The following is a 57671-nucleotide window of genomic DNA, read 5'->3' on the forward strand; positions in this document are numbered from 1 at the left end:
GACTGGACCTACATCACGGGGTCAGCCCAGTAGCACTGTCAATGTCACGAACGTGTTCACCGCAGACCCACGCATCGAATCAGACGGCCTCGTCGTACTCGACGACCCGGATTCGCTCTTCCTTGCCTCGCACCGGTAGCGAGCGATGCGCAGGACCCGGCGGCCGCCGACGTTATCAACGAGGTGAGTGCTCAATTCGCCGCACGCGACTTCATCGTGTTAGAAGTGCAGAGGATCGAAGAGCAGGCGCCGACACCTCGACATCGTGAGCGAGTGGCGCGAACAGGCTGGTCTGAATGGCTGACTCGATCTGACTCTGCTTCGAACGCGCTCGAGCGAGTGCTCGTCCGGGCGCAATCGCGTTACGCGTCGGTACACACGCAACGATCAAGAATCGATGTCACCATGCGATCGCGACGCCATCGAGTGAATTGAGGGGGGCGGTGCGTGAATGAAGGTGGTGCTTCCTGATGGCTGCGGCAACGCGCCGCGAATCGGCATCGTCGGCGACTTTGTCACGAACTGGGCGAGGCGAGACGCCGAGGCGATGGGCGAGTGGCTGACCGACGATGCCCGGTGGGCCGTGGTCGGTCGTGCCGGCAGCGGTGCTGAGGCGATCGCCGACTCCGTGGGCAACGCCGATACCCTGGACCTCCTCGAATTCACGTCGATCATCACGCACGGCCGGCTCGCCTCCTGCGACGGCATCGTGGTGGCGGGTGGGCGCACGCTGCACTTCAGCCACGCGTTTACCTTCGCAGGCGCGACGAAGACCGCGAAGATCAAGGACGCCCGCAGCTACCTCATCCTGGGCCCAGCCTGAACCACTGGATGCACGCGCTCAGCCGACGCAGTGAGCGCCCCTTCCCGAGTCAGCTGCGGCGACCGGCGCATGGGTGTTGCGTTGAGCCCAACCGCTCGTGACATCGAGCCTCAGATGGGCCCAAGCGCACCACCCTTGGTTTGACTCTCGGCGCCGGGCCCCGCACGCCACCCGAGTTCGACAAGCTCACGGAGCACGGCGAGGTCGAGGTCGTTGAGCGAGTTCGCGTACACGCAGGCGACGCTGACCGTGTGCTTACCGAGCCGCTCGAGCGCCTCTGCCTGGTGTGGGTAGCCCTGCAGGCCGTAGAACGTGAGCTTCGCCTTGCGCGGGCTGAATCCGACCTTGAACCACGAGTTCGTGCCCATCGTGTTCGTGTAGTCAGCTTCGCCGAAGCCCACCATCGACGGGCCCCACATGACGGCGGGCTCGCCAGTGACGGCCTCAAACAGCTCGAGCAAAGTCGCGCCCTCGTCTCGGCGGCGCGCCGTGGGCAGCGCCGCGATGAAGTCGCGCGGGTCAACGTCGGTCGGCTTGGTCTTGATCTCGCTCGCCATGACTCGGAGTCTACGGCCCGGCGTGGCGGCGCATAGCCGACACATAAGGGGCCCTTAATTGTCGGCAAACCGGGCCGCGAATGATGAGGACATCGCAACCGACGAGAGGATCTCACCATGACCGGATTCCCCGATCCCGACGAGACACCCGAAGGCCCGAAGTACCAGGGCCGCAAGCTTGACCGCCCCGATGAGGAGGTCGTTGACCAGGGCGCTTCCTTCGACATCACGACGCTGCTGACGCGCCGTGGCGTGCTCGGGGTGCTCGGCGTCGGCGCCGTCGGCACCTTCCTTGCCGCGTGCACGGTCGGCGCGACCGGCACCACCGCGACGCAGAGCGCCACCTCGAGTGCCTCCGCGAGCGCATCCGCCACCGCCTCGGCGAGCGCGTCGGCGACCGCGACTGAGGCACTGCCCGCGGGCGAGATTCCCGACGAGACCGCCGGGCCGTACCCGGCCGACGGCTCGAACGGACCCGATGTGCTCGAGGAGTCGGGCATCGTGCGCAGCGACATTCGCTCGAGCATCGGCGCCGACGACCCCGTCGACGGTGTGCCCCTCGACTTCACGTTACGCATCACCGACATGGCGAACGGCGACCGCGCCTTTGAGGGCGTCGCCGTCTACGCGTGGCATTGCAACGCCCTCGGCGAGTACTCGCTCTACTCGAGCGGTGTCGAGGACGAGTCGTGGCTGCGCGGCGTGCAGGTCGCCGACGCGAACGGCCAGGTGACGTTCAAGTCGGTCGTGCCCGGCTGCTACACGGGTCGCTGGCCGCACATCCACTTCGAGGTGTACCCCGACGTCTCGCAGATCAGCGACTCGACAAACGCGATCGCGACGTCGCAGATGGCGCTGCCGCAGTCGATGGTCGACTCCGTCTACGAGAGCAGCACCTACACTGGCTCGGCGAACAACCTCGCGCAGATCACGCTCGACAGTGACAACGTATTCGGCGAAGACGGGGGAGCGCTCCAGCTCGCCACCGTCGCGGGTAACGCGACCGACGGGTACACCGCATCCCTCGTCGTGCGGGTCGACACGACGACCGAGCCGACCGCCGGTGGCGGCGGTGGCGAGGGTGGCGGCGGCCGCCCGTAGCGTTTCGACAGACACCTCGCGGGCGACGATACTTGGGTGATGGATCCGGATCTTGCCGTCGAACGCGCAGCCCAGCTCTTCAAGGTGCTCGGGAGTACCTCCCGGCTGCGGCTCATGCGCGAGATCCGGCGCGATCCCGCCACAGTATCGGCGCTCGTCGAGGCGACTGGCATGTCGCAGCCGCGCGTGTCGCAGCACCTGCGGATGCTCCGCGAGGCTGAGCTCGTCAAGGCCGTGCGGCACGGGCGCGAGATGTATTACGAAGTTGCGGATTCGCACGTCGTGCACCTGATTGAGGATGCGCTTGAGCACGTTGCCGAGGATGGCGACGGTGACGCCGTAGGGTAGGTGCCGCAAGAAACCGGCTCAACTCGAAGGACCACCGTGGCGAACATCAATTGGGGACGTATCGGCCGCATGGTCGTCGACACCGTCGTGAAGGCGGTCTCGTCGACCGCGACACAGGAGCGCACGTCGTCGCCCGCGAAGTCGAAGCGCCGCACCACGTCCTCGGGTGCCACGCCGAAGACGTCGCCGAAGCCGACCTCATCGCGCGGTTACGAGCAGCACGGCGACGACGAAGCGACCGCCGGCCAGTACGGCCCGGGCCGCACCCGCGAGATTCGTGCGAACGAGGTGCGCGGCATCCAGACGAGCTACGCGCCCGACCGCGATGGCACGCCCGACCCGGGTGAGGTCGTGTGGACCTGGGTGCCCTACGTCGAGAACGACGGCCGCGGCAAGGACCGCCCGGTGCTCATCCTCGCCCGCATCGACGCGACCTCGGTGCTCGGCTGCTATCTCTCGACCAAGGAGCACAACGGCTACCTGTCGGTCGGCGCCGGCGATTGGGACTCGAGCGGACGTGAGAGCTTCATGAACCCCGAGCGGTTGCTGCGCGTGACCGACGACGGGATGCGCCGCGAGGGCGCCGTGATGCAGCGCGGCTCATTCGACCGCGCCGTCGCCGCACTCTCGGCCGAGTACGACGAACTGTTCTAGTGGGAGGCTGCGGGCGCGGGCGCGACAAGGCACCCGCGCCGAGCGGTTACGCCGCGTAGAGGCCGAGCAGACGCTCGACCTCGGCGCGCACGACCGTGTTGCCGGCTGCGACATACGTGCGCGGGTCGACGGCCTCGGGGTTCGCGGCGAGGTACTCGCGCACGGCCGCGGTGAACTGCACGTTGAGGTGTGTCGAGACGTTGATCTTCGTCATGCCCGCGCGGATCGCCGCGACCATGCCCGCGTCCGAGACGCCCGAGGAGCCGTGGAGCACGAGCGGCACCGGCACCGTCGCGGCCATGCGCTCGATGAGCTCGAGGTCGAGGTCGAGGTCGNGCGCTGCGCTCGGTCATCGCGTGCGACGAGCCCACCGCGACGGCGAGCAGGTCGACGCCGGTCTTCGCGACGAAGTCGGCGGCGTCGTCGGGGTCGGTGCGCACGCCGGGCGCGTGCACGCCGTCCTTGCCGCCGACCTCGCCGAGCTCGGCCTCGANCCGTGACGCCCGCCGCGTGGCAGAACTCGACGACCTCGATGGTCGTGGCGAGGTTCTGCTCGAACGGCAGGTGCGAGCCGTCGTACATCACCGAGGTGAAGCCGAGGCCGACGGCCTCGCGAATCAGCTCGACGTCGTCGGCGTGATCGAGGTGCACGACGGCGTCGATCTCGGCGGCCTTCGCGACCTCGATCGTCGCGCGGCCGATGGGGGCGAGGTGGCCGCCGTGGTATTTCACGGCATTCTGGCTCACCTGCAACACGACGGGGCGGCCGGCGGCGCCGGCGGCGTCGACGAGCACCTGCGCGGTCTCGAGCTGCACGACGTTGAAGGCGCCGAGGCCCTTCCCGGCCTCGCGGCTCGAGGCGGCAACGGTGGTGAGATGGGTGAGTGGCATGTGCCCTCCTCAGCTAGTTGGAATCGCAACTTTGAAAAGTGGTATCGCAAGTATCGCAGGTTGTGACGCATTCAGGCGGAGTAAGTTTCCACGCGGCAGGCTAGAGAGCCAGCAAAGTAGAGGAGCAACATGATCTTCATCGTGGTCAAGTACGACGTGCTGCCCGAGTACGCCGACACATTCATCGAGCGCACGCGCGAGTTCACCGAGGCGACCCGCGCCGAGCCGGGCAACAAGTGGTTCGAGTGGAGCCGCTCGGTCGAGCGCGAGAACGAGTTCGTGCTCGTCGAGGCATTCAACGACGACGCGGGCGCCGCGCACGTCGGCTCGGAGCACTTCGCGAAGGGCCTCGAGACCATGCGCCCGCTGCTCGCGTCGACGCCGCAGATCATCAGCCGCACGATCGACGGCGATGACTGGGACGCGATGGGCGAGCTGCAGATCGACTAGCTTCGCGACACCCGGATGCGTTCGCGCGATTTCCAGCTCCCTCCGGCAGGGTTGCGCCATGGATATCCGCGAACGCATTCTCGCGTTAAACATTGCCGCGCGCATCGACAGCGACGTTGAGCCACCCCGGCTGCGCATGAACTTCATGACCGACGGTGCCGACCCGCAAACGGTGTGGGGCTACGTCACCGAACCCGAGCTGCTCGCGGCCTGGTCGCCGAACGTGCCTGACCGGCCGCTCACCTCGGTTGGCCCGGCTGAGGCGCGCGAGAATCCCGAGGATGCCCCCTTCTCGGTTGAGGTGCTCGCGGTCGACCCCGGTAAACAACTCACGCACCGCTGGGGCTACGACCTCATCACCTGGACCATCACGGGCGACCGCCTCGACCGCGCGATGGTGCTCCACGAGCTCGACGCCGCGGCGATGTACGCGGCCGGCTGGCAGGTCTGTTTCGGCGTGCTCGCTGCCCTCCTCCAGGGCGAACAGCAGCCGCGCATCGTAGGCGAAGACGCCTTCCGCGTCGGTTGGCAGGAGCTCAAAGAGCGCTACGACGTCGAGTTCGCGCGCCCGTAGTATCGGAGCATGACCGCAGCCGTCCCGGCCCCTACGCGCATCCTCGGCCTCGACTACGCCCGCGCGTTCGCGATCTTTGGGATGGTCGGCGCGCACCTCGGCAACGCCCCGGCGTTCGTGCTCACCGACCCGAGCACGTGGGACGGCATTATCCACGGCAACTCGTCGATCCTCTTCGGCCTGCTCGCCGGGGTGTCGATCGCGATCATGACCGGCGGCACGCGCATCCCGCAGCCGCACGAGCTGCCAGCGCTTCGGCTGCGCCTGCTCGGCCGAGGCGGTGTGATCTTCGCGATCGGCCTCATGCTCGAACTGCTCGGCACCTCGGTCGCGATCATTCTCACCTTTTACGGCTTGCTCTACCTGCTCGTGCTGCCCATGCTGCGGCTGCGCCCCGCGGTGCTCGTCGCGCTCGCGGTCGNTGGCGTGGTCGGGCCTCCCGTGATCGCGACGATCTACAGCCTCGGCTATCTCATCTACGCACCGGGCTTCGACATGCTCTTCGGCGGCATGTACCCGCTCACCACGTGGTTCCCGCTGCTGCTGCTCGGCCTCGCGCTCGGCCGAACCGATTTCACCAAGACGATCACCGCGATCACCATGCTCGTGTTCGGCTTTGGCGTCTGGCTGCTCAGCCAGGGGCTCGGGATGCTGCTGACGCCGGTAATCGAAGATGTCGAGTTCACGACCGGGGGCGTGACCGCGACGATGCTGCGGGCCCTGGCCGACATCACGCCGCACGGCGGCGGCACCCTCGAACTCATCGGCTCGGGCGCGCTCGCGTTCGCGCTNGCTTGGCTTCTGCCTGCTGATCCCAAGGGCCGCCGCGAACGTGCTGCGGCCGGTCTCGGCCGTCGGCGCGATGCCGTTGACCACCTACACGGGCCACCTCATCGTGCTCGCGCTCGTCTGGCCGGGCGGCGAGCTGCCGTACAGCAACGTCGTCTGGGCCATCACCGTCGTCATCATGCTCGTCGCGTGCCCGATCTGGTTGCGCTTCGTGCGGCGCGGGCCGCTCGAGCAGGTCACCGCGCACGTCGGGATGCTCGCGGCTGGGCAGCGGCTCGTCGCCCGANCCGGTCGTCGTGCGCGCCGCGGAAACGCCAAACGGCTGGGCACCCTCCGAAGAGGCCGCCCCGCCGTCGGTGCGAGAGTAGCGCGCGAGCTAGTAGCGGTTGCCGCCGCGGTCGTCACGATCGCGGTAGTTGCCACCACGGCCACCGCCGTTATAGCCGCCGCCACGTCCACCGCGGTACCCACCACGGTCGTCGCCGTCACGGTTACCTCGATAACCGCCGCGGTCGTCGCCGTCGCGGTTACCGCGGTAGCCGCCGCGGCCGCCGCCACCGTAGCCGCCGCGGCCGCCGCGGTCGTCATCGCGACGACGCTTCGCGGGCCCGTTGTCGGGGCGAATGTCAATGTTCTGGCCAGCGACCCGGATGCCACCGAGACGGTTCAGGTCGTCGCGTGAGAGGTCGCGGGGCAGCTCGACGATGGTGAACGCCGGGTAGATGTTGATCGCGCCGATGTCGTCGCGGCCGATGCCGCCCTCGTTCGCGAGCGCGCCAACGATCTGGCGGGGCTCAACGCGGTTGCGCTTGCCAACCTCGATGCGGTACGCCTGTAGGTTGCCGTTCGACTCGCGGCGCTCGCGGCGGCCGCCACCGTCGCGGTTGTCGCGGCCGTTGTCGCGGCGGTCGCGCGAGAAGTCGGGCTGGTTCGCCATCGGGTCGTTGTTGGGGTCGAGCAGCAGCGGGTCATCGCCCTGCGCGACAACGGCGAGGGCCGCGGCGACGTCCGACTCCGGCACATCGTGGTGACGCACGTAGTGGTCGATGATGTCGCGGAAGGCCTCGATTCGTGCCGTTTCTTCGAGCGCCGCGGTGATCGCGTCGTCGAAACGGCTCAGGCGCGTCTCGTTGACGTCGGCGACGGAGGGCAGGCGCATCTGCTCCATCGGCTGGCGCGTGACGCGCTCGATGTGGTTGAGCAGGCGACGCTCCCGCGGGGTGACGAAGCTGATCGCGGCGCCGGTGCGGCCCGCGCGACCCGTACGGCCGATGCGGTGCACGTACGACTCGGGGTCGGTCGGAATGTCGAAGTTCACGACGTGCGTGATGCGCTCGACGTCGAGGCCGCGGGCGGCGACGTCGGTGGCGATAAGGATGTCGAGCTTGCCAGCCTTGAGGTCGCTCACGAGGCGCTCGCGCTGGTTCTGTGCGATGTCGCCGTTGATGGCGCTGGCCGAGAGGCCGCGGGCGCGGAGCTTGTCGGCAAGCTGCTCGGTCTCGCTCTTCGTGCGCACGAAGATGATGAGGCCGTCGTACTCTTCGACCTCGAGGATGCGCNGTGAGCGCGTCGACCTTCTGGTGGAAGGGCACGACGAGGTAGCGCTGCGAGATGTTCTTCGCGGTCGCGGTCGTCGACTTCACCGTGATCTCGGCGGCATCGTTGAGGTACTGCTGCGAGATGCGGCGAATCTGCGGGGGCATCGTCGCCGAGAAGAGGGCAACCTGCTTCTCTTTGGGGGTGTCGGCGAGGATCGTCTCGACGTCCTCAGCGAAGCCCATCTTCAGCATCTCGTCGGCCTCGTCGAGCACGAGGAACTTGATCTCGCTGAGGTCGAGGCTGCCGCGCTTGAGGTGGTCCATGATGCGACCCGGGGTGCCAACGACGACGTCAACGCCGCGGCGCAGTGAGTTGAGCTGCGAGCCGTACGCAGCGCCACCGTAAATCGGCACCATGCGCACCGCGGGGAGCTTCGAGGCGTAGCTCTCGAATGCCTCGGCGACCTGCAGTGCGAGCTCGCGGGTAGGCGAGAGCACGAGCGCCTGCGGTTTCTGGGCGCCGCCCTCGATGCGCGAGAGCACGGGCAGCGCGAACGCGGCGGTCTTGCCCGTTCCCGTCTGGGCGAGGCCCACGACGTCGCGGCCCTCGAGCAGGGTCGGGATGGTCGCGGCCTGGATCGGGCTCGGGGTCTCGTAACCGATCTCGGTGACGGCCTCGAGCACCGGGGCGCTCAGGCCGAGCTCGGAAAAGCTGGGGGTAGTTGAGTTTGAGTCGTCGTCGGGAACGTCGGTCGTGGGGTGCGTCATAGTGGCGCCTTCCTTCGGTGCGTGCTCGTCGGGATGCGTAGAGACGAACACACAAGTGCAAGGGGGCAGTCGTCGAGTCGCATCCGGGCCTGATGGCCGGTCTGAGGAATGACCACCGGTGTGGTGATCGAACGGGTGACGCCAGATCGGTGCGGCCGAGTTCCGGCGCAGCTTGGGCGTCAACCAGCCAAGTCTACCCCAAGGGTGCGCGTGCGGTCGAGACGCACCTTGCCGAGAAGAAATCCATGTCGCGGGAATATTCTCGCCGCGGACGAGTTCTACCTGGCATGCAGGTTCATGCAAACGCATGAGTCAATCGCGAGTCCCAAGGAGTCACCATGCAGTTCGGCATCATGTCGGTCAGCGATGTCACCCGCAACCCCGTCACCGGCGAGACGCCGAGCGAGGCCGAGCGCATCAAGGGCATGATCGAAATCGCGAAGAAGACCGAGGAGGTCGGGCTCGACGTCTTTGCCGTCGGCGAGCACCACAACCCACCTTTCTTCTCGTCGTCGCCCACGACGCTGCTCGCGGCCATCGCCGCCCAGACCGAGCGGCTCATCCTCACCACGTCGACGACGCTGATCACGACGAACGACCCGGTGCGCATCGCCGAGGAATACGCGATGCTCCAGCACGTCTCGGATGGTCGCATGGACCTCATGTTCGGCCGCGGCAACACCGCGCCTGTCTACCCGTGGTTCGGCCAGGACATTCGTCAGGGCCTGCCGCTCGCGCTTGAGAACTACAACCTGCTCCACCGCCTCTGGCGCGAGGACGTCGTGAACTGGCAGGGCAAGTTCCGCACGCCGCTCAACGGCTTCACCTCGACGCCGCGACCGCTCGATGATGTGCCCCCGTTCGTGTGGCACGGTTCGATTCGCACCCCCGAAATCGCCGAGCAGGCCGCGTTCTACGGCAATGGCTACTTCGCCAACTTCATCTTCTGGCCGCCGGAACACTCGCTGCGCCTCGCGAACTTCTACCGCGAGCGCTTCGAGCACTACGGCCACGGCACGAAGAAGGAGGCGATCGTCGGCCTCGGTGGTCAGACGTACATCGCGAAGAAGTCGCAGGATGCCTACCGCGAGTTCCGCCCGTACTTTAACGAGGCGCCCGTGTACGGCAATGGCCCGTCGCTCGAGCAGTTCTCGCAGGCCACCCCGCTCGCGGTCGGCAGCGTGCAGGAGGTCATCGACAAGATCCTCGGCTTCCATGAGCTGTTTGGTGACTACCAACGCCAGCTGTTCCTGCAGGACCACGCCGGTCTGCCGCTGAACATGGTGCTCGACCAGATCGAGCTGCTCGGTACCGAGGTCGTGCCCGTCGTGCGCAAGGAACTCGAGGGGCGTCGCGACCCCGAGTCGGCGCCGGCCCCGACGCACGAACTCCTCGTTGCGAAGAAGTATGGCGACGGGCCCGCGCGCCAGCCCCGGCCCACGGCGAACCGTGGCGACAACGTCACCGGCGGCTCGCCCTACCTCGACACCGACGAGGTCACCGCGAAGCGCGAGGCGGAGGCGGCTGCGCAGCCGACCGCCGAGGCTGACGCCTAGTTTGCAGCCCGCCGAGGAATCCGGAATGAAGCGGCGACGGCGCGCGTTAGATGAACCGAAGTAGATGGAGAGGAACGAGCACAGCGATGACTTCAGCATTCAATGAGCACACCGGCACGGGCGAGTCGGAGGAATTCCGCGTCGTGGTTGTCAATGCCGGCACCTCGAACCCGTCGTCGACCGCGATGCTGGCCGACCGCGTCGTCGAGGAGCTCATGAAACACGCCGATACGAGTGGCGCGAAGCTCAGCGCAACGGTGATCGAGTTGCGCGACCTCGCGCAGGAGATCGCGAACGGGCTCGTCACCGGGCTCCGCGGGGAGGGCCTCGAGCGGGCAAGTCGACTCATCGCCGATGCCGATGCGCTCGTTGCCACGACTCCGGTCTACAAGGCCGAGGCCTCGGGCCTGTTCAGCGGCTTCTTCCAGGTGCTCGACCGCGACCTGCTCGTCGGCACGCCGGTCGTGCTCGGCGCGACCGCCGGCACGAGCCGCCACGCCCTCGTCATCGACGGTCAGATGCGCTCGCAGTTCGCCTACCTGCGGTCGCTCGTGGCCCCGACGTCGCTGTTCGCAGCGACCGAGGACTGGAACGACCCGAACTTCGCGACGCGAATCCGCCGCGCCGCGGGCGAGTTGTGGCTGCTCATCGAGTCGCGGTTCGCGGCGCGTCTGCGCGCGACGAACTGGGACACCTATCAGCACGACTTCGGCAGCGCGAAGTCGTCGGGCGACAACGACGAGATCGATCTCTCGAGCGACCTCATGCGCCTCGCGACCGGCGGCAGCCTGGCCTAAACAAGCCCCATCCCCACCACGCACCGCGCCGTGTCATCGCCCCGAACGGGTGGTGCCGCGGCGCGGTGGCGCGTTGAGGGGGTCTTCGGGCCACGGATGCTTCGGGTAGCGGCCGCGCATCTCGGCGCGCACCTGGGTGTACGGGCCCGACCAGAATGACGCGAGATCGTCGGTAATCGCGAGCGGCCGTTGCGCCGGCGAGAGCAGGTGCAGCAGCACGGGCACGCGGCCGTCGACGAGGCGCGGGGTGTCGACCCAGCCGAAGCACTCCTGCAGCTTCACCGCGAGCACGGGCGGGCCGTCGGTATCGTGCTCGGCGTACTGCACGCGCACCATCGAGCCGGTCGGCACCTCGAGCCGCTCGGGCGCGAGCTCGGCGAGCCGGGCGGCGTCTGGCCACGGCAGCAGTCGTCGCAGCGGGTCGAGCAGGTCGATGGACGCGGCGGCCGAACCGCGTGCGAGCCGGTCGAGTTCCGGCGCGAGCCAGTCGTCGAGCCGTGCGAGCAGCGCGTCGTCGTTCACGTCGGGCCACGGCGCTCCAAGCGTGCGGTGGAGCAGGGCGAGTCGACGCCGTAACTCGTCGGCGGCCGTCGACCAGCGCAGCAGCCCGAGGCCCACGCGCTCGAGCTCGCGTGCGACCGCATCCCTCGCCTCCTGTGGGTTCGGCGTGTGCGGCGACGACGCGAGCAGGATCTCGCCGAGCCGAGTCTCGCGGGTGGCCCTGACCCGACCATCCCGCCACTGCGTCACCGTCGTCGTGCGCACGAGCCGCCCGGCAAACTCACGGGCCGACTCGGGCTCGATCGGCACGGCGGCACGGATTACGGCGCCCGAGGCATCGGTCGTCGTTGCCCGGGCGACCTCGGCCACCGCGAGCCAGTCGTGCCCGGTGAGCGCACTGCCGCGGGGCAGCATAGCGCCTGTGCCCGAGGCGAGCTGGTAGCCGCCGCCGCGCGCGCGGGCGAGTCGCTCGGGATACGCGAGCGCGATCACCTCGGCGAGACCGGTGTCGTCGCCGACCGGCGTGGTGGGGCGGCCAGGTGGCACGAGTTCGCGCAGGCGGCGGGCATCGTCTCGCCAGCGCTTCGACGACGCATCCCGCCCATCCCGCAGCTGGCGCACGAGCGCCGCGAGGTCGCCGCCGGGCGCGCGGCGATCCGACTCGATGGCCGCTGCATACTCGGCGGCCCGTGTCGCGCCGAGTCGGGGCGCGGCATCGAGCAGCGCCCGGGCGATGCGCGGATGCGCCGGAATGCTCGCGAACTCGCGCCCGCGCGCCGTCAGCCCGGCCTCGTCGAGGGCGCCGAGGTTGCGCAGCGTCGCCTGGGCGCGTTGCAGCGATGCGACTGGCGGCCGCTGCGGGAGCGGCAGCTCGCTCGCGTCGGGGTCGCCCCAGGCCGCGAGTGTGAGGGCGAACGGGGTGAGCTCGGCCGAGGCGATCTCGGGCGTCGGTGCGGGCGCGAGCCGGGGCNCAGTCAAGCTCGGCATAGCAGCGCACCACGCGGCCGGGGCCGACGCGCGCGGCGCGGCCCGCGCGCTGGGTTGCGGCCGCCTGCGAGACCGACACCGTCACGAGCTGGGCCATGTCTCGCGCGAGGTCGATGCGTGGCTCCCGCGAGAGCCCGGCGTCGATCACGAGCCGAACATCCGGCACCGTCAGCGAGGTCTCGGCGATGGCCGTCGCGACGATCGCGCGGCGCTCGCCGTTCGGGCGGAGCACGCGTTGCTGCTCCTCGAGCGAGAGCGACCCAGTGAGGCTCTCAGTGGGGATGCCGCGGGCGCGCAGCCCCTCGGCGACCCGATCGACCTCGCGCGCGCCCGGCAAGAAGACGAGGGCGCTACCCGCCGGTACGTCCGCGAAGGCGTCGGCGCTCACACGGGTGACGTGACTGAGGAAGTCGCGCGTGACGCCGCGCTCGTCGAGCGGGCGAACGTCGCGCGGCGGAGGCGCCCAACGCACCTCGAGCGGATGCGGGGCCACGTCGACCTCGCACGCGCGCGTTCCAGGGCCGAGCAGCTCGGTCCACGCCGCCACGTCGAGCGTCGCCGACATCGCGACGAGGGTGAGGTCGTCGCGCAGCTGCCCGAGCTCGCCGAGCATCCCGATCGCGAGATCGCTGTCGAGCGAGCGCTCGTGCACCTCATCGAGCACGACGGCATCGACGCCCGCGAGTTCGGGGTCGGCGAGCAGGCGCCGCACGAGCAGGCCCGCGGTGACGAACTCAACGCGGGTCGCGGCCGACGTGCGCCGCTCGCCGCGCACCGAATAACCGACCGCATCCCCGAGTCTCGTGCCGCTGAGTTGCGCGAGTCGGCTCGCGGCCGCGCGGGTCGCGATGCGGCGCGGCTGTGTGACGATGACGCGGCCGTCCGCGAGCTCGGCGACCGCGGGCGCCACGACCGTCGTCTTGCCCGATCCCGGCGGCGCGGCAACGACGGCCCGCGCGCCCGGCTTGGCGAGCGCATCCCGCAGTTGGGGGAGCAGGGTGGCGGCGGGGAGGCCCTCGGCGATCCGCGTGAGGTCGAACATCCCTTCCAGTGTGCCGCATCGATCAGCGTCACTCTGCGGGGTGATAGCGATACATCCACCGCCCGGCGCGGCGGGGCGGTCGGGCGTGGGAGATTAGTACGGACGATGCCCCTCCCCGGCAGCCGCGTGCGCTGCCGCCTCTCGAAAGGACACCCGTGGACCTATTTACCGGAGCCCTCGGCCTGGTCATTCTGATCGTCGTGATCGTGATCGCGGTCATCGCGCTCGTCGTGTTCATCATCATTTCCCGCACCTGGTACCGCACCGCCGCCGCCGACGAGGCCCTCGTCATCACCGGTAAGGCGAAGCGCGGCCAGGAGACCTCGAAGATCGAGGTGATCTCGGGTGGTGGTCTGTTCGTCAACCCGTTCACCCAGCGCTCCTCGAAGCTGTCGCTGCGCTCGCGTTCGATCGAGATCAAGCCGACGGCGCAGGCCGCGAACGGCGTGACCGTCGACGTTGAGGGCATCGCGCTCGTCAAGGTCGGCTCGGCGCCCGAGGCGATTCGTCGCGCCGCCGAGCGCTTCCTCTCGCAGGACCGCGCCATCGAGGCGTTTACCACCGAGGTGCTCGAGGGTGCGCTGCGTGGTGTGGTCGCGACGCTCACCGTCGAGACGCTGATGAAGGACCGCAAGGCCCTCGCCGAGCAGATTGCCGAGGGCATCGAGGGCGACCTCGAGCGTCAGGGTCTTGTGCTCGACTCGTTCCAGATTCTCGGCATCACCGACCAGGGCGGCTACATCGAGGCGCTCGGTGCGCAGGAGCTCCGCCGCGTGCACCGCGAGGCCGAGACTGCGAAGATCGACGCCGACCGTGCCGTCGCAAAGCGCCAGATCGAGACCGACACCGAGACGCTCTATGAGCGCACCACGTTCCAGGAGTCGGAGGCCGCGTCGAAGGCGAAAGTCGGCCGAGCGATCGCCGAGGCCGAGCAGGCCGAGGCGCTGCGCCGTGCCGAGCTGCAGCAGGCGGTGCTCGACCAGGAGGCTCAGAACAAGCAGTCGCAGCTTGACGCCGATGTGAAGAAGGTCGCCGACGCGAACCTCTACGACCAGGAGCGTCGCGCCGACGCGCAGGCCTACCAGCAAAACAAGGAGGCCGAGACGCGCAAGCTCGTGTCGGAGGCCGACGCGACGGCCCGCACCACCGCCGCTCGCGGTGAGGCGACTGCCCGCACGACCGCGGCCGAGGCCGAGGCGACCGCGCGCCGCGCGAAGGCGGATGCGGATGCGCATGCGCGTCGCGTCGAGGCCGAGGCGGAGGCGGAGGCGATCCGCGCCGCCGGTCAGGCCGAGGCCGCCGCGCAGCTCGCGCTCGGTGAGGCCGTTGAGAAACACGAGCAGGTGCTCGTGACGCAGCGACTCATCGATCAACTCGTGCCGATGGTCGCCGAGTTCGCGAAGGCGCAGCAGGCGATCGACGGCTACACCGTGATCACGACCGAGGGCGGCGCCGGTCACCAGGTCGCCGAGTCGGCGGCGACGATGCGCGCCCCGTTCGACGCAATCAAGAATGCGACCGGCATCGACCTGGGTGAGCTCATCCAGGCGAGTGTGCAGGGCACGCGCACCGGCGCGTCGCTTGCCGATGGGATGCGCGGGCAGGCCCCCGCGGCCCCGGCACAGGGCGGCAACGCGGCCGAGTAGTGCGACGAAGTGATGAAGGCCCGCGCCAAATTCTGGCGCGGGCCTTTTCTTCAGACAAGGCGCAAGCGGGCGGTGCTTGAATCGCGATATGACCACTTTGCACACCATTTCTCCCACGGGCCTCCGCGGTGGACCAACGCTGCTCCTCCTTCACGGCTTCGGTGCGGACGAACGCGATCTGTTCGGTCTCATCTCGCCGCTCGATGTGCCGCCGCACTGGGACATCCTGTCGATTCGAGCGCCCCTGCCCGTGCCGGAAATGACAGGTGCGTCCTGGTTCCCTTTCGACCCGAAGACCAAGCGCGGCGGCGTTGCCGAGGCGCTCGACGGTCTCGATGATGAGGCGATCGCGAAATCGCTGCAGCTGCTGCTCAATACCCTCGACCAGAAGGTGCCGACGAGCAAGATCGTGCCGATCGGGTTCTCGCAGGGCGCCGTCATGGCCGCCGAACTGCTGCGCGCCCGGCCCGAGCGGGTGCCAGCGGCCGTGCTGCTGTCGGGCTTCGTGCTGCCAACCCAGAACAGCTCGGTCGAGTCCGACGCGAAGCTCACCGAGCTCGAACGCCAGGTGTTCTTCGGCTGGGGCGAGCAGGACGACTCGTCCATCTCGCGCGCCGCGTTCCACCTCACCGAGGACTGGCTCAAGCGCCACACGAAGGCTGAGATTCACCGCTTCCCCGAGCTCGGCCACGAGATCTCGATGGACGAACTGCGCGAGGTGCGCGACTTCCTCGAGCGGCTGCGCATCCGCTAGGCGGATTCGATGATCGAGTCGGGTCACGACTACGTGCGCGGGGCGCTCGCGCGCGGGCACGAAGCACTGTGGTGGAAGTGCGCCGGCCTCGATGAGGCGGAGCTTCGCCGGCCGCGCACCGCGACGGGCACGAACCTGCTCGGCCTGGTGAAGCACGTCGCGTTGATCGAGGGCGGGTACTTCGGCGCGGTGCTCGGCCGCGACTGGCCGACTCCCGAGGAACTCATCACCGAGGCCGACTGGGACGTCGACCCGCAGGCCGACTGGTATGCCCGCGCGGACGAGTCGGCCGCGAGCATCCTCGATCTTTCACATCGCGTCGCCGAGTTCGTCGATGCCGCCTTCGAAGAACTTGAGCCGGATGCGCCGGGCGAGGTGCCGTGGTGGCCGCCCGAGCGCCGCTCGGTGACGTTCGAAGAGATCGCGCTGCACGTGCTCGTCGACCTCACCCGCCACGTGGGTCACGCGGACATCTTGCGCGAGGACATCGACGGCGCCGTCGGCCTGCGCGCCAGCAACACGAACATCCCCGACGATGTCGACTGGGACGCGTATCGCGAGAAGCTCGAACACCTCGCCGAGGGCGCCGAACGGACGTAGTGTGCGGCGCCGGACGACCCACCATTGGTGAGTGCGGTTTTCTACGGAAGCTGCTGTTACGGCTGCATCGATCGTAGAAAACTGCNAGGGCGGGCGGATGCGGGCGCCTAGGCGGGGGAGTCGGCGTCGCGGAGCTCGAGGGTGCTTGAGCCGTCCTCGAGCTGGCGCACCTCGACGTGGGTGGGGATGCGCTCGTGCATCGAGGTCACGTGGCTGATGACGCCGACGGTGCGACCGGATGCGCGCAGATGGTCGAGCGTGCGCATCGCGACCTCGAGCGTGTCGGCATCGAGCGATCCGAAGCCCTCATCGATGAAGAGCGTGTCGAGCGCGATGCCGCCCGCCTGCGCCGAGACGACATCGGCAAGACCGAGCGCGAGTGCGAGCGAGACGAGGAAGGTCTCGCCGCCCGAGAGTGACTGCGGGCTGCGGTTGATGCCCGTATAGATGTCGGCGACCTCGAGCCCGAGCCCCGACTGCGCGCCGCGGCGGGCGAGCGAGTCGTCGCGCACGAGCGAGTAGCGGTTCGACGTGATTTCGCCGAGGCGAACGTTCGCCGCGATGATGATCTCTTCGAGGTGAGCCGCAAGCACATAGGCCTCGAGGTTGAGCTTGCGGTTATTGTCGCCGCGCAGTTCACCCGCGAGTTGCTGCCGCATGCGCGCCCGCGCGAGCGTGCGGTCGGCGCCGCGCAGGTGCGCGCGGCCTCGGGTGATGGCCGCGTCGATCGTCTGCCGCCGTGCTGTCGCCTCGCCGTGCGCGCGCTGGGCTTCACCGAGCGCGTCGGCGGCGCGCTGCNGCCGCGTCCTTCGCCGGGGTGACATCGACTTGCTCTTCGGGCAACCCCTGCAACTCGGGTTCGGCGAGCGTCGCTCGGGCACCATCGATGCCCGAGTCGTGGGCGCGCTTGCGCTCGGTTAGCTCGGCGCGACGCGCGTCGCTGAGCGCCGCGGCCCGGGCGGCATGCTCGTCGGCGAACTCGCTCGCCGCAAGCCGCTCGGCGGCACGCTCGGCCGCATCGCGCGCGGTCTCGCGGGCGCCATCGGCGGAGCGCTGCGCCTCGATGACAGCGCCTAGCGCATCGGCCACGGACTCGACCATGGCGCGTCGGGCGCTCACCGTCTCGAACGTGCCGCGCAGCTCGCGCTGCTGCTCGGCGAGCGATGCGAACTCGGTGCTCGCGGCGGTGGCCGAGGCGAGCTGCGTCTCGGCCAGCTCGGCAAGCTCACGTTCGCGCTGCTCGTCTCGGGCGNTCCTGCGCCCGGAGCGTGTCGGCGTTCGCACGGGTATGCGCAAGCTCGGCCGCCGCCGATTCAAGCTGCTTCGCGCGGGCGGTCGCGTCGCGGTGTCGCGTGGTGGCTTCGTCGACGTCGAGGCCACCAGCGGCCGCGGCGTGCTTGGCGTGCTCGGCCGCCACGTCGTCGTACGCGCCGCGCGCTTCGGCATCGGCATGCTTCGCCGACTCGACGGCGGCCGAGGATGCCTCGAGGTCGGCATCGGTGACCGNTTCGCCAACCGACTCGGCGGGGGAGGGATGCGTCGTCGAGCCGCAGACCGCACACGGTTCGCCGTCGACGAGGCGGCCGGCGAGCTCGGCGGCGCTGCCGTCGAGGCGGCGGGTAATCAGCTCGCGGTCGGCGGCGGATGCGCTCGACAGTGCGTCGGCGGCCTGCTCGCGCTGTGCCAGAGCGGCGTCGCGACGCTTGGCCAGGCCCGCGGCCGCCTTCGCCGCGCGCAATTGCCCGGCGAGCATCGTCACGAGCTCGTTCGCTTCGTCGAGCTGTCCAGCCTTTGCGGTGAGCTCGGCGACGGCGCCGTCGAGTGCCCGAAGTTGCGTGGGCCGATCGGCGCGGGCCTGCCGAAGCTGCTCAAACTGTTCTCGCGTGATTGCACGCTCGGCGTCGGCGGACCGCGCTGCGCGCTCAGCCCGCTCGACCCGCTGGTCGACCGACTCACCTTCGCGGAGCGTGCCGAGGCGTTCGCGCAGCAGCGTGTGTGCGGCCGTACGCGCGGCGAGCTCGGTGCCGTCGACGAGGTTGTTCAGCTCGGCCGCATCGGCCCGCGCAATTCGGGCGTCGAACGCCGCGGCGGCCGCCTCGAGNTCCGCTCGCCGGATGCGCGGGTGCGTTCGGCCCGCGCGTGGGCATCGAGCACGGGCACGAGCGGCGAGGCGAGCCGGTCGCGTCGCAACGGCTCGTCGACCTCCCGCGCGATGTCTTCGCGCTCGGCCTCGAGGCGCGCGAGCTGCGCTGCAGCCGAATCTCGGCGCTGCTGGCGTTCCTGTTGTCGCTCAAGGTCGCGCAGCCGCTTCGCCGCGTCGTCGTGCACACCCTGCGCTGCCCCGAGTGCCGTCGCCGCGGCGGTCACCGAGTCGGCAACCTCGGCCGCGAGCGAGGTGAGAGCTTCGTCGGTGACGGCGGACTCGTCGTCGCCGAGGCCAAGCTCNGGCGACGCCCTGCAGGTCACGCTGCAGCCCCTGCCATTCCTGCGCGGCTTCGCGGGCGCGCTCCTGCGCGAACTCGCGGAGGTCGCGGTACCGGTGCGTGCGGAAGAGCTTGCTCAGCAAGTCTTGGCGATCCTTCGAGTCGGCGTGGAGGAAGCGCTGGAAGTCGCTCTGTGCGAGGAGGACCACCTGAAAGAACTCGCCACTCGTGAGCGGAAAGACCTGGCCAAGCTCGTCGGCGACATCGCTCGCCTTCGTCGCGACGCCCTGCCAGTCGTCGGCCGCCGCGTCCCAGCGATCGAACTGCTGTGCGGCGCCCTGTACCGTGGTGCCCTCAGCGACGCGCTTTTTGCGGCGCTCGTACTCGGGCGACCTGGTGATGCGGTAGCGCTCGCCGCCGTGCTCAAACTCGAGCGTCACCTCGGTTGGGTTGTCGAGCGACGCAAAGGTGCTGCGCACCCGGCCGACCGAGCCGTCGTAGCGCGGCACGCTGCCGTAGAGCGCGAACGCGATCGCGTCGAGCACGGTCGACTTGCCGGCACCGGTCTTGCCGGTGATCAGGAAGAGCCCGTCAGCGGCCAGGCTCGTGAAGTCGATTGTCTGCGAGTCGCGATACGGGCCGAACCCGCGAAACGCGAGGTGGAGCATCCTCATCGCTGGGCCCCCTTCGCACGCGCGGCGGCGAGTAGGTCGTCGAGTTCGTCGAGTTCGGCCTCGGTGGCCGATTCTCCGCGCACGAACTCGAAGAACGAGCGCAGTCGCTGCTCGTCGCTCGTGTGTTGCGAAAGCTGCTCGAGGTGCGAGGGGGCACCCTCGGCCGGGGCCGGTGGGTCGTATTCGAGATGCACGGCGTGGGGGAAGCGCGCGCGCAGGCGGCGCATCGCGTCGATCGGCCGGGCCGCGTCGGTGAGTTGCGCCTGCACCCAGTCGCCAGCGGCGTCGGCGTGAGCGGCGTTGGTCAAAAGCTCGTCGAGCTCGCCGCGCAGTCGCGTCAGCGCGCGGGGCACCGGTAGCTCTAGCCACGTCGCGCCGGCGAAGCCGTCGGCGTCGAGGTCGACGAGCCAGGCGCCGCGCGGCGCCCCCGCCTCGCTGAACGAGTAGTGCAGCGGCGCTCCCGAATAACGGATGCGCTCGGTCACTTCGACGCGCGAGTGGATGTGCCCGAGCGCGACGTAGTCGAAGCCCTCGAACAGCGAGCTCGGCACGACGTCGATGCCGCCGGCCGTGAGGTCGCGTTCAATGTCGTCGCCCGGGGTGGTCTCGGGTACCCCGGAGGCGAAGCAGTGCGCGAGCACGAGGGTGCGCTCGCCGTCGGAGCCGTGCGCCGTGAGGTCGGCGCGCACCGCCTCGGTCGCCCAGCGCAGGGCGTCTTCTTGCGAGCGCACCCCGTCGGCACCCGGCAGGTGACGCACGAGCGCCGGTTCGAGATAAGGGATGGGGTAGCACCGCACCGAACCGTGCTCGTCGCGGAGTTCGATGGGCGCGGCCGGCTGCGCCGGGTCGGCCGAAATGTGAATGTCGGCGAGCTTCGCCCAGGCCGAGGGAAATCGCAGACGTGCCGCCGAGTCGTGGTTGCCGCTCGACACAACGACGGTCGCGCCAGCGGCGCGTAGGCGCTGGAGCGCGGCGGCCAAGAAATCGAAGGCGGCCGCGGCCGGCGCTGACGAGTCGAAGATGTCGCCCGCGACAACGACGACATCGACGTCGTGTTCGGGCACGAACTCGGTCAGTGCACGCAGCACCTCCTCGAGGTGAGCGAGGGTGGATTCGCCATGGAAAGTACGACCGATGTGCCAGTCAGACGTGTGCAGGATGCGCATGCACGCAGGCTAGCGCGAGCCTGCGACATTGACCTCGCGCACCCCGATGAACCGCCGCGCCTGCGAGGCAACCAGCCACACGAGCACGAGGAAGAGCACCGCATCCGTCGCGATATAGAAGAAGTGAGCGAACGAGCCACCCTCGCCGCCGGCGAGCACGGTGTCCGTGTGCACCGCGAGCAGCGGACGAATCACCCCGAACTTGAGCACAAGCAGAGCGAAGGCGGCACCCGCGAGCGTCCAGGACCGTCGATCGGCACGGCTGCGCCACAGCGCGATGGCGAGCACGAGGGCGATGACGATCTCGGTGATGTTCATCGCGAGAAACACGAGCCGGCCGATGCCGAGGCCAAGCGGAATCGTGATGCCGGGTGCCTGAAATTTCAGCGGCGCCTCGATGAGGTCAATAGCGATGATGAGGCCAAGCCAGACGGCCGGAAGGATGAGGCGCAGAGCCTGCCACACGCGAATAGACATGGCCTAACTCTACGATTTGTAGTGATCGCACCCGGCGGTGCGATCAGGCTCCCGGAGCCGTCACGAAATCGATGAGTTCCTCGACCCTGCCGATCACCGAAGGCTCGAGGTCATTCCAGTTGCGCACTCGCCCGAGGATGCGCTGCCAGGCCCGCGCGATGTCGGCCTGTTCCTCGTGGGGCCACCCCAGGTGCGCGCAGATGCCGTGCTTCCACGACTGGCCGCGCGGGATATTCGGCCACTCGCGCATCCCGAGCCGCTCGGGTCGCACCGCCTGCCACACGTCGATATAGGGGTGACCGATGACGAGCACCGAGTCGCGGCCGANACTTCGCGGTGATGTCGTCGGCGATGCGCGACTCCTTCGAGCGTTCGACGAGGTGGTCGAGCAGGATGCCCGCACGTCGTGGGCCTCCCGGCGCGAACTCGCGCAAGACCTCCTCGAGGTGGTCGGCGCCCTCGAGGTACTCGACCGCAACACCCTCGATGCGCAGGTCGTGGCCCCACACCTTCTCGACCAGCTCGGCGTCGTGCCGGCCCTCGACGAAGATGCGGCCGGCGCGGGCGACACGGGCGCGGGCGCCCTCGACGTAGACCGAGCCGGAGGCGCTGCGGGTGGGCGTCTTCGGCGCCACGGCGGCGAAGGTCAGCAGCACCGCGCCGTCATCGTCAAAGAACATCTCGTGCCGCGGAAACTTCTTCACGGCGCCGTCGGCGTCGCGTAGCGTTACGGTCTCGCGATCGGCGGCGGCGAGCTGCCCGTAGAACTCTGTTACGGGATCCTCAAGCCACATGCCCTTGCGCGCGGTAACCTTACGAGGGCCCTTAGGCTTGCGTGATTCTCGCAATCGCGCAATCGGGTCAATGTCATACCGCTCGTCCATAATGAGCGCGAGTTTACTGGGCCCACGCCCATCCTTCAGATTTTGGCGTGCGCTAAGCTGATTGTTCTCATCGAGCAGGAGGAATACATGTCGCAGAACGACGGGCGCGACCTGGAGCACCCCCGCGGTGACGACGACCAGCACCCAGAGCAGTCGTCGACCATGTCATTCACCGGTGACTTCAGCGCTCAGCTCGCCGCACTCATCGCCGGTGGTGTGAGCAAAGAAGAAATGGACTCGATCGGAGCCCTGCCTTCGGGCTCGGCGCTGCTGATCGTTCGCCGCGGCAGCAACGTTGGCGCCCGCTTCCTGCTCGACACCGACCTGCAGATCGCCGGCCGCCACCCGAACGCCGAGATCTTCCTCGACGACGTCACGGTGTCGCGTCGCCACGCGGAGTTCACGCGCACGGGTCGTACCTTCCAAGTGCGCGACCTCGGCTCGCTCAACGGCACGTATTACAACGGCGAAAGCATCAACCAGGCTCAGCTAACGAACGGTGGCGAGGTGCAGATCGGCAAGTACCGGCTCACCTTCTACGCATCGCCGCTCGACGTGCCGGGCACGCAGACGGCTCAGTAGCCGATGGTGGCGTCAACTGCGGCGGCCGCGTCGAGTGGCGCGACCCCGAAGCTGTCGATCGGGCAGGTATTGCAGCGCCTCGGCGCTGAGCACCCGGAGCTCACTCCGTCGAAGATTCGCTTTCTCGAAGAGCAGGGGCTCGTGCACCCTGCCCGCACCGAGAAGGGGTACCGTAAGTACTCCGACCAGGACGTGCAGCGCATTCGCGTCGTGCTTGCTCTGCAGCGCGACCACTACCTGCCCCTGAAGGTGATCGGCGAGTACCTCGACGCGGTCGACCGTGGCGAGAACCCCAAGGTGCCGGGCGCCGCGGCGCCGGCGCGCGCCAAGGGTGAGGCGACCGCACCAGCGGGCCTCGGCATTCTCGAAACTGGGCTCGAGCTGCGCCGCGATGAGCTGCTGCAGCGCTCGGGCGCGAGCCGAGACCTGCTCGAGGCGGCGCACACCGCCGGTCTCATCGCGAGGGCGATGCGTTACGGCGAGGAGGAACTCGTGCTGCTCACGACGCTCGTCGAGCTCGACGGCTCGGGCATTCAGCCGCGTCACCTGCGGCCCTACCGTTCGGCCGCTCAGCACGACCTCGGCCTCGTCGAGCGCGCGATCACGCCGCTGAAGCGGGGCAAGGATGCGGAGGCTTCGGCCCGCGCGCAGGAGAAGGCGGATGAGCTCGCGACCGCGCTCGAACGGGTCCGCTCGGCGCTACTGCGCCAGGGACTGCGCGACCGCCGCGGCTAAGTCCGGACGGGCGAGGCAGGCCGGAGGTTACGGTTTGGTCTCACCCTCAACTTGAAGTTGAGGGTTTCGGCGTGCCACCTCTGGCGACGTGGAATTCTTTGACACGATCTCATCGTTGTAATTCGACCTCGATGAACGACGCTGGCTCGCCTACACTGAGGTGAGCCGACCTTCGAAATCGGATGCGTCATGCGACGCTGCACCGGCGAGCCGCACCTACGAATCCGGTCCGAAGGACAAGACTGACTGCAACGCAACTGGGCGGAACATCCGCACAAAGCAGACCGGCACGGTTCGGTTGGAAAGGGTAACGCCATGAGCGCACGCGAGGGTGCAGACGGACAGCCGCTGCACGGAGAGCTGCTGTTCACTGATGGTCTGCCCGACCTTGACCCGAACCTCGGGTACCGTGGCGCCGTCGCCGCGAAGGTGGCCGGCATCACCTACCGTCAACTCGACTACTGGGCCCGCACGGAGCTCGTGCAGCCGACCATTCAGAACGCTGCAGGATCGGGCTCACAGCGCCTCTACTCCTTCCGCGACATCCTCGTGCTCAAGCTCGTGAAGCGACTGCTCGAGACGGGCATCTCGCTCCAGCAGATTCGCATCGCCGTCGAGCAGTTGCACGATGCCGGCATCACCGACCTCGCCCAGACGACGCTGATGTCCGACGGCGCGAGTGTGTACCTGTGCACCTCGAACGACCAGGTCATCGACCTCGTCCAGCGTGGCCAGGGCGTCTTCGGCATCTTCGTCGGTCAGGTGCTGCGCGAGGTCGAGACGAACCTCGTCGACATCGAAACCGAGCGGGCCGAACCCGAAGACGAACTCGCGGCACGCCGCAAGAAGCGCGTCAGCTAGCGCATCCATACCTCAGAGAAACCGCGGACTTGTACGAAAAGTTCGCGATTTTCTTGTTTGCTTGAACATATCCACGAAATATCGCGTGTGCGCCGATCCGCGCGGTTTCCCCACGCAAATCCCGCCGCTCGACCGATAGTGTGAACTGCACCGCACAACAACGTGCACAATCCACTTCCACACCCAAGGAAGAGTGAGGGGAAGCGTGTTCAAGAAGATTCTCGTCGCGAATCGCGGTGAAATCGCGATCCGTGGATTCCGGGCCGCGGTCGAACTCGGGGCGAACACCGTCGCCGTGTATCCATTCGAAGACCGTAACTCGCTGCATCGCCTGAAGGCCGACGAGGCCTATGAGATCGGCTCGGAGGGGTCGCCGGTGCAGGCGTACCTCAACATCGACGAGATTATTCGGGTCGCGAAGCTTTCTGGCGCCGATGCTATCTACCCGGGCTACGGCTTCCTTTCCGAGAACGCCGACTTTGCGAAGGCCTGTGCCGACAACGGCGTCACCTTCATCGGCCCCTCGCAGACCGTGCTCGCCTCGGCGGGGAACAAGGTGCACGCGAAGCAGCAGGCCATCGGCGCCGGGGTGCCGGTGCTGAAGTCGTCCGAGCCGTCGACCGATGTCGACGCCCTCATCGCGGCGGCCGACGAGATCGGCTACCCCGTGTTCGCCAAGGCCGTCGCCGGAGGCGGTGGTCGAGGGATGCGCCGCGTCGAGCGGCACGAAGACCTCCGCAGCGCACTTGAGTCGGCCATGAACGAGGCAAAGAGCGCCTTCGGCGACGACACTATGTTCATTGAGCAGGCCGTGCTGCGGCCCCGGCACATTGAGGTGCAGATCCTCGCCGACTCGAGCGGTGACGCGGTGCACCTGTTCGAGCGCGACTGCTCGGTGCAGCGCCGCCACCAGAAGGTCATCGAGATCGCGCCCGCGCCGAACCTTGACCAGTCGATCCGCGACGCGATCTATGCCGATGCGGTGAAGTTCGCCAAGTCGATCAACTACGTCAACGCGGGTACCGTCGAGTTCCTCATCGACACCGAGGGCGAGCGCGCCGGCCAGCACGTGTTCATCGAAATGAACCCACGTATCCAGGTTGAGCACACGATCACCGAGGAAATCACCGACATCGACCTCGTGCAGTCGCAGATGCGCATCGCGGCGGGGGAGTTGCTGGCCGACCTCGGTCTCGAGCAGGACGCCATCGAGCGTCGCGGCTACGCGATCCAGTGCCGCATCACCACGGAAGACCCGTCGCAGGACTTCCGCCCCGATTCGGGCACGATCACGGCCTACCGCTCGGCCGGTGGGTCGGGCATCCGCATCGACGGCGGTACCGTCGCGACCGGCGCCGAGGTGCTGCCGTACTTCGACTCGCTGCTGCTCAAACTCATTGCCCACGGCAGCGATTTCCCCACCGCGGTGAGCCGAGCCCGGCGCGCGCTGAGCGAGTTCCGCATCCGTGGCATCGCCACGAACATTCCTTTTATCGAGGGCGTGCTCGGCGACGAGGCATTCGTCGCCGGCGAGGTCTCGACCGACTTCATCGAGAAGCGGCCCGAGCTGCTGCAGTACCGCAAGTCGGCGAACCGCGGCACGAAGATCCTCAACTGGCTCGCCGACGTCACCGTGAACAAACCCAACGGCGAGCGCCCCGCGACGGCGCAGCCGCGGCTCAAGCTGCCGGCGCTCAAGGCGGCAGGTGAGCCGACCGGCCAGCGGCAGCTGCTGCGCGAGCTCGGCCCCACCGGGTGGGCAGCACAGCTGCGCGCCGACCCTCGCCTGCGAGTGACTGACACGACGTTCCGCGACGCCCACCAGTCGCTGCTCGCCACCCGCGTGCGCACGACCGACCTGCTCGAGGTCGCGCCGCACGTCGCGCATCAGCTGCCCGAGTTGCTCTCGATGGAGGCCTGGGGTGGTGCGACCTATGACGTCGCCCTGCGCTTCCTCGGCGAAGACCCGTGGGAGCGACTCGCGCGCCTGAGTGCCGAGTTGCCGAACATCCCGGTGCAGATGCTGCTGCGCGGCCGCAACACCGTCGGCTACACGCCGTACCCGACTTCGCTCACCGATGCGTTCGTGCGCGAGGCGACCGACACGGGCGTCGACATTTTCCGCATCTTCGACGCGCTCAACGACGTCGAGCAGATGCGCCCGGCGATCGACGCCGTGCTCGAGACCGGCAGTTCGGTGGCCGAGGTGGCCATGTGTTACACCGGCAACCTGCTTGACCCGGCCGAAGACCTCTACACGCTCGACTACTACCTGAAGCTGGCCGAGCGCATCGTCGATGCGGGCGCACACGTGCTCGCGATCAAGGACATGGCGGGCCTGCTTCGCCCGGCCGCGGCGACGAAGCTCGTCGAGGCACTGCGCGAACGCTTCGAGGTGCCGGTGCACCTGCACACGCACGACACCGCGGGCGGCCAGCTCGCGACNCTCGTCGCGGCAAGCAACGCCGGGGTGGATGCGGTCGACGTCGCCGCCGCGCCGATGTCAGGCACGACGAGTCAGGTGTCGATGAGCGCGCTCGTCGCGGCACTCGCGAACACCGAGCGCGACACCGGCTTCGACCTGCAGGCCGTCACCGACCTCGAACCATACTGGGAAGCCGTGCGCGCGATCTACCTCCCGTTCGAGTCGGGCCTGCCGTCGCCGACCGGCCGCGTCTACCGCCACGAGATTCCCGGCGGGCAGCTCTCGAACCTGCGCCAGCAAGCGATCGCCCTCGGCCTCGCGAACGACTTTGAGCGCATCGAGGACATGTACGCCGAGGCCGACCGGATTCTCGGTCGCCTGCCGAAGGTGACGCCGTCGTCGAAGGTCGTTGGTGACCTCGCGCTCCACCTCGTGGCCGTGAACGCCGACCCGAAGGACTTCGAGGAGCACCCCGAGAACTACGACATTCCTGCGTCGGTCACGGGCTTCCTCGCCGGCGAGCTCGGCGACCTGCCGGGCGGCTGGCCCGAGCCATTCCGCACGAAGGCGCTGCGCGGTCAGCAGCCGAACATCGATGTGAAGCCGCTCAGCGCGCAGGACGAGGCTGACCTCGCGGGCGACTCGGCAACCCGCCGGGCGACGCTGAACCGCCTGCTGTTCCCACAGCCGACCGCGATCTTCGAAGACATCCGCGCGCTGTTCGGCGACCTGTCGAAGCTCGACACGCTCGACTATCTCTACGGACTCGAGCCGGGCGAGGAGTACCGGGTGCCGCTCGAGAAGGGCGTCGACCTGTTCATCACCCTCGAGGCGATCGGTGAGCCGGACGAGTCGGGCACCCGCACCGTCATGGCCACGCTGAACGGCCAGCTGCGCCCCGTGCTCGTGCGCGACCGCAGCGTCAAGGTCGAAGAAATCGAGCGCGAGAAAGCCGACCCGAACAACGCCGGCCACGTCGCGGCGCCATTCTCGGGCACCGTCACGGTGCGCGTCGAGGCCGGCCAGGAGGTCGCGCAGGGCGACCAGATCGCGACCATCGAGGCTATGAAGATGGAGGCGGCAATCACCGCGAGCGTCGCGGGTACGATTGAGCGGGTGGTGCTCCAGCAGGCATCGCAGTCGGTTGACAACGGCGATCTCGTTGCCGTCATCCGACCCGCAGACAGCAGCGGGCTGGTCGGCGCCGAGTAGCGCGCGCACGGCCATCCCCGCAGGACGAAGGGATGGCCGTGCCCCAGACCGAGTACGAGGAGTTCGACCTCATTATCATCGGGGCCGGTTCGGGCAACACGATTCCCGGGCCGGACTTCGCCGATTGGCGCATCGCGATCGTTGACGACGGTCGCTGGTTCGGGGGCACTTGTCTCAACGCCGGCTGCATTCCGACGAAAATGTTCGTGCACCCGAGCGACGTTGCGCGCGAGGTGCGCCAAGGTGGGCACCTCGGCGTGCACGGCTCGGCTGAGCTCGACTGGGCGGCCGTGCGCGACCGCGTCTTCGGTCGCATCGACTCGATCTCGCACGGCGGCGAGGCCTACCGCGACCACGGGGAGCCGAACATCTCGCTCGTGCGCGAGACCGTGCAGTTCACGGGGGAGCGCGAGCTCACGACGGTGAGCGGGCGACGCCTGCGCGGTGAGCGCATCGTCATCGCGGCCGGCTCGCGGCCGCGCGAGCTGCCGAACCTGCCGTTCGGCGACACTGTGATTTCGAGCGACGACGCCCTGCGGCTCGACGCGCTGCCCGCGAGCCTTCTCGTCATCGGTGGCGGTGCGGTCGCGTCGGAGTTCGCCGCCGTCTACTCGGCGTTTGGCGTCGAGGTCACGCAGCTCAACCGCTCGCCGCTGCTCCGCAGCGCCGACGCCGACGTCTCCGAGACCTTCACCAAGCTCGCGGGCGAGCAGTGGTCGGTGCGGACCGGCGTCACGGTCGCCTCGGCTGAGCACCGCGACTCGGGCTGGCAACTCACGCTCGATGACGGCAGTGAACTCTCGGCCGAGCTCGTGCTCGTGGCCGCCGGGCGCATCCCGAACACCGACCGCCTCGGTGTCGACGCGGCCGGCTTCGACGTCCGCGCCGACGGCACGCTCGCGGTCGACCTGGGCCAGCGCGTGCTGCGCGACGGCGAGCCCGTCGACGGCATCTACGCGCTCGGCGACGTCTCGTCGCCGCACCAGCTCAAGCACGTCGCGAACCAGGATGCGCGCATCGTCGCCGAGAACCTGCGCCGCACAGCCCGCGGCGAAGCGCTCGCCGAGAACACGCTCGGGCCCGTGCCGTACGCCGTGTTCAGTGCCCCCGAGGTCGCCCACTTCGGGCTCACGCTCGCGGAGGCCACCGAGCAGGGCATGGACGCGTTCGAGGTGCGCCACGACTATGGCTGGACGGCCTGGGGGTGGGCGCTCGACGACGAGGTGAGCTTCCTCAAGATCGTCGTCGAGCGGGTCACCGGCAAGCTGCTCGGCGCCCATATCATCGGCCCCGACGCACCCATTTTGCTGCAGCCGCTGCTGCAGGCCGCGAGCTTCAACCAGAGCGTGCGCGGCCTTGCCCGCGGCCAGTATTGGCCGCACCCGGCCGCCACCGAAATCATCGAGAACGCCCTGCTGAAGGCGGAGGAGGAACTGCAAGCGTGACCATTCGCGACATCCGGTATTACGGCGACCCCGTGCTGCGCACGGAGGCCGACCCGATCACGAAGATCGACGACCGCATCCGCAGCCTCATTGCCGATCTCGTCGAAACGACCGACATGGATGGTCGCGCGGGCGTGGCTGCGCCGCAGATCGGCGTGCCCCTGCGCGCGTTCAGCTACAACGTCGACGGCAAGGTCGGCTATGTTATCAACCCCGTGCTCGAGGAGGTCTCGGGCGAACCGACCGAGATCGATGAGGGCTGCCTCTCGGTGCCCGGCNCTTTGGTTCCCGACCAAGCGCTACCCATACGCGCGCGTGCGCGGCATCGATCTCGAGGGCGAGGAAGTCGTGCTCGAGGGCACGGGCGTGATGGCGCAGATGCTGCAGCACGAGACCGATCACCTCAACGGCACAGTCTACGTCGACACGCTCGCGAAGGACCAGCGCCGGCTCGCCCTCCGGGAAATCCGCGAGAGCGACTGGTTCTAAGAACCAGCCGCTCTCGGCAGTGGGGCGCGGGGGCTAGAGCGTCGGCACCGACGAGGTCTTCGAGTAGATCTCGGCGATGACCGGGGCGATGCGCTCGAGCACCACGTTGCGCTTGATCGACAGCTTCGGCGTGAGCGTGCCGTCGTCGATGCTGAAGACATAGTCGAGGATGCGGAACTCGCGAATCGACTCGGCCCGCGACACGCGCGTGTTCGCGCTATCGATGACCGACTTCAAGTGCGCGCGCACCTTGTCGTTCTCGGCGGCTTCGGCGAGCGAGAGATTCGGGTCAAGCCCCTGCGTCTCGAGCCACTTCGGCAGCATCTCGGGGTCGAGCGTGATCACGGCCGAGATGAACGGCTTCTGGTCGCCCACGACGACGCACTCGCCGACGATCGTGTCGGCACGGATCGGGTCTTCAAACGTCGCCGGCGCGACGTTCTTGCCGCCCGCCGTCACGATGATGTCCTTCTTGCGGCCCGTGATGGTGAGGTAGCCGTCCGCGTCGAGGCGGCCGAGGTCGCCGGTGCGGAACCAGCCGTCCTCGGTGAAGGCATCGGCCGTCGCTTCGGGGTTATTGAGGTACTCGCGGAACACGCCGACGCCCTTGACGAGAATCTCGTCATCGTCATCGATGCGCACGCCGACACCCGGCAGGGGCGGGCCGACGGTGCCGACCTTGAACGCACCGGGCAGGTTCACTGACACCGGCGCCGTCGTCTCGGTGAGGCCGTAGCCCTCGAGCACCTGCACGCCGAGCGCGCGGTAGAAGTGGCCGAGGAACAGGCCGAGCGGCGCCGAACCCGAGACGGCGTGCTCGACGCGGCCGCCGAGAGTCTCGCGCAGCTTCTTGAACACGAGTCGGTCATAGAGCTTGAACTGCAGCTTGAGGCCGAGCGGCACCTTCGCCTCGTCGAGGGCGCGCGAGTACGCCACGCCGATCTTCACGGCGCGCTCGAAGATCTTGCGCTTGCCACCCTCGGTCGCCTTCTGCAGGGCCGAGTTGTAGACCTTCTCAAAGACGCGGGGCACCGCGAGCAGGAACGTCGGGCGGAACGAGCCGAGCGCCGGCACGAGCTGCGAGGTGTCGTGCTGGTGGCCCACCTTGACGCCCGTCGAGACGCAGAGAATCGAGATGAGCCGGGCGAACACGTGCGCGAGCGTGATGAACAGCAGGGTGGATGAGCCAGGCTTACGCACGAACGGCGACAGCGGCTCCTCGATGTTGCGCACGAGTTCGACGAAGTTCGCGTGCGTGAGCACGGTGCCCTTCGGGCGGCCGGTCGAGCCAGAGGTGTAGATGATGGTCGCGACGTCATCGGCCTTCGCCTGCGTGCGCGCCTGCTCGAGCTGCGCATCCGTGACCGACGTACCGGCCTCACGCAGTTGGTCGAGCGCGCCTTCGCTCATCGTCCAGCGCCACTGGACCTCGGGCCGGCCCTCGCCGATTTCGTCGTAGCGGCCGGCGAGCTTCTCGTCTTCGGCCAGAATGCCCTTGGCGCCCGAGTCACTGAGCATCCAGGCGAGCTGCGAGGCCGAGCTCGTCTCGTAGACCGGGACCATCACCGCGCCGGCCGTCATGAGCGCGTAGTCGACGAGCGTCCACTCATAGCTCGTGACGCAGAGGAATGCGATGCGGTCGCCGGGCTGAACGCCAGCGGCGATGAAGCCCTTGGCGATCGAGTTCACGTCGTCGACGAACTCGCGGGTGGAGATATCGCGCCAAACGTCACCCTTCGGCACTGAGAACAGTGCGGCTTGGGGTCGCAGATCGAGCTGCTTGTGCAGCAGATCGGTGATGTTGAGTTCTGGGTCAGCGGGCACGACCGGAGGAGTGATGCGTTCTCGCACCCCGCCTCCCTGTGCTCCCGACTTCGGGGTACCGGACATATGGGGTGGCTCCTCGTCGAGTGGTGGATTGATTGCGCGACATATTTGGCGGTTGCGTCATTGCATCTGCCTCGTTGGGATCCTATGAGGATTCTCCGAGCGGGGCGCCCAGGTGGGTATGATTGCAGTCGCGCAATTGGAGGTTATGGTCCCGCATGATTTATTGGCTGCTCAAGCACATTGTGGCTGGCCCCATCCTTCGGAGTCTTTTTGGACCAGAAGTTGTTGGCGCTGAACACCTCCCGCGGAAAAAGGGGGCAGTCATCTTTGCCTCGAATCACCTCTCGGTGATCGACTCCTTTTTGCTGCCGCTCGTGCTCCGTCGCCGCATCTACTTCCTCGCCAAATCCGAGTACTTCACGGGCAAAGGCATCAAGGGTGCCTTCGTGCGATGGTTCTTTACGTCGACCGGCATGCTCTCGATCGACCGCTCAGGTGGCAAGGCCTCCGAGGCGTCGCTGCGCACGGGCCTTGAGGTGCTCAACCGCGGCGACTGGCTCGGCATTTACCCCGAGGGCACTCGTAGCCCCGACGCCCGCCTGTATCGCGGTCGCACCGGCATCGCGCGCATGATCCTCGAGTGCAAGCGCCCCGTGCAGGTGGTGCCCGTGGTGATGGTGGATGCCGAGAAGATCATGCCCCCTGGTGCGAAGCGCCCGCGGCCCGGCAAGGTCGGTATCCGCTTCGGCAAGCCTATCGAGTTCTCGCGGTATCAGGGCATGGAACCCAACCGGTTCATCCTGCGCTCGATCACCGACGAGGTCATGAGCGAGATCGCCGCGCTGAGCGATCAGGAATACGTCGACGGCTACGCGTCGTCGTATAAGAACCGCGAAATCGCCGCCGCCTAGCTGTCGGGAATTCCGCCCGAACCCCACGCGTTGCCCGAGACAGACGGCACCCCCACACGTCCCCGAGCCCCATTGAAGAAAGACACTTCCGCATGACCAACACGCCCACTCTGCAGCCGACTTCCTCCCCGTTGCCCGGACTTGAGGCGTGGCGAGAGCTGCCGATCAAGCAGCAGCCGACCTGGCCCGACCCTGCCGAGGCGACGCGCGTGTTCGACGACCTGTCGAAGCGTCCGCCGCTCGTGTTTGCGGGCGAGGTTGACCGCCTGCGCACCCGCCTCGCCGATGCCGCGGCCGGCAACGCCTTCGTGCTGCAGGGTGGCGACTGCGCCGAGACCTTCGTCGGCGCGACCGCCGACAAAATCCGTGCGCGCGTCTCGACGATCCTGCAGATGGCGCTCGTGCTCACGTACGGTGCCTCGATGCCGGTCGTGAAGATGGGCCGCATGGCCGGCCAGTTCGCGAAGCCACGCTCGAGCGACACCGAGACGCGCGAGAACGTGACGCTGCCCGCCTACCGCGGCGACATCGTCAACGACTTCGCCTTCACAGAGGCGTCGCGCACGCCGAACCCGCAGCGGATGCTCGAGGGCTACCACGTTTCGTCGTCGACGCTCAATCTCATTCGTGCCTTCACGACCGGTGGCTTTGCCGACATGCGCGAGGTGCACTCGTGGAACCGCGGGTTCGCGCAGAACCCCGCCAACGCGAAGTACGACGCGATGGCGCGCGACATCGACCGCGCCCTGAAGTTCATGGCCGCCACGGGGACCGACTTCGACACGATGAAGGAGGTCGAGTTCTACGTCGGCCACGAGGGCCTGCTGCTCGAGTACGAGCGCGCCCTGACCCGCATCGACTCGCGCACCGGCTTGCCGTACGACACCTCGGCGCATTTCATCTGGATCGGCGAGCGCACACGCGATCTCGACGAGGCCCACATGGACTACTTCTCGCGGGTGCGCAACCCGATCGGTGTGAAGCTCGGCCCGTCGACGACGCCCGAGACGATGCACCGCATCATAGAGAAGCTCGACCCGAACCGCGAGCCCGGCCGCCTCACCTTCATCACTCGGATGGGCGCGGGCAAGATCCGCGACGTGCTGCCAGGCCTCCTCGAGGCGTCGAAGCAGGAGGAGTCGACCCCGCTGTGGATCACCGACCCGATGCACGGCAACGGCTTCACGAGCGAGCGCGGCTTCAAGACCCGCAACTTCGACGACATCGTCGATGAGGTCAAGGGCTTCTTCGAGTCGCACCAGCAGGCCGGCACCCACCCGGGCGGCATCCACGTTGAGCTCACCGGCGACGACGTGACCGAGTGCCTCGGCGGCTCGGAGCACATCGATGAGGACGCCCTGGCGACCCGCTACGAGTCGCTTTGCGACCCGCGTCTCAACCACATGCAGTCGCTCGAGCTCGCGTTCCTTGTGGCCGAGCTGCTGCAGCAGCGNCCCGGCCTAACGACCGCAACGAAGAATCCCGCCCACGGAGCGACTCCGCGGGCGGGATTTCTCGTTGGTCGCTAGAACTCGTAGGTGGCGGTGATCTTCACCGTCGAGCCTCGCTCGACTTCCTCGCCGCCGCTTGGGTTCTGCGACGAGACCTTCGCGTCGTCGAGCAGCACCGATGGAATGCTGTGGTCGACGTCAAAGCCCGCGGCCTCGAGCTCGGCAATCGCATCCTTCGCCGGCTTGCCGGTGACGTCGGGCACCTCGACGAGGTCGGGCCCGAGCGACACGACGAGGTTCACCGTCGAGCCGGGCACCATCGGGTCGGACGTGTTCTCTTGCGAGAGCACGACCCCCGCGGGCACCGACGAACTGTACTGCGAGTCGACGACCGCCGGCGTGAGGCCGGCGTCGGTGAGTGCCTGCTCGGCCTCGCCCTGGCTCATGCCGCTGACCTCGGGCACCGAGCCGGCCGAAACGACGAGCCGAATGGTCTGCTGCTCCGCCATCTCCTGCGGCAGGGTCTCGCCGGTCTCGGTCGTGCCGCGGATGACGTGGTCGGCCTCGATCGAACCGCTGAACTCGGTCACGTGCGTCTCGGCGTCGACGACGAAGCCGGCGTCGGTGATCGCCTGCTCGGCGTCGGCGGTCGACAGGCCCTCGAGGGCGGGCACGGTGAGGATGCGCGGCCCGGCAGAGACGACGAGGTCGATCGGGGAGTCGGGTGCGAGCTTCGTGTTGGGGTCAGGGCTCATGCTGATGACGGTGCCCTCCGGCACTTCGAGCGAGTTGTCCTCGGTCACCTCACCCACGGTGAAGCCCGAGGCGACGATGGTCGCTTCGGCGTCGGACTGCGCCTGCGCGACGACATTGGGCGTCGAGCCGTAGGACCCCGGGCCGATGCCCTCGTACCAGCCGAGGCCCGCAGCCAAGAACGCCATGACCAAGACGACAAAGAAGGCGAGCACACCCGCACGACGCTTCTGCCCGTTGAGTCGCTGTAGGCGTCTAGCCGCGGGCGCGCCGCCCTCGACTGCCGGCGCAATCGTGGCCACATCGACCGACTCGACAGGACCCGTCGGCTGCATCACCGAGTTCGGCATGGAGTCGTTGTCGGAGACGGCGAGCAGGTGGGTGTCGTTGTCAGCAAAGTTCTGGATCGCCGTTTCGAGGGGCACAGTTGCCACGCCGCCGTTGGCAATGTCGCGCTCGGCCTGCCGCAGCGCGGCGAGCATGGCGCCGGCGTCAGCCGGGCGGTCCTCGGCGTCGCGCTCGGTCGCCCAGACGACCAGGTCGTCGAGCACTCCGGGCACGCTCGGCTGGGCCTCGCTCGGCGGCGGCACCGAGTCGTTCGCGTGCCGGTAGGCGATGTTGACCGGCTCATCGCCGCGGTAGGGCTGCTCGCCGACAAGCATCTCGTACATCATGATGCCGGCCGAGTAGATGTCGCTGCGCACATCCGCGAGGCCCTTGGTGACGAGCTCGGGCGCGAGGTAGGCAATCGTGCCAAGCAGCACCGAACCGGACGCGGTGTTGTTGGTCACCGCACGGGCGAGGCCGAAGTCCGAGAGCTTGATGCGGCCATCGTCGGCGAGTAGCACGTTCTCGGGCTTGATGTCGCGGTGGATGATGCCCTGGCGGTGCGCCACCTGCAGGCCTGCCAGCACCGCATCCATGATGTCGATGGTCTGCTCGACCGTGAGCCGGTGGTGGTCGTGCAGCAGGTCGCGCAGGGTGATACCCGGCACGTACTCCATGACGATGTAGGCGAGCCCCTCGTCGTCGCCCTGGTCATAGACATTGACGAGGTTCGGATGCGCGAGTCGTGCGGCTGACCGGGCTTCGCGAATGAAGCGGTCGCGGAACGATTCGTCGGCCGCGAGATGCGCGTGCATGATCTTGATCGCGACCCGGCGGTCGAGCCGGAGGTCGGTCGCGACGTACACCGTGGCCATGCCGCCTCGCGCGATGAGCGACCGAACCTGGTAGCGGCCGTCGACGAGACGGCCGATCACGGTGTCGGGATTCACAGGGCTCACGCTGGCAGGGTAGTCGGCCGCGACAAATCAGCGCGTGTGAAACTCCGCGGGCGATGCATTTTGCCGCGCGGTGGCAGGCGAGACGGAAAATCTGCAACCATGGAGGTGTGACCGATGTCAACACCGAATCCGTATACGCCGACCACGAGTGGATCTCGCTCAAAGACGCCGCCGGGCAGCTCGGAGTCTCCTCCGGCCGCCTCCACCGCCTGCTCCAGGAGCGCTACCTGCTCTCCGTCAAGTACGACGGCGAGAAGCAACTGCCGCAGGCCTTTATCCAGAATGGTGAACCGCTCGCCGGTCTGCGTGGCACGCTCACGCTGCTCGCCGACCAGGGCATCGATGGCGACGAGGCCATGGCCTGGCTGCTCAGTGAGGACGACAGTCTCGGCATGACGCCGGTGGCGGCGCTCACCGAAGGGCGCAAGTCCTCGGTGCGTCGCTCCGTGCAGCTGTTCGCCGTCTAAGGGCTACGAGTTGCGCTTCGCTGTCTGCTCGGCGAGCGCGGTCAACGACGACTGGGTCTCGGAGCTGAGCGGCGTCGCATCGATTGCCGCGACGGCCTCGTCGAGCCAGGCTTGGATGCGCGCCTCGACGGCCTCGAGCGCGCCGCTGTCGGTCAACGCCGCCTGCATCCGGCCGATTTCGTCGAGTGAGAGGTCGGGCCGCCCGAGGCGGGTGGCGAAGAACTCGCGCGTCGCCGCGTCGCCGCGGGCCGCCACCTCGGCGACGAGCAGCGTGCGCTTGCCCTCGCGCAGGTCGTCGCCCGCCGGCTTGCCGGTGACCTCGGGGTCGCCGAAGACGCCGAGCACGTCATCGCGGAGCTGGAAGGCGAGGCCGAGGGGTAGGCCGATGGCGCTGGCCGAGTTGAGCTCGGCCATGGATGCGCCGGCGAAGCTCGCGCCGAGGCGCAGCGGCGACTCGACCGAGTAGCGCGCTGACTTGGACGTCGCGATGGCGATGGCTCGGTCGGCCCAGCGCTCGACCGGAACGACCGGCCACGCGAGTTCCTCGACGACGTCAAGGTATTGGCCGGCCGTGACCTCGGTGCGCATGCGGCGGAACTCGGACGCCGCGGTCTTGGCGCGATCGCGACCGACGAGCCCGCGGGCCAGGTCGAGGGCGTCGTTGCTCCACATGAGCAGGAGGTCGCCCGCGAGGATGGCGGCTGAGGCGCCGAAGTGTTCGCGGTCGCCGGTCCAGCCGCGCTCGCGGTGGAGCGTCTCAAAGACCCGGTGGGTCGACGGGCGGCCGCGGCGGGTGTCGNGAACGGTCGAGCAGGTCGTCGTGCACGAGGGCGGCGGCGTGAAAGAGCTCGACGGCGACACCGGCGTGTACGAGCGCCTCGTCAGTGCCAGATTCAGCGGAGGCCGCGGTGAGGCCCCCGCCGGCCGCGACGAACTGGGCCCGCGTGCGCTTGCCGCCACTCGAAAAGGCGATGAGCTGCTCGAGTAGGGGAGCGAGGTCGTCGCTCAGCGCAACAAGGTCTGGGCGGTGCTGGTCGAAAACCGTGGCAAGCGCCTGGTTGACGCGGTCCACGAAGAGCAAGCTTTCAGTCACTGTCTCATTCTATTCAGGGGACGGCAGCGTAGAATCAAAGTTCAATCCGCCAGCAGGTGGGCGCCTGCCCAGGGACAGCGAGGGAATCATGGCACTCTCAGAGCAAGAACAACGGTTGCTTGACGAGATGGAGCGCAGCCTCTATCAGCACGATGCCGATGTTGTGTCGACCGGTCGTCCCGCTGGTGCTGCCCTCACCGCACGCTCGATCACCATCTCGGTGCTCGCACTCGCGGTCGGGCTTGCCGTCATCGTCGGCGCGATGGCAATCCAGCAGCCTTGGGCCGGCCTCATCGGCTTCGCAATCATGATCGGCGGCGTCTATTGGGCGTTCGCTTCGTCGGGTTCTTCGTCCACGGGCGAGTCGACGAAGCTTCCCGGTACGCCGGGTCGACCGACCACCGACGATGGCGTGAAGTCGCCCGACGGCCGCGGCTTCATGGATCGCATGGAGGACCGCTGGGACCGCCGGCAGGATAACCAAGGCTAACCACCTCCCACCACCCCACTTCGCTCCCCGCGGGAGCAAAACGGGGCCAACCCACTCGGGTTGGCCCCGTTTTTGTTTCCTGCGCTCCCCACTGCCCCCAAAACGGCGGCAAAGCCGGCTTTCTCCCTCCACTGCGCTCCACCTGGCGACTGCCCAGTAGTTTCCACGGTTCTCTCAGGAATAAACCCCGCAAATCGCCCCACTTACCGTGAATCGTGGGGTGATGTGGAGTAAAGTGGTGCGAGATGGCATGAGGTGGTCTGAAGGTGGTGAACACCACCGCGAGCAGGAGGGGAGGGCGCACCGATGTTTCTCGGCACGTACTCACCGAAGCTCGACGAGAAGGGCCGTCTGATCTTGCCCGCGAAGTTTCGCGACCAGCTCACTGAGGGGGTCGTGCTCACCCGCGGGCAGGAACGCTGCATCTACGTGTTCTCGAATGCCGAGTTCGAGGGCTTTCACGACCGCATCCGCCAGGCACCTGTGACGAGCAAGCAGGCGCGCGACTACCTACGACTGCTGCTCTCCGGCGCCCACGCCGAAACCCCCGACAAGCAGGGGCGCATCACGATCCCGCAGCAGCTGCGGCAGTACGCAGGACTAGACCGCGAACTCGCCGTTATCGGCGCGGGCAGTCGCGCCGAAATCTGGGGCGCTGAGTCGTGGAACACCTACGTCGCCGCGAACGAAGCGGCATTCTCTGAGACCGCCGAGGAGGTGATCCCGGGCTTGTTCTAGCCCTGCCGCGTGGCCCCAGGTCGGTCACCCTGACGCACCTTCCCCGGCGCCAGGTTGAGTGACTCGGGACCACGAGGCAGGGAGGAACCCTCCGGAACGATATGGACCGTGACCTCAGCTCCATCCACATCCCCGTCATGCGTGAACGGGTCGTCGAGATGGTCTCGCCCTCGCTCACCAAACCCGGCCCGATCTACGTCGACTGCACCCTCGGCATGGGCGGCCACGCCGAGGCGGTGCTGCGGGCGAACCCGAATGCGCGCCTCGTTGGCATCGACCGTGACACGGCGGCGCTCGACGTGGCGCGGGCCCGTCTCGCCGACTTCGGCGACCGCACGCACTTCGCGCACGCCGTCTACGACGAGTTCGATGAGGTGCTCGATGACGCCGGCATCGACGAGGTTGACGCAGTGTTCTTCGACCTCGGCGTCTCGTCGCTGCAGCTTGACGAGGCCGAGCGAGGCTTCTCGTACATGCAAGACGCCGCGCTCGACATGCGCATGGACCAAACCCGCGGCGTCACCGCGGCCGACCTCATCGCCGAGCTCAGCGAGGCCGAGCTGTGCGAACTCTTCTACCGCTACGGCGACGAAAAGCTCGCGCCCCGCTATGCCGGGGCGATCGTTCGTGCCCGCGCCGAGTCGCCGATCACGACGACGGGTCAACTCGTCGGCCTCCTCCAGCAGGCAACCCCGGCCGCGCGCAAGAACGCCGGGCACCCCGCCAAGCGCGTCTTTCAGGCGCTTCGGGTCGAGGTGAACGGCGAGCTCGACGCCCTTGAGTCGGCGCTGCCGCAGGCGCTTGGGCGTGTACGGGTCGGCGGCCGAGTCGCCGTCGAGTCCTACCAGTCGCTCGAGGACCGCCTCGTGAAGCGGCTGTTTCAGCTGCGCAGCACTTCAGATGCGCCGCGCGGCCTGCCCATGACTCCCGAACAGATGCAGCCGGAGTTTCGACTGCTCACCAGGGGCGCCGAACAAGTTCACGACGAAGAAGCCCGCGAGAACCCGAGAGCCAAGCCTGTGCGCCTGCGCGCCGTCGAGCGAATTCGGAGCCACACCGCATGACCGCAGCAACGTCACCCAGCAAGCAGCCGCAGTCGACCCCGCGGCCGGCGCTCCGCCTGATTCCGGGACTGCGCCGCCGCCCCAACATTTCGGGCCGCATGATTGTCATCGCGGTAGTCGTGCTGCTCGGCGCCTTCGCGATTCAGCTCGCGCTGTCGATGGCGATCATCCAGGACGCCTACCGGGCCGACGACCTCGAAAGCCAGCAGCTCGAGCTCGAGCGCGAACACACGGCCGCGCTCGAGGCGTCCGACGCCGCATCCTCGCCCCAGCAGCTCGCGCAGCAGGCGACCGACCTCGGCATGGTGCCGAGCACGGGCAACTCCTACCTTGACCTCGCGACGAGCCAGATCGTTGACTCCGGCAACGGTGCGCCCGCGCAGGCGAGCCCAATTGACCCCTCGCTCGTGCCGAACCAGGTACTCGAACCCGAGGAGTCGGCGAAGGATGCTGAGAACGCCGACGGCTCCGGAGCGTCAAACACGAAGGCCGACGAACCTGCCGTACCGTCGGAGTTCGAACTCAGCTCGCCCTCGACGCACTAGCCAGTGCGGCCTCGGGCCGCTGGCCCACCGCATGGAAGGAGCGTACGGATGGCCAAGACGCGTCGGCGTCGAACGGGCAGTCGTGCGACTCCCATTCTCGTGGTGATCGCGCTCGTCGTGATCGTGTTTGCGGGGCGACTCGTGAGCCTGCAGGTCATCGACGCGAACGCGATCAGCGCTGAGGCTGACGGCCGACGCGGGCAAACCTCCACGCTCTACGGCACCCGCGGTTCGATCACTGCCGCAAACGGCACCATGCTCGCCTCGAGCGTCGACCGCTTCGACATCACCCTCGCCCCGGTGAACATGCGCGACTTCAAGCGGCTCGACCCCGAGACGAACAAGTATGTCGACGTGACGGTCAAGGAGTCGCTCGAGAAGATTGCCGAGCTGACTAACCAGGACGCCTCCGACCTCGCCTCGTCGGTGGATGCGGTGCTGGCGGCGAACCCGGACGCCGCGTTCGGCTACCTCGCGCAGGGCGTCACGCTCGAGCAGTACCAGGCCGTGCGCGACCTCGGCATTCCGTGGGTCTACTTCGAGCGGCACCCCGAGCGCACTTACCCGAATGGCGCCGTGGCCGGTAACCTCACGGGCTTCGTGGGCTCGGACGGCACCCCGCTGTCCGGTCTCGAGCTGCAGTACGACCAGTGCCTCGCCGGGCATAACGGCAAGGAGAGCTTCGAGCGTTCGGCCGACGGCGTCTCGATTCCCGGTTCGGTCGTCACGCTGAGCGAACCGGTGCAGGGTGGCACGCTCGAACTCAGTATCGACAGCGACACCCAATGGCGTACGCAGCAGATCATCGCCGAGCAGGTCGAGAAAACCAACGCGCTCTACGGCACCATCACGGTCGTTAACGTGAAGACCGGCGAGCTCGTGGCGGCGGCCGAGTACCCGACCGTCGACCCGAACGAGCCGGGCGAGAGCGACACCGATGACCGCGGTGCCAGAACCTTCACGGCGCCATACGAGCCGGGTTCGATCATGAAGCCGCTGACGGCGTCGATGCTTTACGACCAGGGCCTCGTTGACCCCGACGAGACCATCACGGTGCCCGACACCTGGGACCAAAAAGGTGCGAAGTTCGGTGACGATGCACCGCACGATCCCGTCGAAATGAATACGAACGGCGTGCTGACCGAGTCGTCAAATGTCGGCACGGCCACGTTCGCCGACCGGCTCTCGCCCGAGGCGCGACACGACTACCTGCTGAGCTACGGCCTCAATGAGCAGACCGGCGTCAACTTCCTCGGTGAGGAGTCTGGCATCGTCCGCCCCGCCGACGAATGGGATCCACAGACGAACTACGCGACGACCTTTGGCCACGGCCTCACCGCTACCGTCGCGCAGATGGCGAGCGCCTACCAGGCCCTCGCGAACGGCGGTTCGCACATTCCGCTGCAGCTCGTGCTCGGCTGCACGCAGGAGGATGGCACAGTTACCGACCAGCCCGACACCACACCGACGCAGGTGGTGTCGTCAGAGGCGGCGGAGCTCGCGCTCGAGGGCATGGAATCGGTTGCCCGCGAGGGCTGGCTCGCCGACCAGGTCGAGGTCCCCGGCTACCGCGTCGGCATCAAGACGGGTACCTCCGAGCGCGTCGATGCCGACACCGGCACGTACATCGTGGGCTCGAACAACGTGTCGATGGCCGGGGTAGCCCCAATGGATGATCCACAGTACGTGGTGCTGGTCACGCTGGCCGACCCGACTACCATCACTACCAGCGCTGCCACTGCGCCCGCATGGCAGTCGACCATGTCGTACGTGCTGTCGTCGAACAATGTGTCGCCATCGCCACAGCCGTACCCCGATATCAATATCGTCCACTAGCAGCAGGAAGACCTTGCCCACAGACAGTATTCGCCCCCACCATGCCGCGGCGCGCATCCTCTCCGAGATGTGCGCCGAGTTCGGGCTGAATGAACCCGAAGGATCCGATCTCGAGGCCATCGAGGTGACCGGCGTCAGCAGTGATCACCGCAGTGTTGAGGCGGGCGACGTCTTCGTCGCGATTCCCGGCGTGCGTACCCACGGCGCCGAATTTCTCGACGAGGTCGTCGAGGCAGGTGTCGTCGCCGTGTTGACCGACCCCGCGGGTGCTGAACGCGCGACCCACCTCGAGGTGCCCGTCATCGTCATCGACGAGCCGCGGCTGGCCCTCGGTCATGTCGCGAAGTGGGTCTACCGCACCGACCCCGAGCAGCCGCGGCTCTTCGGCGTCGCCGGCACGATCGGCAAGACGAGCGTGAGCTACCTCATCGCCGACCTGTTCGGCCGCATCGGTGTCGCGAGCGGCCTGTCGACCTCGATCGCCCGTCGCGTCGACGAGCAGCACGTCATCGCCACCCTGACGACGCCGGAGGCCGACGACCTGCACGCCCTCGTCGCGCGGATGCGTGAGGTCGCCGACCGCGTCGCCGCCATCGAGATCTCGGGTCACGCGCTCAGCGGCCAGCGCCTTGCGGGCCTCGAGTTCGCCGTGGTGGGCCCCTTCACCTTCAGTGCCAGTGATGACGCGGCGGCCGACTTCTTTGCGCTGCACCGCCTGCTGCTCGACCCAGAGGTCGCCTCGGCGGCGGTCATCAACATTGACAGCCAAGTTGGGCGCGACCTCGTCGAGGCAGCCCGCATTCCGGTCGCCACACTCAGCGCCGACCCCGAATCCGGCGCCGACTGGCTGGTCCAGTGGAACAGCATCGACGGCGGCACCGAGTTCACCGTGCGCGGCCACGACGACCGCGTTGTCGCGAGCCACATCACCAAGCCCGGTCGCCTCGCAGCGTTGAACGCAGCTGCGGCCATCGTCATGATCGCCGAGGGCGGCTGGGCCACCGAGCAGATTCAGGACGCGCTCGATCGCACGGGAGGCTTCGACGTACCGATTCCCGGCCGCCTTGAGCGCATCCGCGCCACTGGCGACGGGCCCGAGGTGTTCGTCGACGGGGATGAGCGCACCGACGCGATTCGCGGCTCACTTGAGGCCCTCCGCGGGGAGGGCGCCGACGCGCCGCACCTCGTGGTGCATCCGAGCGATGCCGCCGCCATCGAGGAGTTCGCTCAGCTGCGTGACCTGACAGCCAAGAAACCAATCGTGATTACCCAGGCCTCGGCCGACTCCGTGCCCGGACTCCTGCTCGAGACGGATGCGGCGGCAGCCCTCCAGCGCGCGTCGCGTGACGCTGGCCGCGGCGGGCGCATCCTGTTCGTCGAACCCCGCGCCGACGCGCTGCGCGTCATCGACGAGGGCAAGGTCGTCGACCCGACCGTCGAACTCGTGCGCGACGCGCTCGCCGACGCCGGCTGGTAGCCGCGCTTCACCCATCCGCGCGCACCCGTGCGCATCCGACTACAAAGGCCCAAACCATGATTGCAATGACCCTCGCGGAAATCGCGTCCGCGACCGCGGGCACGCTGGTGCTGCGCGGCGACGCGACCGAGGCGACGACCGTGCGCGGCCTCAGCGACACCGACTCGCGCAAGATCACCCCAGGCGACATCTTCTTCGCGAAGCCGGGCGAGGTCACCGACGGCCACCTGTTTGCGCCCGCCGCGGTCGAGAACGGCGCGGCCCTGCTCATCGTCGAACACGAACTCGACCTTGACGTGCCGCAGGTTGTCGTCGCCGATACGGTGCTCGCGCTCGGTGCCCTCGCCACCGAGGTGGTCGCGCGGGTGCGGGCCCTCGGCCGCCTGCGCGTCGTCGCGGTGACCGGCTCGAACGGCAAAACCACGACGAAGAACCTGCTGCGCGAGACGTTCGCGCGCCGGGGCAACGTCGTTGCGCCGATCGGCTCGTTCAACAACGAGGTCGGGGCACCCACCACCTTCCTCGAGGTGACGGAAGAGACCGACTGGCTCGTCGCCGAGATGGGCGCGAGCGGCCTCGGCCACATCGAACGGCTCGCGAAGATGGCGCGACCCGACGTGGGCATCGTGCTCATGGTGGGCCTCGCCCACGCCGGCGAGTTTGGCGGCATCGACAACGTCGAGCGGGCGAAGTCGGAAATGGTCGAGGCGCTCGGCGCCGACGGTGTCGCGGTTCTCAACGCCGATGACCCCCGCGTTGCGCGGATGGCCGCGAAGGCACCGGGCCGCGTCGTCTGGTTCGGCCGGGGCGCGAACGCCGAGGTGCGCGCTGATGACGTGAGCGTTGCCGGCGACGGCACCCGCTTCACGCTGCGCGTGCCGGGGGAAGAGCCTGAGCAGATTCACTTCCCGGTCATCGGCGAACACCACGTCATGAACGCGCTCGCCGCCGCAGCGGCCGCGCACGTCGAAGGCGTGTCGGCGGCCGAGGTCGCCGCGGTGCTTCGCGAGGTGACGCGCGCGGAGCGGGGACGCATGGAGGTGCTCACGCGTGAGCCGCTCACGGTCATCAACGACGCCTATAACGCGAACCCGAACTCGATGTCGGCGGCCCTGCGCACGCTCGCGNAGATTGCGGCCGAGGGGCAGCGCACGGTCGCCGTGCTTGGACCGATGTCGGAGCTCGGCGAGTATGCCGTGACTGAGCACGACAAGCTCGGCGAACTCGCGGTTCGACTCAACATTGACCGAATCGTTGTAGTTGGGCGTGACGCCAGGCCGCTCTACCTCGCCGCGATCGCGCAGGGGAGCTGGAATAATGAGGCTTCATTCACCGAAGATGCCGATGCCGCATACGAGCTGCTTACGAGTGAGCTGCGCGACGGCGACCTCGTGCTGGTGAAGTCATCGAACTCCGCGGGGCTCATGAAGCTCGCTGACCGACTCGGAGAATATGTGAAGGGACGTATCTCGTGATTGCAATCCTCATCGCCGGCGCGGTCGGGATGCTGTTTACGCTGACGCTCACGCCGGTGTTTATCCGGCTATTTAACAAGCTTCGGTGGGGTCAGTACGTTCGCGAGGATGGTCCGAAGGAGCATTACGCGAAGCGCGGTACCCCGACCATGGGTGGCATCGTCTTCGTGCTCGCCACCCTGGTGGCCTACTTCTTCGCGGTGCTCGTCACACAGACGCAGCCGACCGCCGCGGGCTTGCTCGTGCTGTTCATGATGGTCGGCCACGGGCTCGTCGGTTTCATCGACGACTTCCTCAAGGTGCGCAAGCATCAATCGCTCGGCCTCGGCGGTTGGCAGAAGATCGCCGGTCAGGTCATCGTCGCGGCGCTGTTCGCCCTCATCGGCCTGCAGGTGACGAACGAGCTCGGCGTCCCCCTCATCTCGAGCGAGGTGTCGGTGATCCGCGACACCGGCATCGACTTCATGGCGCTCGGCGTCGTTGCGGGCACGATCCTCGTCGTCATCTGGATTGTCGCCATCACCACGTCGGCCTCGAACGCGGTCAACGTCACCGACGGCCTCGACGGGCTCGCGACCGGCGCGTCGATCTGCGCGATCGGCACCTACGGCATCATCGGCTACTGGCAGTTCAACCAGCTGTGCGGCAGCGACCGCCTCTCGAATCAGGTCGCGGGCGCGTGCTACGAGGTCTACGCGCCGCTCGACATGACCATCGTCGCGGCCGCCATTGTCGGTGCCCTCATCGGGTTCCTCTGGTGGAACACCTCGCCGGCGAAGCTCTTCATGGGCGACACCGGTTCGCTGGCTCTCGGCGGCGCGCTCGCCGCGTTCGCGATCATTACCCGCACCGAGCTCCTGCTCGTCATCATCGGCGGCCTCTTCGTCATCGACACCGGCTCGGTCATCGTGCAGCGTCTCTACTTCAAGGCCACGGGCGGCAAGCGCATTTTCTTGATGAGCCCGATCCACCACCACTACGAGCTCAAGGGCTGGGCAGAGCAGACCGTCGTCGTGCGGTTCTGGATCGTCGCCGGGCTCTTCGCCGTTGCGGGCCTCGCGATCTTCTACGCCGAGTGGTCGCTCGCGAGCGGGATGGTCGAATAATGAGCGCGCGCACCGACGCACTGACCAGCTGGCATCACGACTGGAGCGGCCTCAAGGTTGCTGTGTTTGGCCTCGGGATGACCGGGTTCGCCGTGGCCGACACGCTCGCCGAACTCGGCGCCGACGTGCTCGTCATCGCAGGCAAGCCCGACGACGATCGCGAGCGCATCCTTCAGGTGCTGAACGTTCCGCTCGTGCTCGCTCCGCAGCAGGATGCGGTGCCGAGCGAACTCGTCGACTTCGCCCCCGAGCTGGTGGTCACCTCGCCCGGCTACGCGCCGCACCACGCGCTGCTGCGCTGGGCTGAAGCGCAGGGACTGCCGGTGTGGGGCGACATTGAGCTCGCCTGGCGCCTGCGCGACAAGACCGGTACGCCCTCGCAGTGGCTGCTCGTCACCGGTACGAACGGGAAGACCACGACAACGCAACTCACCGCACACATGGTGGCTCGCGGCGGTGTGCGCGTCGCGCCGGCCGGCAACATCGGCATCCCTGTGCTCGACGCGGTGCGCGACCCCGAGGGCTTCGAGGTCCTCGTCGTCGAAATCTCGAGCTACCAACTGCACTACACCCACACCGTTTCGCCATGGTCGAGCGTTGTGCTCAACATCGCCGAAGACCACCTCGATTGGCACGGCAGCTTCGACGCGTATCGGGCGGCGAAGGGTCGGGCCTACGACCGCACGCAGCAGGCGTGTGTGTACAACCTCGGCGACCCAGAGACCGAGCGGCTCGTCGAGCAGGCCGACGTGATCGACGGGGCTCGCGCCATCGGCTTTGGCGTCGACGTACCAGCGCCGAGCAACTTCGGTGTGGTTGACGGGCTCCTCGTCGACCGGGCTTTCCTCGACGACCGCCGCAACTCGGCGCTCGAGCTCGCAACCCTCGACGACCTCCGGGCCCGCAACCTCGGCGCGCGTCACCTCGTCGAGGACGTGCTCGCGGCGGCCGCGCTCGCGCGCTCCTACGGCATCGAGCCGGCGGCGATTCGCGAGGCGATCATCACGTTCACGCCCGACCAGCACCGCAACGAGCTCGTGCTCCACGAGGCCGGCGTCATGTGGGTCGACGACTCGAAGGCGACGAACACGCACGCGGCTGAGGCCTCACTGTCGGCCTATCGCTCGGTGATCTGGGTGGTCGGCGGCCTGCTCAAGGGCGTCGACATCTCGCCGCTCGTGGCCGCGCACGCGGCCCGCCTGCGTGCCGCGGTCATTATCGGCGTCGATCGGCATGCTGTGCGCGAGGCGTTCGAGCAACACGCGCCCGCCGTGCCGCTCATTGAGATCGACGTGCGCGAAACTAGTGAGGTCATGTCGGAGGTCGTTCGTCGCGCCGCCGAAGTGGCACAGGACGGCGACACCGTGCTACTCGCACCGGCGGCGGCATCCATGGATCAGTTCGACAGTTATGGCGACCGCGGCGACAAGTTCCGCGCGGCAGTAGAGCGCATCGCGCAGGGGGGAGCAGGCCAGGATGCCGCAACCCCAGGCGACGAAGCGTAACGCGACGGGGGCCGCGACGAGCGGCTCGGCCTACCGCATCAAGCTCTTCTCGAGCGAGCACCCCGCGAACCTCAACGCGACGCTGCTGCTCGGCATCATCCTTGTGCTCGTGGCCTTCGGCCTCATCATGGTGTTGTCGAGCTCGGCAGTCGAGGAGTTCGCAGCGGGGAACACGTTCTCGACGAAGTTCCTCAAGCAGCTCATCTTCGCCGCAATTGGCCTGCCGCTCATGTGGATCGCGTCGCGCGTGCCGCTGCAGTTTTGGACCGGCTCGTTCGCCTGGCTCGCGCTCGGTGTTGCCGTGGTCATGCAGGCCCTCGTGTTCACCCCGCTCGGCACCGAGATCAACGGCAACCGCTCGTGGCTCGACCTCGGACCCACGACGGTGCAGCCCGCCGAGTTCGCGAAGGTCGCGCTCGTCATGTGGCTCGGCATGATCATCGCTCGCAAGGGTGACAAGCTGACGCAGCTGAAAGAGGTGATCGTACCGATCGGGCTGCCGGTCGGCGTTGTGATCCTGCTCGCGCTGCTCGGCAAGGACCTCGGCACCGTCATGGTGATCGGAGCCCTCGTGCTTGGCGCGCTTTGGTTCGGTGGCCTGCGCGCCCGCTACATCATCGGTGCGACGCTGTTCGCCGTTGTCGGCGCCGTGACGATGGCGGTTGTCTCACCCAACCGAGTCGCCCGCATCACGAGCTTCTTCGACGGCTCGTGCGACTACGAGGGCCTCTGCTGGCAAACCTCGCACGGCTTCTTCGCCCTCGCGAGCGGCGGCATCTTCGGTGTCGGGCTCGGCAACTCGACGGCGAAATGGTCGTGGCTCCCCGAGGCTGACAACGACTTCATCTTCGCGATCATCGGCGAGGAATTCGGCCTCATTGGCGCCCTCGCGGTGATTCTGCTCTTTGCGGCACTGGCGGTCGTGCTGCTGCGCATCTGGCGCGAGACCGACAACGTGGCGGGCCGCACGCTCGTCGGCGGCGTGCTCGTCTGGTTCATCTTCCAGGCGTTCGTCAACATCGCCGTCGTGCTCGGACTCCTGCCGGTACTTGGCGTGCCATTGCCGCTGTTGAGCTCCGGCGGCTCGGCCCTCATCACTTCGCTGTTCTCGGTCGGCCTCGTGCTCTCGGTCGCGAAGGACAACGCGAAGCGGCAGGCCGCAGCGAACCCCAAACCATCCTCCGGCTCCGCGAGCTCGCGGCCGTCGTCACGAAAGGCACCAAGGGCATGACCACATACCTGCTCGCGGGCGGAGGCACCGCCGGCCATGTCAACCCGCTGCTCGCCACGGCCGACAGTATCCGCGCAGCGCATCCCGACGCGACGGTGCTCGTGCTGGGCACCAAGGAGGGCCTCGAGACGCGGCTCGTGCCCGAACGCGGCTACGAGCTACTCACGATCGACAAGGTGCCGTTCCCTCGCCGGCTCAACGGGGCCGCGGTGAAGTTCCCCGTGCGATTCCAGCGCGCCGTACGGCAGGTGCGCGAAATTATCCGCGACCGCGGGGTGGATGTTGTGGTCGGCTTCGGCGGCTTCGCCTCCACTCCCGCGTATGTCGCGGCCCGCAAGCGCGTTCCCGTGATCGTGCACGAGGCGAACGCCATCCCTGGGCTGGCGAACCGCCTCGGAGCTAAGTGGGCCGCGGGCGTCGCCGTGGTGTTTCCGAACACGCCCCTCGCCGGGGCGAAAGCCCTCGGTATGCCGCTGCGGCGCGAGATCGCCGAGCTCGACCGCGAGGCGAGCCGTGCCGAGGCGATCGACTACTTCGGGCTCGACGCCGAGCGACGCACCCTTGTCGTGACGGGCGGCTCGCAGGGCGCGAAGCGCATCAACGAGACCATACGCGAGCTCGGCCCGAAGCTCGTTGGCGGGGCGCACGGCGACGACGCCTGGCAGGTCGTGCACATCGTCGGCCGGCTCTCGCCATTCGACGACCCACAGCTGCCGCACTACCACGTCGTCGAATACTGCGACCGCATGGACCTCGCGTTCGCGGCTGCCGACTTCATCGTCACTCGAGCCGGCTCCTCGACGGTCTCCGAGCTGTCGGCCGTTGGCTTGCCCGCGCTCTATGTGCCATATGCCGTCGGCAACGGCGAGCAGGCGAAGAACATCGCGACCCTGCTCGAGGCGAACGCCGCCATGACCATTGCCGACGGCGAGTTCCTCCCGGCGCGCGTCGAGGGCGAGCTCCTGCCCGTGTTGGCCGATGCCGCGCGGCGCACCGAGTTCGGTCGCCGAGCGGGCCAACTCGGTGCCAGGGATGCGGCCGAGCAGCTGCTCGCCATGATCGACGCGGCCGTCGCGGATGCGGCGCGTGGCGCCCGAGCCTAATTTGGCCGAGCCGACTATCCTGAAACGCTGGCGGCGGCGCGATTCGAGCGTCGCCTTGAAGGAGAAGCACCGTGATTAGCCCCGACGCGAACGCACAGATTCCTGAGGTGATTCGTCACGCCCACTTCATCGGCATCGGCGGCTCTGGCATGAGCGGCATCGCCACGATGTTCCTGCAGCGCGGCGTCACCGTCTCGGGCTCCGATCGCTCGGGCAACGACTACACCGAGAAGCTCGCGCAGGCTGGCGCGACGGTCTCGATCGGGCACGACGCCGCGAACCTCGACGAGTCGGTTGACACCGTCGTCGTCACCTCGGCGCTTTGGCCTGACAACCCGGAGCTCGTGCTCGCGCGCGAACGCGGCCTGAACATCCTGCACCGCTCGCAGGCGCTGGTCTGGTTGACTCGCGCCGCGCGCGTGGTCGCCGTCGCCGGGGCGCACGGCAAGACCACGTCGACGGGCATGATCGCAAGCTCCCTGCTCGAACTCGGGGCCGACCCGAGCTTCGTCAACGGTGGCGTCATTAGCTCGCTCGGCACGAATGAGCACCTCGGGGCCGACCGCGAGTTCATCGTGGAGGCCGACGAGTCCGACGGCTCGTTCCTCTTCTACGACACCTCGATCGCGCTCATCACCAACGTCGACAACGACCATCTCGACCACTACGGCACCGAGGAGGCCTTCGAAGCGGCGTTCGTGCAGTTCGCGAACCGGGCGAACGAGGCCGTCATCGTCTCGGGCGACGATCGACTCGCGGTTGAAATCACCGCGAAGCTCGAGCACCCCCACGTGGTGCGCTTTGGTGAAGGCGAGCACAACGATGTTCGCGTCACGAACATCACCACGGCCGACGGCGGGGTCGCGTTTGACCTCACCGCCAACGGCATGACAGTGCCCGCGCAGCTTGCGGTGCCCGGCCGCCACAACGCCCTCAACGCCGCAGGTGCCCTTGCCGTGCTGCTTCACCTCGGCTTCACGCTCGAGGCTGCCGCAGCATCCCTGCGCGCCTTCGGCGGCACAAAGCGGCGCTTTGACCTCCAGGGCGAGGTCGACGGCGTTCGCGTCTACGACGACTACGCCCACCACCCGGCTGAGGTCGAGGCGGCGCTCTCAGCGGCGCGCACCGTCGTGGGTGAGGGCCGCATCATCGCAGTGCACCAGCCGCACCTGTTCTCGCGCACGCAGGCCATGAGCGATGTGTTCGCCGAAGTCTACGAGCGCCTGGCCGACCACACGATCGTGCTCGATGTCGACGGCGCCCGCGAAGACCCGGTGCCGGGCGTCACGGGCGCGCTCGTGTCGGAGGCATTCAGCGACGCAAGCCTCGTCGAATACCAGCCCGACTGGAGTGACGCGGCGCAGGCTGTTGCCCGCGTCGCCGAACCCGGCGACTACGTCATCACCCTCGGCTGCGGCAATGTGTACCGCATCGTGCCGCAGCTGCTCGACGCGCTGCGTGAGCGCGACGCAGATGGAAGCGGGCGTGACTAGCGGCACTCCAGAGGACCAGGGCGGCGCGCGTCGTCGCGGTGGCATCGGCGCCGTCTGGCGCGCGAGCCTCGCTCGGCGTCGCCATGATCGCGCCGAGGTGCGTCGATTTACCCGCCGGCGCGTCGCTCGACGCCGCGGCTGGCTCATCGGGCTGAGCTCGTTCGCCCTGCTTATCGCGTTTGTCCTCGTCGCGGTGTTTACACCGCTCATGAGCGTGCGCACGATCGAGGTCGAGGGCACCTCACGACTCGACCCCGCGGCTGTGCAGGAGGCGCTTGCGCCGCTCGAGGGGAAACCGCTCGCGCAGGTGTCGAACGCCGACGTTGAGGCGCTGCTCGAGGAGTTCGTGCTCGTGCAGAGCTACACCGTGCAGCGCACACCACCCTCGACGCTCGTCGTGCAGCTCGTTGAACGCGAGCCCATCGGCCGGTATGAGCACGATGCGGGCGAGGCCGTTGTTGACGCGGCCGGCGTCGTACTCTGGCAGGTCGGCGGCGAGGGCGCGCCCGACGAGGAGCTCACGCTGCCGGTGATGGATGCCGGCTCGCTCGGCTCCGAGGCTTTCCTGGCTGCGGGGCGCGTGTCGCTCGCGCTACCGAGCGACTTCCGTGCGCAGGTCGCAAAGATCACCGCATCCTCGTCCGAAAGTGTCGTGCTGCACCTCACGAGCGGCGCGACCGTGACGTGGGGTAGCGCTGAGGACTCGCAGCGCAAGGCGCAGGTGCTCACCTCGTTGATCACTGCGACACAGGACGTCGGCATCTCGTCGTACGACGTTTCGAGTCCCGACACGCCGGTCACCCACTAGGCGGAAAGCTTCAACCCGGGGTTGAAGCGATTTGGGCCACCTGGGCAACACGCCCGGCATGCCTGGGGTGCGGGCGCAATTCCCGCTTCTAGGGTTGCTCTCGAAATCCCGCCCAACACGACCACGACAAAGGGGCCGCTCACGTGTCGAACACCAGTGCAGCAACGAACAACTACCTCGCCGTAATCAAGGTCGTCGGCGTTGGTGGCGGTGGCGTGAATGCCGTGAACCGAATGATCGACATCGGTCTGCGCGGCGTTGAGTTCATCGCGATCAACACTGACGCGCAGGCGCTGCTGATGTCGGACGCCGACGTCAAGCTCGACGTCGGCCGCGAACTTACCCGTGGCCTCGGCGCCGGCGCCGACCCGGAGATTGGCCGTCGCGCCGCCGAAGACCACGTTGAGGAGATCGAGGAGGCGCTCACCGGCGCCGACATGGTCTTCGTCACCGCCGGTGAGGGTGGCGGCACCGGTACGGGTGGTGCGCCCGTCGTCGCGCGCATCGCGAAGTCGCTCGGCGCTCTCACCATCGGTGTCGTCACGAAGCCGTTCTCGTTCGAGGGTCGTCGCCGCGCCGACCAGGCCGAACACGGCGTCGCCGCGCTCAAGGAGCAGGTCGACGCGCTCATCGTCGTGCCGAACGACCGCCTGCTCGCGATCAGCGACCGCGGCATCTCCATGCTCGAGGCGTTCGCCACAGCCGACCAGGTGCTCCTCGCCGGTGTGCAGGGCATCACCGATCTCATCACCAATCCGGGCGTGATCAACGTCGACTTCGCCGACGTGAAGTCGGTCATGCAGGGTGCCGGTTCGGCCCTCATGGGTATTGGTACCTCGCGCGGCGCTGACCGCTCGGTGAAGGCCGCCGAACTCGCGGTCGCGTCGCCGCTGCTTGAAGCCTCGATCGAGGGCGCGCACGGCGTGCTCCTGTCGGTGCAGGGTGGCTCGAACCTCGGCATGTTCGAGGTCGCCGAGGCCGCGCAGCTCGTACGCGACGCCGTGCACGAGGGCGCGAACATTATTCTCGGTACCGCGGTTGACGACACTCTCGGCGACGAGGTGCGCGTGACGGTCATCGCCGCCGGCTTCGACGGTGGCCAGCCCCGTCCGCTCGACGAGGCAGAGATCCCGAAGTCGGCGCCGAGCCCGCTGCCCTCGCTCGAAGAGGCCACCGCGCGCAACCAGTCGGCGAAGCAGGAGGAGCCGCAGGCACCGGCCTACGCCTCGACCAACGCCTCGACCAACGCCTCGAACTCGGCCAACGCGGCAGGCTCGACCGAGCAGCCGGCCGAGCGCAAGCCCGCTGAAGAGGCGGCCCCGCGTCTCGGCGAGAGCCCCGCGTGGTCGACCGCCGAGGCGCCGACCATCTCGCCGCGCCAGACCGAGTCGCCCTATGCCGACGCCTCGTACGGTGAGGACGAGAACGACCTCGACATCCCCGACTTTCTGCGCTAGATCGTCGTGACCACTACGCCCGTTTCGCCCTCGTGGGGGAGTGACGCAGAGCTCGCGCACCGTCTCGAGACNGCATTTCTGCTGCCGCGGACGCAGCCGGCCGCTCTGCGGAACAGATCACGCTCGTCGCTGTCACGAAGTTCCACGACCCCGAAATCGTGCGCGCCCTTGCTGAGCTCGGCGTGCGTGACTTCGGTGAGAACCGCCACCCAGAATCGCGGCTCAAGGCCGAGGTTGCCCACGAGGTGGCGGACGCCCAGCTGCACTTCATCGGACAGCTCCAACGCAACAAGGCCCGGCAGGTCGCGCGCTACGCCGACGTCATCGAGTCCATCGACCGCGAGGACCTCGTCGAGGCCCTCGGGAAGCTCGAGGACGTGACGGTCGATGTGACGATTCAGCTCTCGATCGATGGCGACACGAGCCGCGGAGGCGTGCCGCTGACCGAGGCTGAGTCGCTCGCCGAGCGCATCCTCGCAACTCACACGCTGCGGCTTCGCGGCGTGATGACCGTCGCCCCGATCGACATGGAGCCCGAGGCCGCGTTCGCGCAGGCGCGCGAAACTTCGGAGCGCATCCGCACCCTCGCGCCCGACGCAGATTGGCTGTCGATGGGCATGTCTCACGACTTCCATTCAGCAATTTCACAGGGAGCAACACACCTGCGAATCGGCGAGGCAATCACCGGAAAACGGTCCGGCCAGCAATAACGTGGAGTAACACCAATCACAGGAGGCAACAATGGCTAACCCCCTTCGCAATGCCATGGTCTACCTCGGCCTCGCCGAGGAGCAGGAAGAGACCACTGCGACGACCGCATCCGCACGCCCGGCACCGGCGCCGGGGGCCGTGCAGACCGACCGCGTCGAGGCGGTGCAGGAGGAAGAGTTCTCGGCCCCCGTGACGCCGATCAAGCCGACGATGACCCCCGCGCCAGCTCCGAAGCCCTCGACCACAGCAGTTGGAGAGATGAACGAAATCCTCACCGTCCACCCGAAGGCCTACGACAAGGACGCCCAGCTCATCGCCGAGAGCTTCCGCGACGGCGTGCCCGTCATCATGAACCTCTCGCAGATGACCGACGCCGACGCGCGCCGCATCATCGACTTCGCGTCGGGCCTCACCCAGGGTCTCAACGGTCGTATCGAGCGCGTCACGAACCGCGTGTTCCTGCTCACGCCCGAGCACGTCAACGTGCACGGTGACGAGCAGCACGTTCGCAACGACGACCCGACCTTCTTCGCCTAGGCGGTAGGGCCTCGGGCCTCCAGGTGTGATCACCTCGGCGGTGCACCGAATACGGTGCGCCGCCGATGGCTGTTTTCCCAGAGCCTGGCAGAATAACTAGGTGGTCGCTCGCCCGACCGCTTGAACCTCACAGAAAGCGCGCCCCCTTTGGCTCTCATTGGCACGATCCTGCTGATCGCCCTGCAGCTCTACAACTTCGTCATGTGGGCGCGGCTCATCCTCGATTGGGTGGTTGTGCTCGTGCCGAGCTTCCGGCCGCGCGGCTTCGTGCTGTTGCTGGCCGAATTCGTCTACACGCTGACCGATCCACCGCTGAAGTTCGTGCGCCGCTGGATCAAGCCGGTGCGGGTTGGTCCTGTCGCGCTCGACCTCGCCTGGATCGTCGTGATCATCGCGCTGAGCGTGCTCTCGATCGTCGTGCGGAGCATCTTCTTCTAAGACTTGCCCGCTATCGTGGACGGGTTCACCGCTAGGGAATGTGACGAACGTGGCACAAGTACCGTAGTGTGATCGGTACCAAACTTCTTGTCGAAACGAAAGGGTCGGAAATGGCACTGACTCCGGAAGACGTGGTCAATAAGCGTTTTCAGCAGACGAAGTTCCGGGAGGGATACGACCAGGACGAAGTAGACGACTTCCTTGATGAAGTTGTTGTTGAACTGCGTCGCCTGATCGCCGAGAACGACGAACTGCGCACTGAAAACGAGCGACTGCAGTCGGAGGGTGCGTCCGCACCCGCGGCGGCAGCGCAGGCCCAACCCGAGGCACCGGCCAAGCAGGAGGCCCCCGCGGCTCCGGCTCCCGCAGCTCAGGCCGCTGCACCTGCCGCCGCGCTCGGCGCTGGCGAAGACGAGGCAGCGTCGAGCTCTTCGCTCCTTGCCCTTGCCCGTCGGCTCCATGACGAGCACATCGCCGAAGGTACTCGCACCCGCGATCAGCTCATCAAGGAAGCCGAGACGAAGGCGTCGAAGCTCGTTGCTGATGCCGAGGCCGAGGCGAAGAAGCGCAAGGCCGACGCCGAAGCGGTCGCGACCAAGCTTGTTCAGGAGGCCGAGGCCGCCGCGACTAAGCGCACTCAGGACTCGCAGACCAACGCGAACCGCCTGGTGAGCGAGGCTGAAAACAAGGCGAAGACGCTGATCACGAATGCGGAGACCCGCGAGCGCGAGATCACGACGAGCCTTGAGAACACGAAGAGCCGACTCGAGGAGCGCATCGAAGAGTTGCGCGGCTTCGAGGCGAGCTACCGCACGCAGCTGCGCAGCTACATCGAGGGTCAGCTCGAAGAATTCACTGCTTCAAGCAACGAGCTCGACGGTGGCGAGGCGAAGAACTAGCACCGCGTGAGCGATGAATTCCCCAAACGGCGAGTCCGGCCAGGAGTCCTTACACTCCTGGCCGGAATCGCTGTTGTTTGGTTTTCCCTCGACCAATTCACCAAGCACCTCGTCGAAACCAACCTGACGGAAGGCGAGGTCGTGCCGGTGCTCGGCAGCGCCCTGCAGTGGTATTTCGTGCGCAACCCTGGTGCGGCCTTCTCGATGATCGCCGACATGACATGGATCCTCACGGTCGTGGCCACCGCGGTCGTCGTCGTCATCGTCGTGCTCGCCCGGCGCATCCAGTCGAAGTGGTGGGCGCTCGTGTTCGGCCTCGTGCTCGGCGGTGCGCTCGGCAACCTCGTGGATCGACTGTTTCGGCCGCCGTCGTTCGGTGAGGGACACGTCGTCGACTTCATCTCGACGCCGTGGATGATGCCGGCGATCTACAACGTCGCCGACATCGGCGTGGTCGTGGGGATGTGCCTGTTCGTGCTGCTCACGATTCTCGACGTCGGCCTTGACGGTCGTCGTCGCAGGCGCAGCGACGACGAGCCGGCGGATGACGTCGAGTCGACGCCCGACGGAAGCACACGAGCCTAGGCATGGAATCACGCATGCTTCCGGTGCCCGATGGCCTCGACGGCGAGCGGGTGGATGCCGGGGTCTCGAAGCTCCTCGGGCTCAGCCGTTCGCGCGTTGCAGCGATCGCAGATCGGGGCACGGTGCGCCTGGATGGCCGGGTCGTCGGCAAATCGGACCGCCTGCGGGCCGGCGCGATGCTCGACGTCGAGTGGGAACCCGAGCGGCCCCTCCAGGTTGAGCCGATCGAGGTGCCCGAGCTCGAGATTGTCCACGACGAGACGAGCTTCGTCGTGGTGATGAAGCCGGTCGGCGTCGCCGCGCATCCCTCGGTGGGTTGGACTGGCCCGACTGTGCTCGGCGCGCTCGCTGCGGCGGGCTTCCGCATCTCGACCTCTGGGCAGCCGGAGCGCCAGGGCATCGTGCACCGCCTCGACGTCGGTACGAGCGGCCTGATGGTCGTGGCGAAGACCGAGCGCGCCTACTCGGTGCTCAAGCAGGCGTTCCGCGACCGCACCGTCGACAAGACGTATCACGCGGTCGTGCAGGGGCTGCTCGATCCGCTCTCGGGCACGATCGACGCGCCGATCGGCCGGCATCCCGGCTCGAGCTGGAAGTTCGCGGTGGTCGCTGGCGGCAAGCCGTCAATTACCC

At 67.8% G+C, this 57671-nt stretch carries 50 protein-coding genes and 6 pseudogenes (1 of these 56 cut by a window edge); 42 read left to right on the forward strand and 14 right to left on the reverse strand.

What is annotated here, in order from left to right:
- The first annotated feature begins 451 nt into the window (after window positions 1-451).
- Window positions 452-823 carry a nuclear transport factor 2-like protein gene (locus ID132_RS01905; RefSeq protein WP_193127735.1) on the forward strand — a complete coding sequence of 124 codons (372 nt, stop codon included), beginning with the start codon at window positions 452-454 and terminating at the stop codon, window positions 821-823.
- Between the two features lie 110 nt (window positions 824-933).
- Here the strand turns inward: ID132_RS01905 and ID132_RS01910 are convergent, their stop codons facing one another.
- On the reverse strand, window positions 934-1380 hold the full coding sequence (locus ID132_RS01910; RefSeq protein ID WP_193127736.1) for a DUF1801 domain-containing protein: 447 nt from the start codon (window positions 1378-1380) through the stop codon (window positions 934-936).
- Window positions 1381-1497: 117 nt separating this feature from the next.
- Between ID132_RS01910 and ID132_RS01915 the strand changes: the two genes are divergently transcribed.
- From ID132_RS01915 to ID132_RS01925, 3 genes are read left to right on the forward strand one after another with little or no spacing between them, the layout of a single operon-like run.
- Window positions 1498-2481 (forward strand): intradiol ring-cleavage dioxygenase, encoded by a 984-nt coding sequence (locus ID132_RS01915; protein ID WP_193127737.1) that lies wholly within the window; start codon window positions 1498-1500, stop codon window positions 2479-2481.
- A 39-nt stretch (window positions 2482-2520) separates the two neighbouring features.
- Window positions 2521-2829 (forward strand): ArsR/SmtB family transcription factor, encoded by a 309-nt coding sequence (locus ID132_RS01920; RefSeq protein ID WP_125105717.1) that lies wholly within the window; start codon window positions 2521-2523, stop codon window positions 2827-2829.
- Between the two features lie 36 nt (window positions 2830-2865).
- Entirely contained in the window at window positions 2866-3483 is a 618-nt protein-coding gene (locus ID132_RS01925; RefSeq protein ID WP_125105718.1) for a hypothetical protein, read from the forward strand.
- A 46-nt stretch (window positions 3484-3529) separates the two neighbouring features.
- On the opposite strand, the pseudogene ID132_RS01930 reads toward ID132_RS01925, so the two are convergent.
- Window positions 3530-4374: pseudogene (locus ID132_RS01930) on the reverse strand (class II fructose-bisphosphate aldolase).
- A gap of 129 nt (window positions 4375-4503) precedes the next feature.
- On the opposite strand from ID132_RS01930, the gene ID132_RS01935 reads away from it, so the two are divergent.
- The 4 genes and pseudogenes from ID132_RS01935 (at window position 4504) to ID132_RS15085 (ending at window position 6869) form a co-directional block, all read left to right on the forward strand.
- Window positions 4504-4824, forward strand: a complete 321-nt coding sequence (locus tag ID132_RS01935) for a putative quinol monooxygenase (protein WP_193127738.1) — start codon at window positions 4504-4506, stop codon at window positions 4822-4824.
- Window positions 4825-4882: 58 nt separating this feature from the next.
- The gene (locus tag ID132_RS01940) at window positions 4883-5398 is read left to right on the forward strand and encodes an SRPBCC domain-containing protein (RefSeq protein ID WP_235988227.1); all 516 of its coding nucleotides are present in this window, start codon (window positions 4883-4885) and stop codon (window positions 5396-5398) included.
- Between the two features lie 9 nt (window positions 5399-5407).
- Window positions 5408-5968, forward strand: a pseudogene (locus ID132_RS15080) (heparan-alpha-glucosaminide N-acetyltransferase domain-containing protein); the annotation flags it as partial.
- Window positions 5969-6209: 241 nt separating this feature from the next.
- Window positions 6210-6869: a DUF418 domain-containing protein gene (locus tag ID132_RS15085; RefSeq protein ID WP_413229344.1), complete on the forward strand. Its 660-nt coding sequence runs from the start codon at window positions 6210-6212 to the stop codon at window positions 6867-6869.
- Here ID132_RS15085 and ID132_RS01950 read toward each other — a convergent pair.
- A pseudogene (locus tag ID132_RS01950) lies at window positions 6756-8493 on the reverse strand (DEAD/DEAH box helicase); the annotation flags it as partial. The gene ID132_RS15085 and the pseudogene ID132_RS01950 sit on opposite strands and share 114 nt — an antisense overlap.
- A 338-nt stretch (window positions 8494-8831) precedes the next feature.
- Here ID132_RS01950 and ID132_RS01955 point away from each other — a divergent pair.
- Together ID132_RS01955 and ID132_RS01960 are read left to right on the forward strand one after the other, a co-directional pair.
- Window positions 8832-10049: a CE1758 family FMN-dependent luciferase-like monooxygenase gene (locus ID132_RS01955; protein ID WP_193127739.1), complete on the forward strand. Its 1218-nt coding sequence runs from the start codon at window positions 8832-8834 to the stop codon at window positions 10047-10049.
- Window positions 10050-10135: 86 nt separating this feature from the next.
- Window positions 10136-10846, forward strand: coding sequence for a CE1759 family FMN reductase (locus tag ID132_RS01960; protein ID WP_125105724.1), 711 nt, complete (start codon window positions 10136-10138; stop codon window positions 10844-10846).
- Window positions 10847-10879: 33 nt separating this feature from the next.
- Here the strand turns inward: ID132_RS01960 and ID132_RS15445 are convergent, their stop codons facing one another.
- Together ID132_RS15445 and ID132_RS15450 are read right to left on the reverse strand one after the other, a co-directional pair.
- Window positions 10880-11716, reverse strand: a complete 837-nt coding sequence (locus ID132_RS15445) for an ATP-dependent helicase C-terminal domain-containing protein (protein ID WP_459562422.1) — start codon at window positions 11714-11716, stop codon at window positions 10880-10882.
- Entirely contained in the window at window positions 11628-13376 is a 1749-nt protein-coding gene (locus ID132_RS15450) for a helicase-related protein (RefSeq protein ID WP_459562423.1), read from the reverse strand. Before ID132_RS15450 ends, ID132_RS15445 begins: the two co-directional genes overlap by 89 nt.
- A gap of 155 nt (window positions 13377-13531) precedes the next feature.
- Here ID132_RS15450 and ID132_RS01970 point away from each other — a divergent pair, with 155 nt between their 5' ends.
- The 3 genes from ID132_RS01970 to ID132_RS01980 all read left to right on the forward strand — a co-directional run bounded on the left by ID132_RS01970 (window position 13532) and on the right by ID132_RS01980 (window position 16376).
- On the forward strand, window positions 13532-15022 hold the full coding sequence (locus ID132_RS01970) for an SPFH domain-containing protein (protein WP_193127740.1): 1491 nt from the start codon (window positions 13532-13534) through the stop codon (window positions 15020-15022).
- Between the two features lie 88 nt (window positions 15023-15110).
- Window positions 15111-15776, forward strand: a complete 666-nt coding sequence (locus tag ID132_RS01975) for an alpha/beta hydrolase (RefSeq protein ID WP_125105727.1) — start codon at window positions 15111-15113, stop codon at window positions 15774-15776.
- A gap of 9 nt (window positions 15777-15785) precedes the next feature.
- Window positions 15786-16376, forward strand: coding sequence for a DinB family protein (locus ID132_RS01980; protein WP_193127741.1), 591 nt, complete (start codon window positions 15786-15788; stop codon window positions 16374-16376).
- 107 nt (window positions 16377-16483) lie between these two features.
- Here ID132_RS01980 and ID132_RS01985 read toward each other — a convergent pair whose 3' ends face one another.
- The 5 genes and pseudogenes from ID132_RS01985 to ID132_RS02020 all read right to left on the reverse strand — a co-directional run bounded on the left by ID132_RS01985 (window position 16484) and on the right by ID132_RS02020 (window position 22000).
- Entirely contained in the window at window positions 16484-17260 is a 777-nt protein-coding gene (locus ID132_RS01985) for an SbcC/MukB-like Walker B domain-containing protein (RefSeq protein WP_193127742.1), read from the reverse strand.
- A gap of 1406 nt (window positions 17261-18666) precedes the next feature.
- Window positions 18667-19473, reverse strand: coding sequence for an AAA family ATPase (locus ID132_RS02005; protein ID WP_193127746.1), 807 nt, complete (start codon window positions 19471-19473; stop codon window positions 18667-18669).
- Window positions 19470-20639 carry an exonuclease SbcCD subunit D gene (locus ID132_RS02010; protein WP_193127747.1) on the reverse strand — a complete coding sequence of 390 codons (1170 nt, stop codon included), beginning with the start codon at window positions 20637-20639 and terminating at the stop codon, window positions 19470-19472. Before ID132_RS02010 ends, ID132_RS02005 begins: the two co-directional genes overlap by 4 nt.
- A 9-nt stretch (window positions 20640-20648) precedes the next feature.
- Window positions 20649-21116 (reverse strand): hypothetical protein, encoded by a 468-nt coding sequence (locus tag ID132_RS02015; RefSeq protein ID WP_193127748.1) that lies wholly within the window; start codon window positions 21114-21116, stop codon window positions 20649-20651.
- A gap of 43 nt (window positions 21117-21159) precedes the next feature.
- Window positions 21160-22000, reverse strand: a pseudogene (locus tag ID132_RS02020) (DUF3097 family protein).
- Window positions 22001-22087: 87 nt separating this feature from the next.
- Between ID132_RS02020 and ID132_RS02025 the strand changes: the two are divergent.
- The 6 genes and pseudogenes from ID132_RS02025 to def all read left to right on the forward strand — a co-directional run bounded on the left by ID132_RS02025 (window position 22088) and on the right by def (window position 29749).
- The gene (locus tag ID132_RS02025) at window positions 22088-22582 is read left to right on the forward strand and encodes an FHA domain-containing protein (protein ID WP_125105733.1); all 495 of its coding nucleotides are present in this window, start codon (window positions 22088-22090) and stop codon (window positions 22580-22582) included.
- Between the two features lie 3 nt (window positions 22583-22585).
- Entirely contained in the window at window positions 22586-23317 is a 732-nt protein-coding gene (ftsR, locus tag ID132_RS02030) for a transcriptional regulator FtsR (RefSeq protein WP_125105734.1), read from the forward strand.
- 315 nt (window positions 23318-23632) lie between these two features.
- Window positions 23633-24178 (forward strand): MerR family transcriptional regulator, encoded by a 546-nt coding sequence (locus ID132_RS02035; RefSeq protein ID WP_125105735.1) that lies wholly within the window; start codon window positions 23633-23635, stop codon window positions 24176-24178.
- Between the two features lie 205 nt (window positions 24179-24383).
- The gene (locus tag ID132_RS02040) at window positions 24384-27815 is read left to right on the forward strand and encodes a pyruvate carboxylase (RefSeq protein WP_125105736.1); all 3432 of its coding nucleotides are present in this window, start codon (window positions 24384-24386) and stop codon (window positions 27813-27815) included.
- 32 nt (window positions 27816-27847) lie between these two features.
- Entirely contained in the window at window positions 27848-29260 is a 1413-nt protein-coding gene (locus tag ID132_RS02045) for a mycothione reductase (protein WP_193127749.1), read from the forward strand.
- Window positions 29257-29749, forward strand: a pseudogene (def, locus tag ID132_RS02050) (peptide deformylase). The gene ID132_RS02045 and the pseudogene def overlap by 4 nt, the downstream one beginning before the upstream one ends.
- Window positions 29750-29782: 33 nt before the next feature.
- Here the strand turns inward: def and ID132_RS02055 are convergent.
- On the reverse strand, window positions 29783-31639 hold the full coding sequence (locus tag ID132_RS02055; protein WP_125105739.1) for an AMP-dependent synthetase/ligase: 1857 nt from the start codon (window positions 31637-31639) through the stop codon (window positions 29783-29785).
- A gap of 155 nt (window positions 31640-31794) precedes the next feature.
- Here ID132_RS02055 and ID132_RS02060 point away from each other — a divergent pair, with 155 nt between their 5' ends.
- Together ID132_RS02060 and ID132_RS02065 are read left to right on the forward strand one after the other, a co-directional pair.
- Window positions 31795-32490 (forward strand): lysophospholipid acyltransferase family protein, encoded by a 696-nt coding sequence (locus ID132_RS02060; RefSeq protein WP_125105740.1) that lies wholly within the window; start codon window positions 31795-31797, stop codon window positions 32488-32490.
- Between the two features lie 92 nt (window positions 32491-32582).
- Window positions 32583-33941 (forward strand): annotated as a pseudogene (locus tag ID132_RS02065) (class II 3-deoxy-7-phosphoheptulonate synthase); the annotation flags it as partial.
- A 74-nt stretch (window positions 33942-34015) separates the two neighbouring features.
- Here ID132_RS02065 and pknB read toward each other — a convergent pair.
- Complete coding sequence (gene pknB / locus ID132_RS02070) at window positions 34016-35896, reverse strand: Stk1 family PASTA domain-containing Ser/Thr kinase (RefSeq protein WP_235988249.1); 1881 nt, start codon at window positions 35894-35896, stop codon at window positions 34016-34018.
- A gap of 191 nt (window positions 35897-36087) precedes the next feature.
- Here pknB and ID132_RS14280 point away from each other — a divergent pair, with 191 nt between their 5' ends.
- Complete coding sequence (locus ID132_RS14280) at window positions 36088-36447, forward strand: Rv2175c family DNA-binding protein (protein WP_125105742.1); 360 nt, start codon at window positions 36088-36090, stop codon at window positions 36445-36447.
- 3 nt (window positions 36448-36450) lie between these two features.
- Here the strand turns inward: ID132_RS14280 and ID132_RS02080 are convergent, their stop codons facing one another.
- Window positions 36451-37308, reverse strand: coding sequence for a polyprenyl synthetase family protein (locus ID132_RS02080; RefSeq protein ID WP_328743443.1), 858 nt, complete (start codon window positions 37306-37308; stop codon window positions 36451-36453).
- Window positions 37205-37540 (reverse strand): polyprenyl synthetase family protein, encoded by a 336-nt coding sequence (locus tag ID132_RS13445; protein ID WP_328743445.1) that lies wholly within the window; start codon window positions 37538-37540, stop codon window positions 37205-37207. The genes ID132_RS02080 and ID132_RS13445 overlap by 104 nt, the downstream gene beginning before the upstream one ends.
- Window positions 37541-37628: 88 nt before the next feature.
- Between ID132_RS13445 and ID132_RS02085 the strand changes: the two genes are divergently transcribed.
- The 20 genes from ID132_RS02085 to ID132_RS02180 all read left to right on the forward strand — a co-directional run.
- The gene (locus ID132_RS02085) at window positions 37629-38030 is read left to right on the forward strand and encodes a DUF3040 domain-containing protein (protein ID WP_164509670.1); all 402 of its coding nucleotides are present in this window, start codon (window positions 37629-37631) and stop codon (window positions 38028-38030) included.
- Between the two features lie 306 nt (window positions 38031-38336).
- Window positions 38337-38768, forward strand: a complete 432-nt coding sequence (gene mraZ / locus ID132_RS02090; RefSeq protein ID WP_125105745.1) for a division/cell wall cluster transcriptional repressor MraZ — start codon at window positions 38337-38339, stop codon at window positions 38766-38768.
- A 101-nt stretch (window positions 38769-38869) separates the two neighbouring features.
- Window positions 38870-39832: a 16S rRNA (cytosine(1402)-N(4))-methyltransferase RsmH gene (rsmH, locus tag ID132_RS02095; protein ID WP_193127750.1), complete on the forward strand. Its 963-nt coding sequence runs from the start codon at window positions 38870-38872 to the stop codon at window positions 39830-39832.
- Window positions 39829-40377 (forward strand): hypothetical protein, encoded by a 549-nt coding sequence (locus ID132_RS02100; RefSeq protein ID WP_125105747.1) that lies wholly within the window; start codon window positions 39829-39831, stop codon window positions 40375-40377. Before rsmH ends, ID132_RS02100 begins: the two co-directional genes overlap by 4 nt.
- A 48-nt stretch (window positions 40378-40425) precedes the next feature.
- Window positions 40426-42213: a peptidoglycan D,D-transpeptidase FtsI family protein gene (locus ID132_RS02105; RefSeq protein ID WP_125105748.1), complete on the forward strand. Its 1788-nt coding sequence runs from the start codon at window positions 40426-40428 to the stop codon at window positions 42211-42213.
- Between the two features lie 13 nt (window positions 42214-42226).
- Complete coding sequence (locus ID132_RS02110; RefSeq protein WP_164509671.1) at window positions 42227-43690, forward strand: Mur ligase family protein; 1464 nt, start codon at window positions 42227-42229, stop codon at window positions 43688-43690.
- Between the two features lie 56 nt (window positions 43691-43746).
- Window positions 43747-45165: a UDP-N-acetylmuramoyl-tripeptide--D-alanyl-D-alanine ligase gene (locus tag ID132_RS02115; protein WP_193127751.1), complete on the forward strand. Its 1419-nt coding sequence runs from the start codon at window positions 43747-43749 to the stop codon at window positions 45163-45165.
- The gene (gene mraY, locus ID132_RS02120) at window positions 45162-46271 is read left to right on the forward strand and encodes a phospho-N-acetylmuramoyl-pentapeptide-transferase (RefSeq protein ID WP_125105751.1); all 1110 of its coding nucleotides are present in this window, start codon (window positions 45162-45164) and stop codon (window positions 46269-46271) included. Before ID132_RS02115 ends, mraY begins: the two co-directional genes overlap by 4 nt.
- On the forward strand, window positions 46271-47776 hold the full coding sequence (gene murD, locus ID132_RS02125) for a UDP-N-acetylmuramoyl-L-alanine--D-glutamate ligase (protein ID WP_193127752.1): 1506 nt from the start codon (window positions 46271-46273) through the stop codon (window positions 47774-47776). The genes mraY and murD overlap by 1 nt, the downstream gene beginning before the upstream one ends.
- The gene (ftsW, locus tag ID132_RS02130; protein ID WP_125105753.1) at window positions 47748-49007 is read left to right on the forward strand and encodes a putative lipid II flippase FtsW; all 1260 of its coding nucleotides are present in this window, start codon (window positions 47748-47750) and stop codon (window positions 49005-49007) included. The genes murD and ftsW overlap by 29 nt, the downstream gene beginning before the upstream one ends.
- Entirely contained in the window at window positions 49004-50110 is a 1107-nt protein-coding gene (locus tag ID132_RS02135) for a UDP-N-acetylglucosamine--N-acetylmuramyl-(pentapeptide) pyrophosphoryl-undecaprenol N-acetylglucosamine transferase (RefSeq protein ID WP_125105754.1), read from the forward strand. The genes ftsW and ID132_RS02135 overlap by 4 nt, the downstream gene beginning before the upstream one ends.
- A 71-nt stretch (window positions 50111-50181) precedes the next feature.
- Window positions 50182-51603 (forward strand): UDP-N-acetylmuramate--L-alanine ligase, encoded by a 1422-nt coding sequence (murC, locus tag ID132_RS02140; protein ID WP_125105755.1) that lies wholly within the window; start codon window positions 50182-50184, stop codon window positions 51601-51603.
- Window positions 51596-52411: a cell division protein FtsQ/DivIB gene (locus ID132_RS02145; RefSeq protein ID WP_164509672.1), complete on the forward strand. Its 816-nt coding sequence runs from the start codon at window positions 51596-51598 to the stop codon at window positions 52409-52411. Before murC ends, ID132_RS02145 begins: the two co-directional genes overlap by 8 nt.
- 143 nt (window positions 52412-52554) lie before the next feature.
- Window positions 52555-53868: a cell division protein FtsZ gene (gene ftsZ / locus ID132_RS02150; RefSeq protein ID WP_193127753.1), complete on the forward strand. Its 1314-nt coding sequence runs from the start codon at window positions 52555-52557 to the stop codon at window positions 53866-53868.
- Window positions 53869-53984: 116 nt separating this feature from the next.
- Window positions 53985-54578 carry a YggS family pyridoxal phosphate-dependent enzyme gene (locus ID132_RS02155; RefSeq protein WP_328743566.1) on the forward strand — a complete coding sequence of 198 codons (594 nt, stop codon included), beginning with the start codon at window positions 53985-53987 and terminating at the stop codon, window positions 54576-54578.
- A gap of 31 nt (window positions 54579-54609) precedes the next feature.
- Window positions 54610-55116: a cell division protein SepF gene (locus ID132_RS02160; RefSeq protein WP_125105759.1), complete on the forward strand. Its 507-nt coding sequence runs from the start codon at window positions 54610-54612 to the stop codon at window positions 55114-55116.
- A 147-nt stretch (window positions 55117-55263) separates the two neighbouring features.
- Window positions 55264-55554, forward strand: coding sequence for a YggT family protein (locus tag ID132_RS02165; RefSeq protein WP_125105760.1), 291 nt, complete (start codon window positions 55264-55266; stop codon window positions 55552-55554).
- Window positions 55555-55664: 110 nt separating this feature from the next.
- Window positions 55665-56453, forward strand: coding sequence for a DivIVA domain-containing protein (locus ID132_RS02170; protein WP_193127754.1), 789 nt, complete (start codon window positions 55665-55667; stop codon window positions 56451-56453).
- Between the two features lie 6 nt (window positions 56454-56459).
- A complete protein-coding gene (lspA, locus tag ID132_RS02175) occupies window positions 56460-57038 on the forward strand; it encodes a signal peptidase II (protein WP_241209061.1) in 579 nt (192 codons plus the stop codon).
- Window positions 57039-57040: 2 nt separating this feature from the next.
- Window positions 57041-57671, forward strand: partial view of an RluA family pseudouridine synthase gene (locus tag ID132_RS02180; protein ID WP_125105762.1) — the 5' portion only. The gene runs 299 nt beyond the window's last position; 631 of the gene's 930 nt are visible here — the first part of the coding sequence; it begins with the start codon at window positions 57041-57043; the stop codon falls past the right edge of the window.

It is taken from the genome of Gulosibacter sediminis, from assembly GCF_014904065.1.
Classification (GTDB): domain Bacteria; phylum Actinomycetota; class Actinomycetes; order Actinomycetales; family Microbacteriaceae; genus Gulosibacter; species Gulosibacter sediminis.

What these genes read in the sequence shown, in the direction of transcription:
- ID132_RS02105 (WP_125105748.1), top strand. Translation starts at nt 40,426, where the DNA reads ATGGCCAAGACGCGTCGGCGTCGAACGGGCAGTCGTGCGACTCCCATT.
- ID132_RS01910 (WP_193127736.1), bottom strand. Translation starts at nt 1,380, where the DNA reads ATGGCGAGCGAGATCAAGACCAAGCCGACCGACGTTGACCCGCGCGAC.
- ID132_RS02025 (WP_125105733.1), top strand. Translation starts at nt 22,088, where the DNA reads ATGTCGCAGAACGACGGGCGCGACCTGGAGCACCCCCGCGGTGACGAC.
- ID132_RS02045 (WP_193127749.1), top strand. Translation starts at nt 27,848, where the DNA reads ATGGCCGTGCCCCAGACCGAGTACGAGGAGTTCGACCTCATTATCATC.
- ID132_RS01960 (WP_125105724.1), top strand. Translation starts at nt 10,136, where the DNA reads ATGACTTCAGCATTCAATGAGCACACCGGCACGGGCGAGTCGGAGGAA.
- ID132_RS02135 (WP_125105754.1), top strand. Translation starts at nt 49,004, where the DNA reads ATGACCACATACCTGCTCGCGGGCGGAGGCACCGCCGGCCATGTCAAC.
- ID132_RS01980 (WP_193127741.1), top strand. Translation starts at nt 15,786, where the DNA reads ATGATCGAGTCGGGTCACGACTACGTGCGCGGGGCGCTCGCGCGCGGG.
- ID132_RS01905 (WP_193127735.1), top strand. Translation starts at nt 452, where the DNA reads ATGAAGGTGGTGCTTCCTGATGGCTGCGGCAACGCGCCGCGAATCGGC.
- ID132_RS02060 (WP_125105740.1), top strand. Translation starts at nt 31,795, where the DNA reads ATGATTTATTGGCTGCTCAAGCACATTGTGGCTGGCCCCATCCTTCGG.
- ID132_RS02100 (WP_125105747.1), top strand. Translation starts at nt 39,829, where the DNA reads ATGACCGCAGCAACGTCACCCAGCAAGCAGCCGCAGTCGACCCCGCGG.
- ID132_RS02170 (WP_193127754.1), top strand. Translation starts at nt 55,665, where the DNA reads ATGGCACTGACTCCGGAAGACGTGGTCAATAAGCGTTTTCAGCAGACG.
- mraZ (WP_125105745.1), top strand. Translation starts at nt 38,337, where the DNA reads ATGTTTCTCGGCACGTACTCACCGAAGCTCGACGAGAAGGGCCGTCTG.
- ID132_RS02160 (WP_125105759.1), top strand. Translation starts at nt 54,610, where the DNA reads ATGGCTAACCCCCTTCGCAATGCCATGGTCTACCTCGGCCTCGCCGAG.
- ftsW (WP_125105753.1), top strand. Translation starts at nt 47,748, where the DNA reads ATGCCGCAACCCCAGGCGACGAAGCGTAACGCGACGGGGGCCGCGACG.
- ID132_RS02015 (WP_193127748.1), bottom strand. Translation starts at nt 21,116, where the DNA reads ATGTCTATTCGCGTGTGGCAGGCTCTGCGCCTCATCCTTCCGGCCGTC.
- ID132_RS02055 (WP_125105739.1), bottom strand. Translation starts at nt 31,639, where the DNA reads ATGTCCGGTACCCCGAAGTCGGGAGCACAGGGAGGCGGGGTGCGAGAA.
- ID132_RS01940 (WP_235988227.1), top strand. Translation starts at nt 4,883, where the DNA reads ATGGATATCCGCGAACGCATTCTCGCGTTAAACATTGCCGCGCGCATC.
- ID132_RS01920 (WP_125105717.1), top strand. Translation starts at nt 2,521, where the DNA reads ATGGATCCGGATCTTGCCGTCGAACGCGCAGCCCAGCTCTTCAAGGTG.
- murD (WP_193127752.1), top strand. Translation starts at nt 46,271, where the DNA reads ATGAGCGCGCGCACCGACGCACTGACCAGCTGGCATCACGACTGGAGC.
- ID132_RS02035 (WP_125105735.1), top strand. Translation starts at nt 23,633, where the DNA reads ATGAGCGCACGCGAGGGTGCAGACGGACAGCCGCTGCACGGAGAGCTG.
- pknB (WP_235988249.1), bottom strand. Translation starts at nt 35,896, where the DNA reads ATGGCCACGGTGTACGTCGCGACCGACCTCCGGCTCGACCGCCGGGTC.
- ID132_RS01915 (WP_193127737.1), top strand. Translation starts at nt 1,498, where the DNA reads ATGACCGGATTCCCCGATCCCGACGAGACACCCGAAGGCCCGAAGTAC.
- rsmH (WP_193127750.1), top strand. Translation starts at nt 38,870, where the DNA reads ATGGACCGTGACCTCAGCTCCATCCACATCCCCGTCATGCGTGAACGG.
- ID132_RS01935 (WP_193127738.1), top strand. Translation starts at nt 4,504, where the DNA reads ATGATCTTCATCGTGGTCAAGTACGACGTGCTGCCCGAGTACGCCGAC.
- ID132_RS01975 (WP_125105727.1), top strand. Translation starts at nt 15,111, where the DNA reads ATGACCACTTTGCACACCATTTCTCCCACGGGCCTCCGCGGTGGACCA.
- ftsR (WP_125105734.1), top strand. Translation starts at nt 22,586, where the DNA reads ATGGTGGCGTCAACTGCGGCGGCCGCGTCGAGTGGCGCGACCCCGAAG.
- ID132_RS02085 (WP_164509670.1), top strand. Translation starts at nt 37,629, where the DNA reads ATGGCACTCTCAGAGCAAGAACAACGGTTGCTTGACGAGATGGAGCGC.
- ID132_RS01955 (WP_193127739.1), top strand. Translation starts at nt 8,832, where the DNA reads ATGCAGTTCGGCATCATGTCGGTCAGCGATGTCACCCGCAACCCCGTC.
- ID132_RS02010 (WP_193127747.1), bottom strand. Translation starts at nt 20,639, where the DNA reads ATGCGCATCCTGCACACGTCTGACTGGCACATCGGTCGTACTTTCCAT.